This is a genomic window from Marinomonas primoryensis, from assembly GCF_013372285.1.
Classification (GTDB): Bacteria; Pseudomonadota; Gammaproteobacteria; order Pseudomonadales; family Marinomonadaceae; genus Marinomonas; species Marinomonas primoryensis.
The window spans coordinates 2,800,870-2,858,540 of record NZ_CP054301.1 but is presented as its reverse complement, the minus strand read 5'-3'; the positions used below and the strand labels follow the sequence as shown (position 1 = coordinate 2,858,540).

Here is a 57,671-nt window from a genome sequence, read left to right as displayed (position 1 = left end):
AGTACTTATCAAACATGCGTTTGAAGCGATCATAAGTACCCATTCCAGGCTTCATCATTTTTGATAAAGTGCCTTGTTCGGAGTGCTCAGGTGCAATTTTTAACAAGCCACCAACGTGATGAGTAACGAGCTCTCGTACATATTCAGGGTCTTCTACTGCAAGGTCATAACGCAATCCAGAAGCAATGGAAACCGTGTGAATGCCTTCCACTGCACGGGTTTTACGATAGAGCTGAGTGGTTGGGCTGTGATCAGTGTTTAAATTTGAACAGATAGTTGGGTATACACAAGATAGTTTACGACAAGATGCTTGAACTTCATCATCATTGCAATTCAATGTGTACATGTTTGATGTCGGCCCACCAAGGTCAGATATGTGTCCGGTGAAGCCTGGAACCTTGTCTTTTATGTCTTCAATTTCTTTTAGAATAGACTCATGTGAGCGCGATTGAATGACACGACCTTCATGCTCGGTAATTGAGCAAAAGGTGCAACCACCAAAGCAGCCGCGCATGATGTTGATTGATGTCTTAATCATGTCATAAGCGGGAATGCGGGCTTTTTTGTATTTTGGATGCGGCACACGAGCATAAGGCAAATCAAACACGCCATCCATCTCTGGTGTTTCTAATGGAATTGGAGGTGGATTGACCCAAATTTCTTTTTTGCCATGCTTTTGAATTAAAGCGCGGGCATTATGCGGATTAGATTCAAGGTGCAAAATACGTGAAGTGTGCGCGTACAACACAGGATCTTTCGATACTTTTTCGAAAGAAGGCAATCGAATATAGGTTTTTTCTGGATCAAGTTTTTCACCACGACGCAACGGCGCAGGAATTACTCGAATAGGCATTACGTCTGGATCTTCTTCCTTGGTTTGGCATTTGCCTTCAGGAATGTATTCATAGGGACTGTAAATTTGTTCAACTTTGCCTGGCCAGTCAACGCGTGTTGAATCGATTTCTGTGTAGCCACCCGGTGGTGTATTACGAACAATGGTAGTGCCCCGAATATCCGTCAGTTCGTCTAAGGTTTTGCCCATGGCCATCTGGTGCGTAACTTCTAGCATGGCACGCTCAGCGTTTCCGTAAAGCAAAATATCAGCGGTGGAATCGATCAATACTGAGCGGCGGACTTCATCGCTCCAATAATCATATTGTGCAATGCGTCGAAGGCTGGCTTCGATGCCGCCTATCATGACAGGCACATCATGAAACGCTTCTTTACAGCGCTGAGAATACACAATAACGGCACGGTCAGGGCGTTTTCCGCCGACACCATAAGGCGTGTACGCGTCGTCATTACGCACTTTTAAATCTGCGGTATAGCGGTTGATCAAAGAATCCATGTTCCCAGCGGTAATGCCGAAATATAGGTTGGGGCGACCAAGGCGCATGAAATCTTCGGTATTGCGCCAATCTGGCTGATCAATGATACCAACACGATAACCTTGAGCTTCTAATAATCGACCCAGTACCGCCATGCCAAAACTAGGATGATCCACATAGGCATCGCCTGAAACAATGATGACATCGCAACTGTCCCAGCCAAGCGCGTCCATTTCTTCCCTAGTGGTCGGAAGGAAGGGTGAAACACCGTAACACTCAGCCCAATATAATGGGTAAGAAAAGAGTTGTTTGGCGGTTTTATGTCGTTTGATCATTATCTACTCTTGGTATCGGGGATAGTGGCGGTTTTTCATTTCCGCTACTAATGAAGATACATGGATTATCGGTAAAAAATTGTGCCGTATTATCCCAGAAAAAGGCTAGGGTAGACAGTCTAATCTAGACTCCTATCGTCTTTATTATCTATGGTTGAAGGCGCCAAACGCTTTCTTCAAAAGTGGTGTGCCCTTGATCTCTATAATGAGGGTGAGTCAGCGCCAAATTCTCAAAGGCGATTTTTTGTATATTACCTCCCCATAACGACACAACACTTTGTTCGTCAATTGAAAATGGGGGACCTTGTTCATCACCGTCATAATACAGTGAAATTAACAGAACATAGGCTGAAGAGGACAAACGATCAAGTGTGTGACTAACGTAATTGGCGCGTTTTGAATCTGGCATGGCGACCATAGCGGCTCGATCATAGCAAGCATCAAACTCAGTTTCGCTGAATTGGAAGTAATCCCCTTCAACGATACGTAGAGACAAGCCATGAACCGTATGTATTTTTAGTTCCCCCTCGTGGTGTGTGTCATAGGCTAAATCGTTATCGCCTAAAAATTGAATGACTGCTAAAGAGGATAGCTCGACGCCAGTCACTCGATAACCTTGTTCCGCTAACCAAATCATGTCATTGGATTTGCCGCACAGAGGAACGAGAATATGACTGCCTTTTGGCAGCGTGGGCCAAAATTCAATTAACTTTGGGTTAATGCCTTCTAGATGGAAGCCAATACGTCCGGTTTTCCATCGATCCAACCAAAATTCATTTGTAATCACGATCACCTCATTAAAATTGGCTTGTTTAAATTCGATGTGTATTGTATTCGTCTTATTCTGGCTTGAACCATCGGTAGACGACCAAAACCAGTATAAACGTTTGCTTATATTTTTCATTGCCACTTTAGTTCTATTTTACAAACACATCGCTTCATTTTTACTATGGAATTGTTATGTCTTTAGACCTTGCGCCAGATCATATTAAGCTGGCTGTTGATCTTATTGAGCTGCTTGAAAGTCATCAGGTTGAGCCTCATGTGGCGGTGGGTGCGTTAACCATCGTTTTACACGACTTTAAAGAAAAGCAAAATAAGCTTGAAGAAGTAGACAAAGAAAAATAAAAAGAGTTTCTTGAATTGTTTACTCATCCACGATTCTAGCCAAATGATTCAATGAATGGAGTGAAATAAAAATAAGAGGACTTCGTTAACCTTTGGTTACCACGTTGCCACAGCACTTGTCGTTTTTTACACTTATAGATTATGTTTAAACATTGAGTTTATAGCGGCTTGATTATCTTATAAAAAGGCGAATTACTATGTCGGCTAAGGAAAATATGCAGTTGATGGCGTCCTACAACCATTGGATGAATCAAACAATTTATCGGGCGGCTGGCGAGCTTAACGATGTTGATCTTACAGAGAATAAAGGTGCTTTTTTTGGGTCAGTGCTAGGCACGCTTAACCATAATTTGGTCGCGGATATTATTTGGCTAAAGCGTTTTTCGGAGTGCTTTGGTTCGCTTGTTAGTCTCGAATATGTACGAACGTTAGAAAAACCTACTGCGCTAAATGTACTTCTTTTCAAGGACCTTATTCCTCTACGAGAGAGGCGTTTTGAACTAGATAACATCATTATAGCCATGATGGATGAAATAACGGATGAGATGCTAACAATGGCTCTTGGCTATAAAAATACGAAAGGTGTTGAGCATTTACAGCGTTTTGAATTTGTTTTGCAGCACTTTTTTAACCACCAAACGCACCATAGGGGCCAGTTAACCACTTTATTTTCTCAAATGAACATAGAGGTTGGGTTAACTGATTTAGTTACGACCATTCCCAACATGTAATTTACTAAATGGGTTTGCTTCTAGGTAATCGTTGCAAGGTATAATACGCGCAATTAAATCCATTTTAGATGAGTCCTATTTTGCACACACTTGCCCAACTTAACCGCGGAGAACTAAAAGGCGTCGTACGCTTGCAGCTGTCTGAGAATTTGACGACGTTTCCAGAGGCGATTTTTGACCTCGCTGACAGTTTAGAAATTCTAGACCTATCAAATAACAAATTGAGCGTGTTACCGGATGATCTGTCACGCTTAAAAAAACTGCGAATCCTATTTTGTTCGAATAATCGTTTTACAGAGTTACCTGAGGTTTTAGGGGGATGTCAGCAGTTAGAAATGATTGGTTTTAAAAGCAATCAGGTTATTCGAGTGTCTTCTGCTGCGTTACCGTCACGGACTCGCTGGTTAATCCTCACGGATAACCGGATTGAGCAACTTCCAGAAGACATTGGCAGGTTGGAACGCATACAAAAATTGGCATTGGCGGGAAATCGTTTAACCTCGCTTCCAGATTCCATCAAAAATTGCCATAAATTAGAATTGATCAGGTTGTCTGCGAATAGACTTTATGCCTTTCCTGATGTGCTGCTGAGTTTGCCTCGTCTAGCGTGGTTGGCGTTTTCTGGGAATCCATTTTGTGTAGAACGTGATTCTCATGATGAGTTTAAAACAGTGCAGTTTGGTGATTTGGCATTGCATCAAGTGTTAGGGCAGGGGGCGTCAGGTGTTATTTCATTAGCGACTTGGCAGCGTAATACGTTCGACTTTCCAGACACTGTCGCGGTAAAGGTCTTTAAGGGTGAAGTAACCAGTGATGGTTATCCTGAGGATGAGTTGGATGCTTGTTTGGCCGTAGGAAGTCATGACAATTTGGTTAAGCCATTAGCCAAAGTGGTCGATCAGGATTGCTCTGCGCTGGTGATGGAGCTAATTCCTTCGCATTACACAAACTTAGGGCAACCGCCAAGTTTGGTGTCTTGCACGCGAGATACGTTTTTGGCGGGTTTGCAGTTTTCACTTGAAAAGATTGCCTACATTGTCGAACAGGTCGATCGTCTAGTACTTCACTTCTGCGACAAAAAAGTCAGTCATGGTGATTTTTATGCTCACAATATATTGATAAGTGAAGAAGGGCATGTCTTGTTTGGTGATTTTGGAGCCGCGTCAAAATATGGCCATTTGTCAATGGATCAGCAACAAGGCATTGAACAAATAGAGCGACGAGCTCTGGGCTTTTTTATCGATGATATGCTGAGTCTGTGCACTGAAGAGGATAAAGCGAATGAGCTTTATCCGTCGCTAAAGTCTCGTTGCTTAAGTTCTATTACGCTTAAACAATAACAGAGCAAAAAATAGCAGACATAAAAAATGCCTCCTGTTCGTGAGAATAGGGGGCATTTTCAGTTTGAAACCGACGATTTATGACAATGCTTTTGCGTTTTCTGTCAATCGAATGGCTTGGTCGCAAGCATTGGCAAGTTCTAGGCCTTTCTTAACAAAATGGCGGCTAAAATAATTTTTATGCTCGTCATGTTCATGAAAGTTGTGTGGTGTCAGTACAGCGGTTAGTACCGGTGTTTCTGTTTCCAGCTGAACCTGCATTAACGCGCTACATACCGTTTGCGCGACGAAGTCATGGCGATAAATACCACCATCGACAACCAACGCCGTGCCAGCGATGGCAGAATAGAGTCCACTTTTAGCGAGTAATTTTGCTTGCAGTGGAATCTCATAAGCGCCAGGTACAGGGATGACATCAATTAAAGAAGCGTCGTAACCACGCGCGACCAATTCGTTTTTAAAGCCTTCAACGCAATTAAGTACGATGTCTTCATGCCAAGTGGCGTGGAGAATCGCAATACGTTTTGTTGATGGTGTGAAATCAATGTGATTCGTTGAGCTCTGATTCATTATAAAATCCTATAAATATAAGGTGAATCAGGGCGAACGGGCAGGCAAATACACCATAATAACATGGCATACCTTAAATAAGGCGCCGAAAAATACGACACCATTAGAGGTCTTGTCTGACGCGCTCTCTATCATCCGGACTGTAACCGTCGGCTCTGGAGTTACACCAGATCTGCTGACCCTAAAAGAAAGGCTTCTATTAGGCGCTCGCGGGCTTAGAAATAAATTCCTTACCGCCGGTGGGGAATTACACCCCGCCCCGAGAACGAAGTCGGATAAATCCGACTGGTGAAATATACTCGTTTTCATCATTGGCTGTAAAGCGTACCTAGTCTTCAATTGTGGTGATTTTGTGAAATTTAGCTGCTAAGAGTCGCTTAAAGGCCGTTAAGTAACAAAAAATAACCAATAATTGATATTACTCAGTGGAGCTTGTTATCTGGCTCGATATACTATGAACTGATAATATCTGATGAGTTTACTGTAATGACCTATTGGTCAGAAATGGGTGAATTGGACCATTAAAGTTTTAGAATGGAGTCTCATATAATGCATATCCAAAAGTTTTTTTCACAAAGTGTCTTGGTTGGTTTCTCTGTATTGGGCTTGGCTGCTTGTAGCTCAGTAGATAAAGACAGAACAGCGTACGATGACACTTATGAAATAGAAAACACCGAACAAACCAATTCTGCTGTCTATGCTTGTAACGGTATACCTTTAAATATTTATTTTCATGCAGAACAAGCCCAATTATCTTGGAAAGAAAAAACCTATAGACTAACCCATGCGGTGAGTGCCTCTGGCGCATTTTACTTGGGCGAAGGCGTGTCTTTTTGGATTCATGATGATAGCGCTGAATTAGAGTTTAATGACATGGAAAAAGATCATTGCCGCCTTGTTCGTGTCGAGTCCTAGTTCCTTTTACCTGAACATCGCTCACTTTTAATAATGGTGTTTTCATCTCGTCGGATTTGCAATCCGTGTACAATGATGCCATTCGCGTCCTATGGCGCTTGATTATATTGTAGAGATGGCATGAGTAAATTATTTGTGATGGGCATGGGGCCTGGAGATTTAGGCTTGGTGGCGCCGAATGCAACCAAAGCATTGGCGATTTGCAGCGATTGGGTTGCATACGGTTATTATTTAGATTTATTGGGTGAATTAAGCGAAGGAAAAACCTTTCATAATCTTCCTTTAGGCGAAGAAATCGGACGCGCTCGTCTTGCGTTGAGTTTAGCTGCGCAAGGTAAAAATACAGCCTTGATCTCTAGCGGTGACATCGGAATCTATGCGATGGCGACACTCGTCTTTGAACTGCTGGATTTGCAGTTGCAAGGCAAAGAAAACCATCCAGAATGGCTGAATGTGGATATCGAAGTAATCCCTGGTATTTCTGCGATGCAAGCCGGAGCAGGCCGAGTCGGCGCGATGCTTGGCCACGATTTTTGTACTATCTCCCTTTCAGATTTATTAACCCCTTGGGAAACTATCGACAAGCGTCTTCATGCTTGTGGCGCGGGCGACTTTGTCGTGTCTTTTTATAATCCTGTTTCCAAAAAGCGTGACTGGCAACTTAATCACGCTCGTGATGTCCTATTGCAATACCGCCCGGCAAGTACACCTGTGATGATTGGCCGTCAGCTGACGCGACCAGAAGAAGAAATTACCTTTACTACCCTTGGTGAATTGGACGCAAAAGACGTAGATATGTTCACCATGGTGAGCGTGGGGAATTCCGACACCAAACACATTACAAATGGCGAGAAACAGTGGATTTATACGCCACGTGGCTACTCGAAAAAGTTATAAGTCTTTATGACAATTATTAAGAGAACGATATGACGGTTTACTTTATAGGCGCAGGACCTGGCGATCCAGATTTGATGACGATCAAAGCAGTTAAGACAATGGCGCGTTGCCCCGTTATTTTATACGCTGGTTCCTTGATTCCAACTCCAGTTATTGACAGTGTGCGAGAGTCTGCCGAAGCGATTTACGACACCGCCGAAATGAATTTAGATGAAACCACTGCTGTGATCGAAAAGGCGGCTAAAGAAGGCAAAGACGTGGCGCGTTTGCAGTGTGGAGATCCTGCTTTGTACGGTGCTATTGGCGAGCAAATACGTCGCATCGAAGCGTTAGGTATCGATTACGAAGTGATTCCCGGTGTTAGTGCAGTTGCCGCATCGGCGGCCATGTTGAAAAAAGAACTGACGCTTTCCGGTGTATCGCAAACCGTCATCATGACGCGTTATGAAGGTAAAACCCCTTTCCCAGAAAGAGAGCGTTTACCTGCATTGGCGCAGAGTGGTGCGACCTTGGCGATTCACCTTGGTATTACTCGAATTCATAAAATTGTCGAAGAACTCATACCTCATTATGGTGAAGATTGTCCTATTGCTGTGTGTTATCGCACTAGTTGGCCAGATCAAGATTATGTTGTGGGAACGTTAGCGGATATTGTTGCCAAAGTAAGAGAGAAAAAATTCACTCGTACTTGTTTGATACTGGTTGGGAAAGTATTAGACACAGAGGATTTCGCCGATTCTTATTTATACGACAAAGGGCAGGCTCATATCTTCCGTAAGATACATAAGTCTAAAAAATAATAACTTTAAAATACTAAGCCTAAAAGTAAGAAGGATTCATCATGCAGCTTAATAAAATTCCAACAACGATTGTGACTGGCTTTTTGGGCAGTGGCAAAACCACATTATTATCCAATGTTTTAAAACAAGCGGCAGGCAAACGTATCGCCGTGATAGTTAACGAGTTTGGTGAGTTAGACATTGACTCTGATTTATTGCGTTCTTGTCCTTTAGATTGCCCAGAAGGTACGGAAGATGGCCAAGAAGGAGGCCAGCGCAGTGATGATGGGTTTTATGAGCTGGCAAACGGTTGTATTTGCTGCACAGTGGAAGAAGAATTTTTACCTGTGATGAAGCAGCTGGTGGCTCGCCGTGGCGATATCGATCATATCTTGATTGAAACCAGCGGATTGGCGTTGCCAAAGCCGTTAGTGCAGGCCTTTAACTGGCCGGGTATTAAAGAATATTGCACGGTGGATGCAGTGATTACTGTCGTTGATGGCGAAGCCGTTGCGGCAGGTCGCTTTGCCCATGATGAAGACAAAGTACAAGCGCAGCGCGATGCTGATGAAAATCTTGATCATGATCCAAGCTTACAAGAATTATTGGATGATCAATTGAGTGCCGCCGACTTAGTGGTGGTAACGAAAAACGACTTATTAGACGAAGCGGCGCGTGCTCGTGTGCAAGCCATCATCGCCCATAAAGTACTTAACACCGTTAAAACGGTCTATATCGAAAATGGTGAAGCGGCTCTGGATGTTCTACTCGGTATTGATGCCGCCACAGAAAGTCGTATCGACGATGTGCATAACCACCACGATCATCACCATGCACACGGCGGCCATCATGATCATGCCCATGATCACTTTGATTCGTTTGTTGTGACGCTCGGTGAAGTGCAGTCCGATCTTCTGCAAGAAACGCTTTCTCAGTTGGTTGAAGAGCACAATATTTTTCGTGTGAAAGGTTTTGCTGCGGTGCATGGCAAGCCAATGCGTCAGGTTTTTCAAGTTGTCGGCACCCGTTTAGATCGTTATTTTGACCGTCTATGGCAACCAGAAGAAGTGCGTAAAACACAGTTGGTCTTTATTGGTAAAGGCATTACGAAAGAAAAAATTGAAGGCATTTTACACGATGCTTTAAGTGCTTAATTAAAGTGGCATTGATAGGCAATCAAGTGGAGAAAATGTGCATTTACTAGCGGCCAAACCGGGTGGATTTGTTGACGATGAAGGGATTGTCGATTTAGGGCAAACGCCCGCTGATATGGTTATTTTGGCCGCAGCGGATTCTGTATTAGGGGCGCTAGGAAGCGCTCTTGATCAGTTGGTTTTAGTTGAGTCTTCAAGTCGTTCACATGACGCTTCTCTGGAAGTAAGCGATAGCGACCGATTACCGAGTATTCGCCTAGCAAATTGGATGCAGTTGGTAAAACCCGCCGCCTACGATTTGTACGAACATAAGGTGCTAGAACACGCCAAAGTGGTGGTGGTTTCTTTACTCGGTGGTGAGCACTATTGGGCCTACGGGTTCCAGCAGTTACAAGCTTGGTCGAAAGCCAAAAAAGGCCGTACTTTAATCGTCGTACCGGGCGATGACACCCCAGATCCTGCTTTGATGGACGCGTCTAATTGCGATATGGAAGACGCTCACAGAGTGTGGCGCTATTTTCGTGAAAGCGGTCAACGAAACAGTGAGCAATTTTTTCAATTTCTTGCCGCGCAATTTTTTCAAAAAAATATTGATTGGCAAGAACCTGCGCCTTTACCCAGTGCGCTTATTTACTTTAAAGGTAATAGGTCAAATCAAGGTCATGCCTCTAGCTTGAGTGAATGGAAAACGCATCATCATGATGCTTTATCTTATTCGAATGAAGTGAAGAGCCAGTCTGTGGTACTGGTGGTGTTTTATCGATCTCACTTACAAAGCGGAAATACCGCAATGTTTGATGAATTGTTAGACATCATCGAACAAGAAGGTCTTATCCCTTTAGCTGTTGCTGTTAGCTCCTTAAAAGACGATGTATCCGTTGGTTTAATCGAAACACTGGCTGAGCAAACCAACGCAAAAGTCATTTTAAATACCACGGGCTTTGCCGCGAATCGAGTTGGCAGCCCAGATTTGGCCTCTGAGCCAACAGATTTTCAATCCGCCTTTGACTCCCCAATTCCTGTTTTACAATTGATTTTATCCGGCAGTACGCAAGATGACTGGCAGCAGCAGACTCAAGGGTTGCGCAGCCGAGATGTGGCCATGCAAATCGTCTTACCTGAAATGGACGGCCGAATTATTACCCGTGCCGTCAGCTTTAAAGCGTTGAGTCATTACAATGAAACGGCTCAAGTCGATTTGGTACGTTACGAACTTCATCCAGAGCGCGCACGTTTTGTCGCGCAACTGGCGAAGCGTTACGCCACCTTGGCAAGCAAACCAAACACCGAAAAACGCATTGCTTTTGTGCTGGCAAATTACCCAACCAAAGATGGCCGCATTGGCAATGGCGTTGGTTTAGACACGCCTGCGTCAACGGTGAATTTACTCAACGCGTTGGAGTGTGCTGGTTATCCCATTCAAGACATTCCAGCACACGGTAATGCTTTAATCGAAATGTTATTGGGTGCCGTGACAAACAATCCAAACACCTTACACGAACGAGGTTGTTGGCAAAGTTTGTCTTTGGAAGAATATTTGCATCATTTTTATCAGTTGCCGTTAGAGTGCCAGACGGCGGTTTGGGATCGTTGGGGGCCACCAGAAGACGATCATAAATGCCGAGAGCAAGACGGCCAGCGGCGCATCATGTTGGCGGGCATTCGTCTTGGCGAAACCTTTGTTGGTATTCAGCCAGCGCGAGGCTTTAATCTTGATCTTGCTGCAAATTACCATGATCCAGATTTGATTCCCCCTCACAGCTATTTGGCGTTCTATTTTTGGCTGCGTCATGTTTATCAAGTGGATGCCTTTGTGCATGTTGGAAAGCATGGCAATCTCGAATGGTTACCGGGCAAAGGTACGGCCTTATCTGAGTCTTGTTGGCCAGATATCGCACTTGGTCCTATGCCGAATTTTTATCCGTTTATCGTCAATGATCCGGGCGAAGGTGCGCAAGCCAAACGCCGGTCTCAAGCAACGATTATTGATCATTTAATGCCGCCGATGACACGAGCTGAAACTTACGGCGACATGGCTGATCTGGAAAACCTAGTGGACGAATATTACCAAGCCATGGGCATGGATGTTCGCCGCGAAACGTGGCTACGAGAACAAATTCTAAAAAAAGTCCAAGAATCCCATTTGTTAGAAGAGCTTACCATTGTCGAAAATAACGGTGTCGAAGCCAGTAACGACGACTCCGTATTGGAAGGTTTGGATACCTATTTATGTGAGATTAAAGAAGCACAAATTCGTCACGGTTTGCATCGCCTTGGGGAGCTACCCGTAGAAGACAAGTTGGCCGACACGCTGGTGGCGTTATTGCGTTTACCTCGCGGGAACGAGATAACCAGCCAAGGTATTTTGCATGTCTTGATGAAAGACTTTTCTTTGAGTCATCACGGCTTTGATCAGCATGATTTTGACCCTATGCAAAGCCTACGAATGCCTTGGCTGGGTATAAAACCTGACGCATTATTATTAGTGAGTGATGCCGATTGGCGAACCCATGCGGACACCAAAGAGCGGCTCGAATTATTCGCCAAAGACATGATGCAGACGTATTTGATTCAAGGTCATTCTACAGATGAATTGGCAACGTCTTTTCCGCAAACCGCGGTGCTTTTGTCTCATGCTAAAAAGACCTTGATGCTGGCGTTGGAAAAAAGCGCAAACGATGAAATTCAGGCCTTGATTACTGGTTTAGCGGGTGGCTTTATTCCACCGGGGCCAAGCGGTGCGCCAACACGTGGTCGATTAGATACCTTGCCGACAGGGCGTAATTTTTTCTCTGTAGACAACCGAGCGATTCCATCGCCTGCGGCGTGGGCAATTGGTCAGAAATCCGCCGAGGCGTTGATACAGCGACATTTACAAGAGCATGGTGATTATCCGAAAGACCTCGGTTTGTCTGTATGGGGCACGGCGACCATGCGTACCGGTGGCGATGATATCGCGCAAGCGTTTGCACTGATGGGCGTTCGTCCCATTTGGGCGCCGGGTTCGAATCGCGTAACGGATTTTGAAATGCTTTCTTGTATGCAAATGGGGCGTCCCAGAGTGGATGTGACCTTGCGAGTATCGGGTTTTTTCCGTGATGCGTTTGCTAATGTTATGCGGCTTTACGACGCGGCGGTGCAAGCCATCGCAGAGTATGAAGAGCCTGGGAATGGCAATACGATTCGCGCCAATGTTCAAGCGAGAAAACAAACCTTGCTTGGCCAAGGAATGGACGAAGAACAGGCCAGCCGCCAAGCATCTTATCGAGTGTTTGGCAGCAAACCAGGTGCGTACGGCGCAGGCTTACAAGGTTTAATCGATGAGCGTTGTTGGGACACGAAAGCGGACTTAGCCGAAGCGTATGTAAACTGGGGTGGTTACGCTTATGATGGCAACTCTCAATCAGGAAAACAAGACGGCGTAGAAGCAAAATCTGCCTTCGTTGAGCGTTTGTCTCAGCTTGATGTGGTGGTGCAAAATCAAGACAATCGCGAGCACGATATTCTGGATTCCGACGACTATTATCAGTTTCAAGGCGGTATGACTAACGCTGTAACGACGTTTAGTGGGCAAGCGCCGAGTGTTTATCATAGTGATCATTCTAATCCGAGTTCTCCGAAAATTCGTACGCTTAAAGAAGAATTAAATCGTGTCGTTCGATCACGAGTATTGAACCCTAAATGGATCGAAGCCATGCAAACTCATGGTTACAAAGGCGCGTTTGAAATGACCGCTACAGTTGATTATCTGTTCGCCTATGATGCGACGACGGACCTAGTCGCCGATTATCAATATGAACAGGTGACCGATCGTTTGTTACTTGACCCAGACAACCAAGCGTTTATGCGCGATAATAATTCTCACGCCTTGGAAGAAATGGGCGAGCGTCTTTTAGAAGCGATTCAACGTGGTATGTGGCAGAACGCAGAAGGCCACAGAGAAAAAATTCAGTCTTTGTTGCTTGATTTAGATCAGCAACAAGAGCAACGTCAGTGATTTATCATCAGGAAGCTTGGGCAGAAGTTTGTTGATAATTAAGTTAACGACTGACGATAATCAGAGTCGATACAAAAGAGAGAGACAATGAGCAATACAACACCAGTCAAAAAACAAGGCATTATGATTTGTGGTCACGGTAGCCGTGATAAAGACGCAGAGCGTGAATTTGGTTTAGTCGCAAAAGGGTTAAAAGAGCGTTTCCCACACCTACCTGTTGAATACGGTTTTTTGGAGTTTTCCGCACCGAATATTCACATGGGACTCAACAGCTTATTGTCGCAAGGTGTTGAAGAAATTTACGCCGTGCCGGGCATGTTGTTTGCTGCGACACACGCGAAAAACGACATTCCTTCTGTACTGACGACGTACGAAGAAAAGAACGCCGGTTTACACATTACTTATGGTCGTGAACTTGGTTTACAAGACGACATGATAGAAGCCTTCCAAGCGCGCATTTATGAATCGCTTGGGCTTGATCCACAAAATCCACCAGAAAACCTATACGACACATTATTAGTCGTTGTGGGTCGCGGAACTTCTGATACATCCGCTAATGCGGAAGCGGCGAAACTGACACGCATCGTCAGTGAAAACATGGGCTTTGGTTGGTCGGATACCGTGTATTCTGGCGTGACTTACCCGTCTGTGGGCGTAGGCTTAGAAAACCTAATGAAGTTGGGCTATAAACGCATTGTTGTTGCGCCTTACTTTTTATTCACCGGTCGATTAATCAAACGTATTCAAGGTTATGTGGACAAAGTGGCGCAAACCAACCCAACGATTGAATTCATTCAAACGCCTTACTTGAGCGATCATCCAAGAGTTATCGACGCTTTTCAGCATCGAGTAGAAGAAATTATGGAAGGCGAGTTGCAAACCGGCGAAGAAACCTTGATGAGTTCTTTCAAGCGCCGTCTTGCTGCTGGCGAAGTCGATGTTCATCACCATCACGCCGAATTTGTTGATCCTCAAGACGATACGCAAGGTTTGTCTGATTTTGACCTTAAACACGCGGTGGTGTCGACGGGGGGCACTTCTCACTCTTCCGTATTGAAACCTCATGGTCATAGTCATGGTCATTCCCATAGTCACGACCATGGGCACTCCCACGATCATGGACACGGACATTCACACGGCGTTTACAAACACATCGGTCACCCAATGGGACCAAGAACCATGATAGGTGAAGGTATCTGTTGTTGCTTCATGGGGCAGTTCACCGATGAAATTCTAGAAGAAGAAAAAGACAAGATAGACGGGGACTGCACTAAAACGGCTTTTGCTCACCGTAAGTAATGCTGTTTATTTATTCACTTTAATATGAGATAAAAATTACAGGTTTAGGGTGTTATAGATTTAGTTATTCAATTAGGGGACGCACTGGTTGTAGTGGAGATATGCAAGCTAGCCTTCTTAGCATGATCAATTTTTTGCTGGGCGATAAGTTTTTTAATAATGGTATGCATTAACTGAGTCGTTTTTATAAATAGGAAGTAAACAATGGCAGAGTACAGCGCTCAAATAGTCTGGCAGCGAGATAGTGGAGAAGCTTTTACAGATCATCGGTACAGTCGAGGGCATCAGTGGTTTTTCGACGGCGGTATGACGGTTCCAGCGTCTTCTTCGTCCCACATTGTGCCTTTACCTTATTCTATTGAAGCAAACGTTGACCCTGAAGAGGCGTTTGTTGCGTCGTTGTCGAGCTGTCATATGCTGTTCTTTCTTTCCGTTGCTGCTAAGCGTAAGTTTGTGATTGAGCATTATGAAGATAATGCCGTTGGAAAAATGGAAAAAAATGAAGACGGAAAAATCGCTATGACAGAGGTAACGCTTAAACCAAAAGTTATTTTTTCAGGTGAACATCAACCAAGCAGAGACGTTTTAGAGACAATGCATCATGAATCTCACGAAGCGTGTTTTATTGCTAATTCGGTAAAGACAGAGGTAAAGATAGAAATTATATTATAAATTTTGAGTGCTAATGCGCTGTCTAACATTGTTGAATAGACAAATAAAATAACCCCCAACCGACTATGTCGATTGGGGGTTATTGTTTTTCTATCGTTTTAAATACAAAGGAAAAAACGAAAGGTTAAAACGTGAAAGGGCGGTCGCCGTTTTCGTCTTTAATGCGAGTCGGTAGACCCATGTCGTTTAGTAAACCTAGGAAAGGCCTTGGATCAAGTTGCTCCACGTTACGCATTTCTTTCGCGTCCCAAGTCCCATTAGCCACTAGAATGGCCGCAGCAACGGGTGGTACACCAGCGGTGTATGAAATACCTTGGCTACCAACTTCGTTGTACGCGTCTTTGTGATCTGCGACGTTGTAGATAAAGACTTCTTTCTCTTTACCGTCTTTAATGCCTTTTACCACATCGCCAATACAGGTTTTGCCTGTGTAGTTAGGGGCAAGCGAAGAAGGATCGGGCAGCACCGCTTTAACGACTTTAAGCGGAATGACTTCTAGGCCTTCTGCGGTTTTAACCGGTTGCTCAGACAGTAAACCTAGACTTTGTAATACCGTAAACACATTGATGTAATGCTCACCAAAGCCCATCCAAAAGCGTACGTTTGGCACGTCTAGATTTTGCGAGATAGAGTGAACTTCATCGTGGCCTGTCATATAAGCCGTTTGCTTACCTACGACGGGGAGATCGTCTGTTCGGCTGATTTCGAACATTTTGTTTTCTTGCCATTGGCGGTTTTGCCAAGAATAAACACGTCCGGTAAATTCGCGGAAGTTGATTTCAGGATCAAAGTTGGTAGCGAAGTATTTACCATGGCTACCCGCGTTGATGTCGATAATGTCGATGTCGCTAACACTATCGAAATAATCATTGTATGCAAGAGCGGCATACGCGTTTACCACACCCGGATCAAAACCTACGCCAAGAATTGCGGTCACGCCTTTTTCTTTACATAATTCGCGGCGTTTCCATTCGTAGTTTGCATACCATGGTGGTGTTTCACAAATTTTCGCAGGGTCTTCATGGATCGCTGTGTCTAGGTAAGCGGCACCCGTTTCGATACACGCTTCTAATACAGACATGTTGATGAAGGATGAACCAACGTTGATCACGATTTGTGATTCTGTTTCGTTAATCAATTGTACCGTTGCGGCGACATCAAGTGCGTTTAGGGCGAATGCTTGAATACGGCCCTCTACTTTCATGCTGCCTTTGTCGAGGACACTGGATACAATATCGTCGCATTTCGTAACGCTGCGCGAAGCAATTGCGATATTGCCCAGTGTGTCATTGTGTTGGGCGCATTTGTGGGCTACAACACGAGCCACGCCTCCACCGCCGATGATTAAGACATTTTTTTTCATAGTAACGCGATCTCCAAAATTTTAGTCTAGACAGAATTAAGACAGATTCTGCTCAAAATCGTTGTAATCAAATTCTCTTACGAGTTCGATGCTGCCGTCTAATTGACGTATCGCAATGGACGGCATTTTTACTCCGTTGAACCAGTTCTTTTTCACCATGGTGTAACCGGCTGCGTCTTCGAAAGACAGGCGGTCACCGACTTGTAGTGTTTGTTTGAATTTAAATTCACCGAAAATATCGCCAGCTAAACAAGACTTACCACAAATCATGTATTCATGTTCACCATCACAAGGCGCCATTTTAGCACTTTCACGGTAAATCAGCAGGTCTAGCATGTGAGCTTCAATGGAACTATCGACAACGGCTAAGTTTTTGCCATTGAATAATGTATCTAATACCGTTACTTCTAACGTTGTGCTTTTGGTAATTGATGCTTCGCCTGGCTCTAAATACACTTGGATATCGTACTTTTCAGAGAAAGCTTTTAAACGTTGGCAGAATTGGTCAATGGGGTAATCTTCCCCCGTAAAGTGAATACCACCGCCCAAGCTTATCCAGCTGACCTGCTGAATAAGGTGACCAAAGCGTTCTTCGATCAAGGTAAGCATTTCATCAAAGCGTTCAAAATCGTCGTTCTCACAATTGTTGTGGAACATAAAGCCCGAAACGTCGCTAATGACGGTTTCGATTTTTGAAGGGTCCCATTCGCCAAGACGACTAAAGGGTCTTGCTGGGTCGGCAATTAAAAATTCAGACGTGCTGACTTGTGGGTTAACACGTAAACCACGTGTTTTGCCTTCACTAATGTCTTTAAAGCGGCTTAATTGGCCAATGGAATTGAAAATTATTTTGTCTGAATGATCCAAGACTTCGCGAATTTCATCGTCGGAATACGCCACACTGTAAGCGTGGGTTTCACCTTTAAACTTAGTGTTACCCAGTTTGACTTCGTATAAGGAAGAGGATGTAGTGCCATCCATATATTCTTGCATTAAGTCGAATACAGACCAAGTAGCAAAACATTTAAGGGCCAATAATGACTTGGCTCCGGACTGTTGGCGCACATAAGCGATCTTCTCTAAATTCTTTAGAAGAGCCGCTTTATCAATGAGGTAATACGGTGTCTTGATCATGGCAACCTGCCCAGTAGTCAAAACGCTGTATTCTAGAGCAAAGGCGGGTGTGTTTTCTAGCTTAAAATAGGAATTTTATGAGCCTTTCTGTGTCATTTTGACGACTTTTCCTGTTCCTTCAACATGCTCGTGCTTTTTATTTGACCAGTATGCCCTTTCAATAGAGTGATTCATTGATGATTTCACTTTTGCGTGGAAGATAATAGGGTAACCTCTTAGCTAATTCTGCTTTATAATCCGCTACAATTGATTTTTGTAGCGTTTTAAGACTCGTGTATTCGCCACTAATATATTTTTAAAGAGTATAAGGAACATCTTAGTATGTTGATTTTAGTTATTGGTTTGGTCGTATTTTTCTGTGTGCATTCCGTTCGTTTGTTTGCCCCTAATTGGCGTGAAACAAGTATGGGGCAGGGTAAAAACGGTGTTATGCGTTGGCATATGCGTTTTGGATTATTAACTTTGCTGGCGACGGCATTCATTGTTATGGGTTACATGCAAATGCGTGTTGAGCCTATTTGGTTGTGGTTTCCCCCTGTTTGGACTCGTCATTTAGCTGGCTTACTGGTACTAGTTGCGCTTTTCTTTGTTGGTTCTGCATTAGTACCGAACACCTCGATGAAACAGAAAATGGGCTACCCATTGTTGATTGGAATAAAAATTTGGGCGTTTGCTCATCTAATCAGTAACGGTACTGTGGCTGATGTGATGATATTCGGAAGTTTCTTAGTGTGGTCGATTGTTAGTTTTGCCGTCTATCGCCGTCGTGATAGAAAAGCGGGTGTTGTGTATGTAACTTCGGACGAGTCCAGTGTTCCATCTAATTTACTTGCGTTTGTTTTTGCGATGATCTCTTGGTTTACGATCGTTTTTTATCTACATGAAGCGGTGATCGGTGTCTCACCATTGGTCTAATATTTGTTTGCTGAAATAGAGACATAAAGCGAATGACCTTTGAGTCATATACCGTATTTTTAATAACGTCCATACGGTTAGTTTTGATACTTTTAGGTCTTTCTGTTATCGTCCGCGCCCCTTTTATTAGCGATGATAGGTAAGAAATAAATGATTTGTGGATTTGATTATGGAACATCGAATTGTGCATTAGGCATTGTGCAGGACTCGTCTGTGCGTTTGGTCGCTTTAGAAGGAGATCATACTTTTTTACCTTCCACGCTGTACGCTTTAGATCGTGATTTAATTACTGAAGCCGTTGGCAGAAACATTCAAGGTTTTCAGTCACGACAAACCTTTGCAGAGCTGCGTCAAAATGCCTTAACGCGTGCTAAACGTGCTCGTTACGAAGAAGACATTGCTGATGACGATCAAACCCTATTTTTTGGTCGTGCTGCGTTTGATGAATATTTTCAATGGCCCGAAGAAGGGTATTTTGTAAAATCACCTAAATCCTTTTTAGGTGGTGCAGGACTGCGCGCAGAGCACATCCATTTCTTTGAGGACGTTGTTACCGTGATGATGCAAAACATCAAACAACGTGCTGAAAGAAGCTTAGGTGCAGACATTACTCATACCGTGATTGGTCGACCGGTAAACTTTCAAGGCATTGATGCTGAGGTGAGTAATCGTCAAGCATTAGAGATTCTAACCACAGCGGGTAAGCGAGCAGGTTTTAAAGAAATCGAATTTCTATATGAACCAATTGCAGCGGGTTTAGACTTTGAAGTGGCGATGACCGAAAACAAAACGGTACTGGTTGTGGACATCGGCGGTGGTACCACTGACTGTGCCATGGTTCGTATGGGACCTGATTACGTTCAAAAAGAAGACAGACGCAGTGACTTTTTGTCTCATACTGGTGAACGAATCGGCGGTAATGATTTGGACATACAAATTGCAGGCAAACATTTAATGCCGCTGTTTGGGATGAATTCTCTGCTAAAAACTGGCTTGCCAATGCCAACACAAATGTATTGGAATGCCATTACAACAAATGATGTATCGGCCATCGCGACCTTTAATAGTATGGAAACAAAAAATCAAATACATCAAATGCGATTGGATGCGTCAGAACCTAAATTAATCGAGCGTTTCCTGCGGATGCGAGAAGAAAAGCACAACTACCATATTGTGCGCAGTGCAGAAGAAGCCAAAATTGCCTTATCTGATTCTCAGAGCTACCTTGCTTCATTGGATTACATTGAAGCCGAGTTAGAGGCTACGATTACTCGTGACGAGTTGGCTAAATCGATTACCTCACCACTCGAAAAAATGTTGAACTTGATGTCTGCCGCGATAGATCAAGCTGGTGAAAAACCTGATTTGATTTATATGACTGGTGGTTCGGCCAAGTCTCCTGTTATTCGTGATGCGATTCAACAACGTATTGGTGATATTCCTGTATTGGATGGTGATCACTTTGGCAGTGTGGCGGCAGGTTTAACGGTGTGGTCTGAACGTATTTTCAAATAAAGTTTTAAACGAAAGCCTATATAAAAAACATCACTACATAAAAAAGCGAGCGACTAGGGTCACTCGCTTTTTTTGATTGTTATACGCTGACATTTATTGCAGCAGAGTGTTTTTATTTGCATGAAAAACGTTCTTTTCCCAGCTCTTATTTTTCTCGCTTTGGTTGCTTAAATTCGCTTTAAACCGTACGCTTCCACTTTCTGATAATGCGTTATTAACGGCGCTTATCAGTTCTTGTGAAGGTGCCAGTTTTACTGGTGAAACGGGAAACAGGTGCGTGTTAAACAAACCCTGTACTGCCCCCGCAACGGTAAGTAAGTGATGTGTTTTTTTACTCACTCCCACTGTCCTTTTTGGATGGGAAGGGATGAGGCTTTTAGGAAAATACAGAGTAGCCAAACACTTATGAGTCCGGAGACCGGCCTTTATTGATTAGGATTTTTTGCTTAGTACATCGTGCTAAGAGAGGGTCCGTTAATTTGAATCATACGGGTGAGTATGAAGCATATTTTGGAGGCACATCGTGCATATTGAACCAAGCGTTGTTGACGGCGCAAAAATTGTTTTGAGTTACGCTACGGCGTTAGCGGCTTTTGGATTTTCTGCAAAAGCGTCTATCGACATGATTAAAAAAAATGGCCTGATGTCTTTAATCGGACGCAGCGCAATAACCACAGTATTCGTCTTTATTTTCTTTCAAGTTATGCCACACCACGCGGTAGGGGTATCTGAAGTTCACTTTATCCTTGGCTCGACATTATTTCTCATGTTTGGTCCTGCGGCGTCGTCGATCGGTTTGTTATCAGGATTGTTGGTGCAAGGTCTATTTTTTGCCCCGATCGACCTTCCACAATATGGCATGAACGTCACAACCTTATTATTGCCTCTGTTTGCTATGTCTGTCGTAGCGCGTCGTATCATTTCGGACAATACGGCTTACGTGGATATTTCTTATAAACAGGCATTAAAACTGTCTTTAACGTATCAAGGTGGCATCGTTGCTTGGGTCGCGTTTTGGGCGTTTTACGGACAAGGTTTTGGTGCTGAAAATATGGCGTCGGTAGCGACGTTTGGCCTTGCTTATATGAGTGTTGTGTTGCTTGAGCCTGTGTTAGATCTTGCCGTACTAGCAGGAGCAAAAAGCTTGAATCGCGTTAAAAATTCTTCATTATTTGAAGCGCGCTTGTTCCACTAAGCGAAATGACTTGATCAAGCACGACTAAATACAATGCCCACGTTTTTTACTAGAAATAGAGAAAGAGCGTGGGCATTTTTTATATTACCGTCATGCCATCTTTCGCAATGAGCATATTGTCAGGCAAACTGTCTCCATGCTCCATCAGCCAGCAATCTAAGCGATGGCTGATGTGTGTGAGTATCATGGTTTTCGGCTGCAGGGTGTTATAGGCCAAGAGAGCAAGATTGATGTCGTTATGATTTCTAGGCGCCGTTGACGTTGGTGGTTCTGAGCAATCGAGTATCAGGTAATCCAGCGTTTTGTTGGTTAAGTATGCCTGTGTTGTTTCAGGTAAACCGACGGTGTCAGTGAGATACGCTAGGGTAAAACCGTTCTTTTCAATGAAATAGCCTAAGGTGATTTTAGAATGCAGTAATGGCAAAGGCGTAATCGAAAAATCATCAAATTGCATGGTTTTGAATGGTATAAACGCCGGCTGAAAATCGAGCACGCCAGCGTGTTTATAAAGATCGTCAGTGCCTTTTTGATCGTCCGGTCGAAATATCGGAATTTTCTCTGGTCGTTCAGACCAACGTAAATGAAACAAACCTTGAACATGATCCATGTGAAAGTGAGTCAGGATAATTCGTTGAATCTCATCAAACTCGTATCGCTCTGCCAAGTTGGTGATACCCGCGTCAATCAGAGTCACACCAAGCTCAGTGCGAATTTCAAGACTGCAAGGTCCTCGGCGAAACGTGTCATCTTGTTTTGCTCGTTCACATGCCGCGCAATCACAGCCCCAAACCGGAACTTGACCCGCGTTACCTGAGCCAAGAATTCGAATATTCAACATGATTTTTTCTCTTTCATTTGTCATTCAGTCACTTTTTTATGAACGGGTAGACAGTGAATTAAGGTAACTAATAAGCTGCAGCACGGCGTCGTCAATGTTGGTGTTATTGTTTATGACATGACACTGATCAAGCGGTCCTTTTGCTTTGGAAGAGGCGAATTGCTGCTGCGTTCGAGTCAGCCGCGCCTCGATATTCGGTAGCGATTCACGGCCTCGGCTTATTAATCGTTGGCGCAGTATGTCTGTCTCCACCTTGATCAATACAGGCACTAAATCTTTGCCATAAATCGTCATGGCGATGGGCAAGTATTCTCTTGACCCATTGACGATGACGTTCTGACCTTTTGCTAGCCAAAGGTCGATTTCCTTGCCAATGCCGTAGCGCAATCCATTGGCTTGCCACTCTAAAGAAAAGCAACCCAGTTGTTGGCGTCGCTGGAATTCCGCTTCGCTCAATTCTATGTGATTTTCGTTACCAGATTGCCAATCGCGACAAATGTAGCGATTGGCAATCATTAGGTTGGGCGACGGTCTAAGTGCTTCAGTATTTAACCATTGGCGTACGCCGGCTAAAACAGAGTCTTTGCCGCTGCCCGAAGCACCGATGAGATAAATGACCTTACTCATAGTTGTCCTGTTTATTTCTCATTACTTCTTTTTCATTAGACGCTTTATTCGTCAATGATTAAAAGGCCCGCTGGCCGTTTTTCCAGACTTGCTCAATGTGGACATGATCCTCTTTTAAGGTACTCCAAATCAAGTCAGCTTTTTGGCCGACAGCAATTTGACCTCTGTCGTTTAAACCTGCGGCTTTTGCAGGGTTTAAGCTGACCAAATTCATGGCTTTAGGCACATCGTAATCATTGTTTTCTAACTGAGCGATTGAAAACGCGGACTCTAATAGGCTCGCAGGGTAATAATCACTGGATAAAATGTCCAATACACCAGCGCTTGCCAGTTCATGGGCCGCAATGTTGCCTGAGTGAGAGCCACCACGAACCACATTTGGCGCGCCCATTAAGACACTCATTCCCTTGCTGTGAGCGGCTTTTGCGGCCTCAGCCGTGGTCGGGAATTCTGCAATCACCATTTTGAAATGATCAGATTCTTCCACGTGCTCTAAAGTGGCGTCGTCATGGCTGGCGAGGGGAATATTTAATTCGTGACAGGTCGCACAAATACTTTCTCTAAACGTCGCGCTGTAACGTTGGCTAGCATCAACTTGACGAGTAATAAACGCGTCCATTTCGGCATCCGATAGCTTGTATTTACCTTGGTAGTATTCGCGATATTTTTCCATTTTAGCGAATTGACGTTGGCCGGGAGAATGATCCATGACAGACACAAGTTGTACGGGGGTTTGTTTCAACAGTGCTTGAAAATTGTTTAATGTGTCTTTATGGCTGACTTCACAGCGTAAATGTAAAAAGTGATCGGCACGGGTTAAACCACGCTCACGGGATTCATTAAGCGCATCGACCATGCGGCTTAGATTGTTTAATCGTTCGCTGCCTTCGATAACATCGCCCACTGAAACCGCATCGAATACCGAGGTGATTCCTGCGCTGATCATTTGAGCATCATGGACTTTAAACGCTTGAATCGCAGGCCAACTTACCCCTGGTCTCGGTGTGAAATGTTTCTCCATGTTGTCTGTGTGCAATTCGACCATACCAGCGGTCAGGTAACCATTGTGGCAATCAATGGCGCCAGGCAAAGACACGTTGCCATGGTCAATGTGTGTGATAACGCCCTCGTTAATCACTACTGTGCCTTTAATGACTTCATTGGCTAAGACAATTTGTGCATTGGTTAAAATCATGATTACTTCTCCAAAATTAGTGGTTTAGGGCGACTGTCTGGTCGTTGGTCTGAGTGGTGTGAAGGCTGTTTTCGTTCACGGAAAATACATGATCAGCGACGGCACTACGCACTTGGCTATCATGGAAAATACCGACCACAGCGATACTTTTAGCCAGTGCGTTTTTGATTAATTGCACGACCACTTCTGAATTTTTTTGATCCAAAGACGCGGTTGGTTCATCCAATAATAAAATTGGATAATCTTGAATAAAGCCACGAGCGATGTTTACTCGCTGTTGTTCGCCCCCCGAAAAAGTACTAGGCGCTAACGACCATAAACGCTCTGGAATATTGAGCTGTTGCAACAAAAGTGTTGCTCTGGCTTCGGCTTCGTCGTCGGCCACGCCACGTTCTTTCAGTGGTTGCTTGACCACATCAAGTGTGGAAACCCTTGGAATGACTCTTAAAAATTGGCTGACGTAACCAATGGTGTGGCGTCTTACGTCTAATAGTTCATGGCTAGTTGCCGTGGCTAAATCCAGCATGTCGCCTTGATGACGAACATAAATTGCTCCTGAACTTGGTAAGTAGTTAGCATATAAAGTACGTAGAAGGGTACTTTTTCCTGAGCCACTTTCGCCATGTAATACGGTGCATTGTCCCGCAGAAATCTGCAGATCGACGTTGTTTAAAATGGGCAGCTGTATGCCGCCCTGATTGTGCAGGGTGAAGATTTTACTGAGCTGTTCCACTTGAATCATAGTGGTTGTGCTGGTGTTACTCATGTTGGCACTTGTCATCGCTAAATAGCCTTATGAAAATGGATTAACGGTTTGGATTAACGGTTTGGATTAAGGCGCTATTGGTTAAGGGGTCAGCACCGATGACACTAATAGCTGGGTGTAGGCGTGCTGTGGGTCGTCGAGCACTTGGTCGGTTAAACCTGTTTCGACAATTCTTCCGTGACGCATGACAATTAAGCGCTGAGCCAACAACCGAGCTACGGCAAGATCATGAGTAACGATCACCACGGCAAGGTTCATTTCGGTTACCAAGGTACGCAGTAAATCCAATAAGCGCGCTTGAACCGACACGTCAAGTCCGCCGGTGGGTTCGTCCATAAAGACGACTCTTGGGTGAGTCACCAGATTGCGGGCAATCTGTAGGCGTTGCTGCATACCGCCAGAATAGGTAGACGGTTTATCATCGATACGGCTGACGTCCAGTTCCACATCTTCCATCCACTGCAAGCCTTTATCGCGAATCTTGCCGTAATGGCGTTCGCCAACGGCCATTAAACGTTCGCCGATATTGGCACCAGCAGAAACCCCCATGCGTAAACCATCACGAGCGTGTTGGTGTACCACGCCCCATTCGGTTCTCAACAAATAACGGCGTTCTGTTTCTGAAAGCTGATAAAGATTAAGCCAGTTATTGTCACGATTAAGATAAAGAATCTCCCCTGCGTTTGGCGCTAGGCGAGCAGATAAACTGGTCAACAAGGTGGATTTTCCTGAACCCGATTCCCCGACAATGCCCAAGACTTCTCCGGGATAAAGATCAAAACTGATGTCTTCGCAACCTTTGCCCGGTGCGTATAACTTAGTCAGTTTGTTCACTTTTAGAAGTGGTTCATTCATCATTGCTTCATTGATGGTTGATTTAGTCGGTATTGGTTTAGTCGGCATGAGAGTGTCAGTCATGATTTTTCTCTCCAGTTTGTGTGGCGTGCGCTTCGTTCTTATCGACCTGCTGTCGGCAGTAATCGGTGTCCGAGCATAAGTAGCTGCGGGAGCCTTGATCATCAATAATGACTTCGTCTAAGAAACTACTCTGAGAACCACAAATGGCGCAGCTTTCTTCCCAAGTTTGAATCTCAAAAGGATGATCTTCAAAGTCCAAACTTTCGACTTTGGTGTAAGGTGGAACCGCGTAGATACGTTTTTCTCGTCCCGCGCCAAACAGTTGTAATGCCGGCATTTGATGCATTTTTGGGTTATCGAATTTGGGTATAGGCGACGGATCCATAATGTATCTGTCGTTCACTCGCACAGGATAAGCGTATGTGGTGGCGATATGACCGAAATGGGCGATGTCTTCATAGAGTTTTACGTGCATCACACCGTAGTCTTCTAACGCGTGCATTTTGCGTGTTTCCACTTCGCTCGGTTCGATAAAGCGCAGTGGTTCTGGAATCGGTACTTGATAAATCAAAATCTGATCGGCGCTTAATGGTGTTTCAGGAATACGGTGACGGGTTTGAATCAAACTGGCGTCTACGGTTTTTTCGGTGGTTTCTACACCAGTAAGTTCCTTAAAAAAGGCTCGAATACTGACGGCGTTGGTGGTGTCATCTGCGCCCTGATCGATTACTTTTAGAACGTCACTTTCACCAATTACCGCGGCGGTAAGCTGAATGCCGCCGGTTCCCCAGCCATAAGGCATGGGCATTTCACGCCCACCAAAAGGGACTTGGTAACCGGGAATCGCCACGGCTTTAAGTAACGCACGGCGAATCATGCGTTTGGTTTGCTCGTCAAGATAAGCGAAGTTGTAGCCGTCTTTTATGGGGTCAAGCGTGACGTCATTAATGACAGGATTGACGCTGTTTGTGGAAGATAGGCTCATGCTTGTTCTCCTTTTTCGGTATTGGCTGTTTCTTTATTCGCCTGTTCTTTTCGTAAGCGACGCAACAGTTCCAACTCAGATTGAAAATCCACGTAGTGGGGGAGTTTTAGATGGGAAACAAACCCCGACGCTTCTACGTTGTCACAATGGGATAAGATGAATTCTTCTTGTTGAGCAGGGGACACGCGTTCTTCGTCGTACTTTTCCGCCTGTAGTGCGCGGTCAATTAATGCCATAGATAGGGTTTTTCGTTCATTTTGGCCAAACGCCAGTCCATAGCCTCGAGTGAACTTAATGTCGTCGTCTTCTAGCTTGCTAAAGCCGTTGATCATTTCGCATTCGGTCACTTGAATACTGCCAATATCGACGCTGAAACCGAGTTCATCTGGGGTGATAAAGACGTCTACTTCGCCTGTTCGAATCTCTCCTGCAAACGGGTGATTACGGCCGTAACCACGCTGAGTGGAATAGCCCAGTGCGAGTAAAAAGCCTTCGTCGCCACGCACAAGAGATTGCAAGCGTGCACTGCGATCACAAGGGTAAGACGGCGGATCTTGCGTTATATCGGCAGGCGTAATGTTTTCATCCACTTCTTCTACGATAAGCTTTTCCCGTTCGAGCATTTGCAAGACACGAGTCATGGCTTCAGGTTCATTTTCAGTATTAGTGGACGTGATATTTTCTAACTCTGGAGGGGTTCTTCCATCGGCTAATAAGGTGAAATCCAGCAGTCTATGGGTGTAGTCGAATGTTGATCCTAAAAGTTGGCCGCCAGGTAAATCTTTAAAAGTCGCCGAGATTCGGCGCTCTATTTGCATCTGTGTGGTATCAATCGCTTCACTGCGATAAAAGCGACTTAGCGTGGTGCGATAAGCGCGTAATAAGAAGATGGCTTCGACTAAATCCCCCGCAGATTGTTTGATGGCCAATGCCGCCAGTTGTGGGTCATAAATTGACCCTTCAGTCATTACCCGAGCGACAGCCAGAGGGAGCTGTTCACTGATTTGTGCCACGGACATTTCAGGAATTTGCATATCACCGCGACGATTTTTATCGAGCAATTTGTGCGCGTTGTTGATGGCGGTTTCTCCGCCTTTTACGGCCACGTACATTTAAAGTACCTCCACTTGAGTGGTTCTGGGTAGGCAAACGAGTTGGTTTTTGTCGATAAAGATAAAATCTAAACCGAGTGGGAAAGACCCGTTACGTTCTCCTGTTTGATTCGACAAGTAGTTCAACAGTGGCGGTGAAAGGTCACTGATGGAAACCAGTTGCGCCGTCTCGATGCCTGGCCCAGTGAGACGCAAATTAACGCCTTTTGAAATATTATCTTTCACGCTGTGCACTTGAACGATGACAGTGCAGCCCGTTTCTGGGTACTCGTCTGTTCCTTGAAAAAAGACATGAGGGAATCGCTCAACAGAATCGATTTCAGCTGGACTTATTAAGGCAAAGAGCGCTTGTTGGCTTTCTTCAACGATAGGCACGCCAGTATGAAAATGCAGATTGTGTTTGATGTTTGGTGTCGCAAAATGCGGCGACAACCACAGCGGTGTTTGTTGATCCATCATTGCTTGGCACACTGCAAAAGTGCTGGCATGAAGGGAGTCAATGGACTCTGGTGAATCGACGCGAACCAGTGTGCCGGGCTCACTCATGGCTTTGAGTAATTGACGAAATACCCGCTGACTGTCGTGTGTAGGCTTTTGAAAACCTTTGATTAAGGTGAGTGCTGTCATGATTAGTCTTCCCCTCGAACTAGGGTGAAAAAGTTCACTTTGGTTTGCGCCACATTGTTGGCTTTTTGAGCCTGCTGTGTGGCTAAGGTGTGAGCCAAAGGCTGAATGATGTTTTGTATTATGCTGTACTGATGGGTTGGGTCTTGCAGCATGGCGTCGAGTTGAGCCGCGCGAATAGCGTGGTTTTTATCGCGTCCTGCAATGTAGCTGTGGCCGTAATGGCCTTTCGCGGATTGTACGACACAACGAGTGATGGTCATGTCACCCACATTAAACTGAGACCCCGTTCCGCCCATACGACCGCGAATTTGTGTCAGTCCTACTTCGGCGGGACGGATGTTTTCAAAGTCTTGTTGATCCATATAAACATTGGATAGTTTGATCAAGCTGTCTGAACTTGATTTTGCCATTACTGACATCCAATGTTGTCTGGTTTTTTGTGTGTCAGACATAGGTTTGCTAATCATGGTGTTAAGGCTCCACACTGTATTCAAAAATATCGCTACGGCTGACACTGATGGAGTATTCCATCAGTGTGTCGCTTTCGATTAAGTAATATTGGGAATGAATTTCCATCACTGGAATACCACGGCCAATTTGCAGTTGTTGGCATTCGTCAAAGGTTGGCATGCGGGCTTTGAGTCGAGTCTTTCCTCTGGTTGCTTGAAATTGGTAATGTTCCTGCAAAAAATTGTGTAACGAATCGGACTGATAGCCACGCATTACCTGTTTAGTCACACCAAAGAGGTGGTGCTTGATCAAGGTTGTCGCTTGTTCGTTAATAGAGCGACAGGTTTTGATCATCACTGCCTTTTGGTCATTTGGTAACGTGAGCCGTTTCGTAAGCTCATAGGGCAGCGTTTCTTCGCAGCAACCGAGTACTTGGGTTTCTAGTGTCATGCCTGCTTTGGATAGGTTGTAGGTAAAACAGGATTGATTATCGAGAGAATAATCAATCGCTGGCTGTGTGACTTGATTGCCCAGTCCTTGAAAACGCTTGATCAAACCATCTTGCACCAACTCATCGATGGCGCGACGCACCGTATGACGATTCACTTGAAAACGACTTGCCAGCTTTTGTTCTGCAGGCAAGAGATCTCCAGATTCGTACTGCTGGTGGATTTCGTTTTTAAGTTGCTGGGCAATCTTTAGATAAATGGCCATAGTCTTCTCGTGCTTGATTTTAAAAAGAGCCTTATGTAAAAAGGCGCTTGGTAACTATTTGTCTTATTGATTGCTTGTCTAGACAAATTTTCTGGGCAAAAAAAAATCAGATAAACGCTTTGCGCAAACGCTGTGAAATCAAATCAATAATGACCACACAGATAATGATGACGATCATCACGGCGCACGTTTGCTGAAAGTTAAAACCTCGCATGCTTTCCCAAAGGATGACGCCAATACCGCCAGCGCCCACCATGCCGACAACGGTGGCTGAACGCACATTGGATTCGAATCGATACAGGGAATAGGAAATCCACAGAGGAAGGACTTGTGGAATCACCCCATAAAGAATTTCTTCAAGCTTGTTCGCACCAGTGGCTCTAACGGCTTCTGCAGGACGCGGATCGATCGCTTCAACCGCTTCAGAAAATAGCTTGGCTAATACGCCGGTAGTATGAATAAACAACGCCATTACCCCCGCGAAAGGGCCGAGTCCGACGGCGACCACAAACAGCATGGCAAACACCATTTCATTAATGGCACGAGACGCATCCATCAGGCGGCGCACTGGTTGATAAAGCCAAGCCGGTGCCATGTTTTCAGCACTCATCAAACCAAAAGGGATGGCGAAAATAATCGCTAGCACCGTTCCCCAAAGAGCGATGTGCAAGGTGATGATCATTTCATCTAGATAATAGGAAAGATCACGAAAATCTGGCGGGAAAAAATCGCCCGCAAATTCCAACATATTGCCGCTGTCTTTAATTAAGATAAGCGGATTCATTTCGGCCGCATTCCAGCCCCAACCCAGCAGCATAAAAAGCACTGCCCAGCTTATTGCCGATACCCAATTAAAAGGCTTTTTGATGAGAGGGTTTGCCGTTATATCGCTCATATTACGTCTCAATTCGTCTTTAATCCGAAAGTGAAGGTAAGGGCGAGGTTGTGACCACGCCTTTACCTTAATGCGGTTTTTCCTACGTTAGATCTGCAAGAAATTAGTTGGTTTTTGCGGCGGCAATAGCGTCCATTGCACGATTTAGTTCGGCTAGCTGATCATCAATGGCTTGTACTTTTTGTGATTTTTCATTCGCTGCCATTTTTGGATCGTTGTTTAACTTAAGGCGTTCTTTGAACAACACTAGCTGGCGGATTGGCAATAGTTGATCGTCATTAGAGGCTTTGAATGGTGCCCACTGTAGTGCTTCTAATATTTCAATTTCAGCAGAATCGTTGGTTTTTCCGTAGCTCATCATGAAGTCGTAGACTTTACCTTTGACGCTTTCAGGTAAGTTTTTACGCCATACAATAGGATCAGCTGGGATCAAAGGCGATTTCCAGATGATTTTTACTTTGTCGTATTTATCAGGGTGCGTTAACTTGATGCGAGCCACGTTTTCCGTGTTGTTCGTCGCTACATCCACCTGTCCAGATGCGACCGCAAGGAAGTTTGTTTCATGGCCTGCGTTGGTTGTGCGTTTGAAAATTTTCTTTGCATCAACGTTGTTTTTGGCAAACACATAGTAGCTAGGCACTAAAAAACCAGATGTAGAGTTTGGATCACCATTTCCAAAGGTTAATTCTTTGCTGTGTTCAAGCATGTCAGCAACAGAATTGATTTTGGTGTTGTTTTTGTTGACCAATAACAAGCTCCAGTAACCTGGATTACCCGTTACGTCGACAGTTTGTGCGAATATTTGCGCACCAGAACGGTCAACCGCTTCTAGCGCCGATTTGTTGCCTAACCAAGCGATATCGACTTTATCAAAACGCATTGCCTGGATGATGCCTGCGTAGTCCGAAGCAAAAAAAGGTTTTACTTCCATGCCCAGTTTCTTAGACATATCGTCTAAAAATGGCACCCAGACTGTTTTTAAATTCTGTGAAGATTCGGTAGAAATGATGCCGAAGTTCAGCGTTTTCATGTCTTCTGCTTGTACTGTCACGGGAGCCGACAGCAATGCGAAAAATGCCGTCGCTGACATGGCTTTGGCAATAAACCTTTTTAATTTCATAACGTAAACTCCAATAATTAATTGATCAATGAGTGGTGCGTTGCATGATTTATTTCTGTGGTAATTCGTCCATTTTTAGGAAGAGGCATTTCATTTAAGATGGCTTGAGAGGAATCGTTAATAGACAGCTCTTCTGGTTGAGATCCGTAAAGTGATGCGAGGTTTTCTTCATTCAAGTGATGAATGAGGTTATCGAAAAACACCTCTCCATCTTGCAGAGCCACGGCGCGTTCACAGTACTTTTGCGCGTAGTCCACTTGATGCAGCGTTACTACAACGGTGATGCCATCTTTTTCGTTGATGTCTTTCAAGGTTTGCATGATCAAACGAGAGGATTCAGGGTCAAGGGACGCAATGGGCTCGTCGGCCAAAATCACCTTGGCTTTTTGCATCAGAGCGCGGGCGATGGCCACTCGTTGTTGCTGACCACCAGAGAGTTCTGAAGCACGCTTTAAGGCGACGTTTTTTAACCCCACTCTTTCTAGCGCTTCAAGTGCCATGTGCTTTTCTTCAGCGGTAAACCAACCCAGCAAGCTGCGGTAGGTCGGAATACGACTGAGTCCACCGATCATCACATTGGTTAATACGCTTAAACGACTTACCAAATTAAATTGCTGAAACACATTGCCTATCTGCGACCGAGAAGTACGAACGTGTTTGTCTAATTTGCCGCGTTGTTGAATGGTATTGCCTAGCACCTTAATGCAGGAATCGCTGTGTTTATCGGCGAGAGTTAAGCCTGAAATATGTCGCATAAGCGTAGACTTTCCAGAACCTGAAGGGCCAATAAGAGCAACCATTTCGCCTTGTTTAATTGATAAATCCACATGCTTTAATGCACAGACTTCTTTGGTGAAGTGTTTTTTTACACCAGTGATTTCTATAATGCTCATTGGATGTCGACCTCTTTAATTGATGAACGCAAAAGCGTTTCTGATGAGGCGATACTAGGTAGGTTTTGTGACAGTTTGGTTATCTAGATAAGTCTAAAAAATGACCAATTTATGACAGTTTGGTATTTTTAAAATGAAACCGAGCATGGGATTAGTAACTTGTCTAGCTAAGTAACTAAAAGCAAACGCCAGTAGGGCTAGCGCTTTAGAATTCTTAAGCGCTAGCCTGTCTAGTCGCAATAAATGGGATGAAAAGCGCAGGAATAAGCGCATGAGGTAAATAAAAAAAGTGAGAAAATATTGAATCGTATGGTGTTATTTATTTATTACGTAGGAGGGCGGCTTGATATGGATCATATCGTGGTGTGGAACGTTTACGCTTTAAACGACAATGCCCACGCTTTTTACTGTGAGTAGATACAGAGCATGGGTATTTTTTATGTTTACTGGTTATCACGTCCATGTTCACTAACAAAGTCGAGAAAAGCGCGGTTAGCTTTAGAAAGGTAACTGTCTTTTCGCCATGCGATGCCAAGGTCTAACCAGATTGGTGGATCAAAGGAGCGCGTGATCAGTTGGTCGTCTTCCTCTATTACCATAGCGAGTAGCGTGGAAATGCCAAAGCCTTGTTGAGTGATGGATTTAATGAGCGGAATGAGGTTGGTTTCAAAGCCAATTTTAGGTGTTTTTTTACAGGCTTTGGCTAGCTTGTCGACAATTCGTCGATGAAAATAACCTTCTTTAAACATGACCAACTCTTCTTCGAAAAAAGCGTCAGGCGAGACTCGCTCTAGTTGACTAAACGGGTGATCGGTCGCGACGGTCACTAACATTTCTTCTCGAATCAGCGCTTGGGTTTGCAGGCTGTCCGGTAAGGTTTCAGCGACAATAACACTTAAATCTAACTCACCATTTTCGAGCATTTTTTGCAGCTGCCAGGTACCGCCTTCAATGACTTTTAGCATGAGAGTGGGATAGCGGTGTCGAAACGCCATGAGAATGGGTGGGAAATAGTAAGACCCCAACATGCTGGGAATGCCCACACGGACTTCGCCTTGGCTCAGGCCTTTTAGTTCGCTCATTTCGAGTAATGCGTCGTCAGTGGCTTGGATGATCTTTTCAGCATGCAGCCGTAATTTTTTACCTTCATCGGTGAGGCCAATGTTTCTATCGGCGCGATGGATCAAGGTCAAACCCAAATCATGTTCTAATTTTTTAATCGCCATGCTAACGGCAGGTTGGGCCACGCCAAGCAGCTTGGCGGCCTGAGTAAAGCTCTGAGTTTTAGCAATGGCAATGAAATAACGTAGCGGTTTAATGTCCATCAATAATCCTTATGGATTGGATAAGATAGATATATTTTATTGATAAATTGGCTGGGCGTATAGTGTGCCAATAATATTCGCCTCATTGGGGTGATTTTCGCGGTGTTGATACTGGAGTTTTGTTGTGATTGAAGTGAATAGCTCTGTTTTTTGGCGAGGAACCTTAGCTTTAGTGATCGGTTCTTTTATGGTCTTTGCCAACGTGTACGTCACTCAGCCCTTGTTGCCCATGATAGCGAACGAATTTTCGATTAGCCCGCTTCAGGCCAGTGCCAGCTTTACGATAACGACGTTGACCTTAGGGATATCGTTACTCTTCTATGGGCCGATATCGGACGCCTTGGGCCGAAAAGGCATCATGGTGATGACCATGGTGGGCATTACGTTAACGACCTTTTGTTTGTCCTTAGTACAAAGCTATGAGTCTCTACTGGCATTGCGAGCTTTGCAGGGATTCTTCTTGGCGGGTTTACCTGCTATTGCGGTGGCGTACTTGGGGGATGAATACACGCCAGAAGCCTTAATGGTCGCCGTCGGTTTATACATTAGTGGCAACACGTTAGGTGGCATTGGAGGTCGTCTTATTGGTGGCTTTGTTGGTGAGTGGTTAGGACGTTCTGCAACGTTTGGCGTGATGAGCGCTATTAGTCTTGTTTGTTTGTTGGCTTTTTTCTTTTTATTGCCTAAATCACAACACTTTGAACCCAAGCCTTTACGAGTCGGTCATATCCTGATGAATATGAAGGATCATCTACAGAATCGCCGTTTGCTAACCTGCTATTTGATTGGTGGGTTTAGCTTCTTTATTTTTATAAATCAATACAGCTATGTAACCTTCGTATTGGAAGCGGCACCTTATAACTTAACGGCAAAATACGTCGGCTTGCTGTTTCTAACGTATTTGTCTGGCACCTTGGGGTCGGCTATATCGGGGAAGCTTGCGAAACGTTGGAGCCAGCCTAATATAATCGTATTAGGCACCTGCATCTTTATGTTTGGTTCCTTAGTGACACTGGGTGGTTCTTTAATGGCCATTATTATCGGCTTGCTCATTAATAGTTTTGGCTTCTTTTTAGGCCATTCGACGGCCAGTAGCTATGTAAGTCGAAACGCGAAACACGCCAAAGCCAGTGCGTCTTCTTTGTATTTGGTATTTTATTATTTAGGCGCCAGTCTTGGCGGTTTTTACCTCGACCCGTTTTGGCAAGCCGATGGTTGGGCTGGTGTCATCATGGGATCTTGGTTGGTATTGAGCGTGGTTGCGCTTGCTGGTGTGAGCTTGATCAAAGACAACAAGCGTACGGTGCAAATTACGGCGACAAGTTAGCATCATCATAACGCCTTACTGTCTGGTTCTTTGTCCGACTTCAATTATCCTTTGTTGCGCTTTCGATGAATCTTGTTAGTATTGCCGCCTATAGTCGGGGGGCCGTTAAGGCTGAGATTGCACATTTGCAGACCCGTTGAACCTGATTCAGTTAATACTGGCGTAGGGAACTATACATCTTGTTATTGATGATTGGTGATCCTACTCCTATCTTAATGTAACTCGATCTAGTTCCAGAACGCCCGTTCTTGGAGCTTTATATGTCGAGTGATACAACAACCCCTTCTGCTCATGTGTCTAAAAGTACAGCTAACCTTGTTTCTACGCCCATTGTTTTGACAATTGCTGGTTCTGACAGTGGCGGCGGAGCAGGCATTCAAGCTGATATTAAAGCCATGTCTGCAACAGGAAGTTACGCTTGTTCGGTGATTACTGCGATTACCGCTCAAAATACACTCGGCGTTTCTGCCATTTTTCCTATTCCTCTTGAACACATTGAAAAACAGCTCGATGTGGTATTTTCTGATCTGAATGTCATCGCGGTCAAAGTAGGGATGTTGGCAGATTGCGACACAATCAAATTAGTTACGGCAAAGCTCAAGCAATATCGCCCTAAATTTCTAGTCGTTGATCCTGTTATGGTTGCGACCAGTGGGGATCTTTTGCTAAAAATGACGTCCATAAATACACTCAAATCCGAATTACTTCCTTTGGCTGATCTCATTACCCCCAACCTTCCAGAGGCCGCCGCATTAACGGGCTCTCTTGTTCCAACAGATATCGCATCCATGACGCTAATGGTCGACAAACTGCGCCAGTTGAAAATGAAAACCGTGCTGTTGAAAGGTGGGCATCTGGAAGAAGACGAAAACAGTACCGATTTTCTAATCTTTGCCGATCGCCTTGAGGTCTTAACCTCCCCACGTATTCATACTCGAAACACACATGGCACAGGTTGTACATTATCTTCAGCGATTGCCTCGTATTTGGCGCAAGGTAATGACTTATTGCACGCGGTTCAGTTAGGCAAAAAATACATTACTCAAGCAATAGAGCACGCAGATGAATTGCAAATAGGTCGTGGTCACGGACCGGTAAACCATTTTTTTAATGGCCACGCCAATGTCCGCTAATTTGGCGACTTTTTCAGTCCCAAAATCTTCGATTAAGATAACGATAACTCAAGGTTATCTACGGTATCTTGATAGTACGACGCCTACGTTAAACCATCTTAATATGACCATTCCAGCAGGGCAGTGGACATGTGTTTTGGGGCGTAGTGGTTGTGGAAAAACCTCGTTTTTGCGTTATCTTGCCGGCCTGCTTGATCAACAAATAGAGTGGTCTGGCGAGTTACAAATTGAGCCTGCGAATTGTGCGTTAAAAGATCAAATTGCTTATATGGCGCAGCAAGATTTATTGATGCCGTGGTTGTCGGTATTAGACAACGTCTTGTTAAGTTCTAAATTCGGAGCTCGGGGAGACTCCGTTGCTCATGATCAAAAAGTACAAGCATTGGCTTTGTTGGGAAAAGTCGGGCTTGCCGATCATGCTAATCGTTTACCTCAACAGTTATCGGGTGGCATGCGTCAACGCGTCGCCTTGGCAAGAACCCTGATGCAGAACAAACCAGTCGTGTTAATGGATGAACCATTTTCTGCATTGGATGCGGTGACGCGCTATCGATTGCAAGATCTAGCTTGCACCCTACTGCAAGACAAAACCGTTGTTTTAATTACCCATGACCCACAAGAGGCGATTCGCCTTGCTCACCATATCTACATCATGCAAGGAAATCCCAGCACGACGGCGTTCTTAACGACGCTTGAGTCTTCTACACCACGCACATTCGATGCCGAGGGTGCACAACTTCAGCAGCGAATTATGGCGTGTTTAGAGCATGATCATGGTGATCAATGTGGGGATGAAAATGAGCGATAAATTTCGTATTACGGCTAAGCCACATCAAAAAGAAAATAGGAATGCGAGTCTGCATTCTGCGCTCCGTATTGTGGTGAGCTTTGTCGTTATTTTGGGGTTGTGGCAAGCCGTCGTGGTTGTCTTTGCTATGCCTACGTTTATTTTACCGGCACCTTTAGACGTCTTCGAAAAGCTACTGCAACGACGAGAGGTTCTTTTTAAACATACGCTGGTGACGGGGGCAGAAATAGTACTCGGCTTATTTTTAGGTCTGTTTATGGGACTGTTTTTTGCCTTACAAATGTTGTTGTTTAAGCCGATAAAACGCTGGTTACTACCTATTTTAATTGCCAGTCAGGCGATTCCTGTTTTTGCCATTGCGCCACTGTTGATGATCTGGTTGGGCTATGGGATTGCCTCCAAAATTGTGATGGCCGCGATCATCATCTTCTTCCCTGTTACTACCTGTTGCTACGACGGTTTGCGTAATACGCCGTTGGGTTATCTCGACCTTGTCAAAACCATGGGGGCTACAAAGTGGCAGAGACTCCGTCATATTCAATTCCCCGCGTCTTTACCCACGCTGGCGTCTGGAATTCGTGTCGCCGTGGTGATTGCGCCTATAGGCGCAGTAGCAGGGGAATGGGTGGGTTCTAGCGAAGGCTTGGGTTATCTAATGTTGCAAGCCAATGCCCGGATGATGATCGATGAGATGTTCGCGGCGTTGCTTATTTTATCTTTACTGTCCGTCTCACTTTATTTTGTCACCGATAGGTTATTAAAAAAATTCATTCCGTGGGGTGTTTCGTAAACGCCGCGCATTCAAATATTTCGACACGTGTTATGAACAAAAAAACGATTACTCATAAAAATGCCTACTAAAAGGAAAGGAAAAGTAATGAATAAAAAAATGCTATTAAGCAGCATCGTACTTGCTGCGTCTTTGTTGTCTGTCACTGGACAAGCACAAGCAGAAGAGAAAAAACTCACCTTGATGTTGGATTGGTTTGTAAACCCAAATCATGGCCCTATCGTGATTGCCAAGCAGCGAGGGTATTTTAAGGACCAAGGTCTTGAGGTGGAGATTCAAGAGCCCTCTGATCCAAGCACGCCAGCGAAGCTAGTGGCCGCGGGTAATGTGGATTTAGCCGTATCTTATCAACCTAATTTAACCATGGATGTGGCCGCTGGTTTACCGCTTATTCGTGCAGCAACCCTGATCGCAACCCCATTGAACACGCTTACCGTACTGGACAATAACACCATCGATGGCATCGCTGACTTGAAGGGTAAAAAAATCGGTATCTCTGTGGCCGGTAACGAAGAAGCGATTGTCGGCACCATGTTGAAAACACACGGTGTGAAATACGAAGAGGTACAAATCATTAATATCGGTTGGGCACTGTCGACGTCTCTTGCGTCAGGCAAAGTGGATGCAACATGGGGTGGTTTCCGTAATTTTGAAGCCAATCAATTGGCATTAGAAGGCATAGAAGCAAAAGCCTTTTTCCCAGAAGAACACGGCGTGCCTGTTTATGATGAACTGGTCTTTGTTGCCAATGCGAACAGCTACGACAAAGCGGCGATTCAAGGCTTCAATAAAGCGATCGAGCAAGCCACGATCTACATCGTTAATCATCCGCAAGCGTCATGGAATGAGTTTGTTGCGTACAAACCAGACACTTTAAACAACGAGCTAAATGAATTGGCTTGGAAAGCAACGTTGACGCGTTTTGCGTTGCGTCCTTCAGCGGTAGACTTGAAGCGTTATGACGACTATGCCCAATTTATGTATGACCAAAAAATCATTAGCACGTTACCAAAAGCCAAAGACTATGTGCCGAGTTTTCAATAAGTCGTCCGCGACTTTTAGGAAATAAAAATTGGAAATCAGAGCGTAGAAGCTGACGTTAACAGTGAAAAGCAAAAGGTAACAGTATGAATATCGATACGATTATTAACGCACTGCATGCCGTGCGTGAGCAGAAACCGCTGGTGGTGAATATCACTAATTACGTGGTGATGAACAACACGGCCAACGCGTTGCTGGCTATTGGTGCTTCCCCAATCATGGCGCACTCCCGTGAAGAAATGGCGGAGATGATGTCCTTTTCCGGCGCCTTAGTGATTAATATTGGAACCTTAGACAGCCTTTGGATACCGCGTATGATGGTCGCGGTAGAGCAAGCGAATAACCACAATAAAGTTGTTGTGCTTGATCCGGTTGGTTGCGGTGCGAGTAAACTACGCACACAAACATCTCGGCAGATTGCTGAAGCCGCGAACAAGTTGATCATTCGAGGCAATGCGTCGGAAATCATCGCCTTGGCGGGAGAGCAAGGGACAAGCAAAGGCGTCGACTCAATGGACAGCAGTGAAGCCGCCGTCGGCGCCGCGCAATATTTGGCGAAAACCTACCAATGTAATGTGGTGGTCTCAGGGGAAACGGATTTTATTATTACCGCTGACTGTCAAATTAAGCTTAATAACGGCCATATTATGATGCCGTATGTGACGGGAATGGGTTGCACACTGAGCGCATTAACTGGCGCGTTTGCCGCCGTCGGTGAAGAAACCGGCTTAGCCGCCGCTGCGGTTTTGGGTGTCGCGGGTGAAATCGCCGCAGAGCAATCCAAAGGCCCGGGGAGCTTACAGCTTAATTTGTTAGACGCCTTGTATTTGTTGGATGAAGAAACATTGATTCAACGGCTTAAAATGAGCTGAGGTAAAAAAATTATTGAGGGGCTATTCGCTGAATTGTTTTTTTTAATACAATGTCATCGATTAGTTCCTCAATACTAATATTATGCCTTCGCGGTAATATTGTGTGGCAGTAAAGGGTGGTCATTTTTCCACACAAAAAGCATGTCATTTACCTTTTCGCCATTACCCGGTGGTTGCCATAAATTAGTTTCTTGATGTCTTGCGCCAAGACGATGATAAAAGTGTTGGGCGTCGACATTGTCTTCTAGTACTTCAAGGTATAAGCCTTTGTGTTTGAAGGTGTTATCCACCCATTCCGCAATTAAATAGAGTAGTTGCTTGCCAATACCTTTGCCTTGAGCGGCGCTTGAAACATGCAAGTTGTCTATAAAGGTTCCCCACTGGGTACTTTCATGGCCAAAGGCGCAGATAAATCCGTATATTTCATCATTGTCTGTCGCGACTATGATGTATTGATTTTTTTTAGGTGAAGACAAGCGACTTGCCCAAGCGTTTTGTCGTTCATCCCAGACATCATGATCAAGAAAATCATCTGGAAAAATACCGCGATAGGAGTTACGCCAACTCTGGGCATGCAGCTGAGCGATGCCTTCTAAATCGTCCATATTCGCTATTCTGTATTGCATTAATTGGGGACTCCCTGCTGATTTTTACTCGATCTATCGTGCGTATTTTAAATGCCATTTTACTAACGGATACTAAAGCGAATTGTTAATTCCTACCACCCTAAAGAATTCGACACGTATGAGATTAGGGTAAACGTATTCGTCATCATGTTAATATGTCTCGCATTTGACGTACTATTAATGCCATTAAATAACCAAATGTTGAGAGTAAAATGAACCCGTATCGTTTGTACTTAGTCACCGATGATCAGCAAGATCTAGAAACGTTAAAAGCCGTGGTAACAGGCGCCGTTGCTGGTGGCGTGACTATGGTTCAAGTACGCGAAAAGCACGGTGACGTACGCGCTTTTATTGAAAGGGCATTTGCGGTTAAAGCCATTTTGCAGGGCACAGGCGTGCCTTTAATCATCAATGACCGAGTCGATGTTGCGTTAGCGGTAGATGCCGACGGCGTGCACCTTGGTCAATCTGATATGCCCGCGGACACTGCGCGTCGTTTGATAGGTAAAGACAAACTGCTTGGTCTTTCCATTGAAAACGAGCAACAGCTTATTGACGCTGAATCCTTGCCGATTGATTATGTAGGGTTAAGCGCCATTTTTGCCACACCAACAAAAAGCAACACTAAAAAAGAATGGGGAATAGAGGGGCTGCGCAACGCAGTTGCCAAATGTTCTTTTCCAATCGTCGCGATCGGAGGCATTAATGCGTCTAACCTAGACGCCATTGTTGGCACTAACGTCGATGGCGTGGCGCTCGTCTCTGCAATATGTCACGCGCCAAGCCCTAAACAAGCGACAATCGATTTATTGAAACAGATAGGTTGAGCTTTTTTACTCAGAAGAAAGTACGGCGTTTGGTTTTAATATCGCATTAGCCAACAATGACAGAGGTTCTTTGGTGCACATGTAAGTGGATCGCCAGCGTTAATAGCACAAGCGAACGCTTACAGAACCAGTCGATATGCTTGAAGCGCGACAAAAGCTGTCATAAATACGCTATAAAAATTAACATACCCTTCATTGCATCGCTGAATGTCTAATATAGAGTGAATTATGAACACGAAAATATACAAAGAAGTCCTTTTTCTAGCCAAAGAATTAATGAGTTGCGCTCATAAAAAGGACCAAACTGGCTTTGATACTTATTATGAAGAATTGAAGGCAATCTGTAACGACAACGACGATACGGACAAAGATCACCCTGTACAGTGGGAAACACTGGGGGATTTCACCGATGATTTAGAATTGGCGGTTTCTATTTACGACAAAGCGTTGTTGAAAGCCGCCGCGATGAATTCAAAAGATTACCTATCATCGATTGGCTTTTCAGCCGCGTTGCTGAAAATAGAATTGGGTGAAAAAGCGAGCGCCATTGAGTATTTGGAACAAGCCAAAATACACAGCAATAAAATCATCGATAAAGAACTTAAAGCTGAAATTCATGATCTCTTAAAAGAACTGAAAGAAGCGTAAAAGACCAAATTCAAAATCATCGGCCAAGACTGCTAAGATGACGTTGTTCTTGGTCTAATGACAGCGTTATTTTTGGTCTAATAGCAAGTTGTCGTCATAACGAAAGTGTCTAGAATGCTGAGTGATTGGGTCAATAAACTGAAGTTCCTTGGCCAGTAACTGCAATGGCGCTGAATAATTATCCGCTGATTGAGGTTGTAGTTGCGGGTAATATTTATCGTTCAGAATCGGCCAACCCAATGTTTGCATATGTAGACGCAACTGATGGGTTTTCCCTGTTACTGGGTGCAGTTCAAACAGTGCCTGCTGAGTCGTTTGTTGCACGCATCGAATCATCGAATGGCTGTTAGCTTCGCCTTTAGTCACTTGCATGAGAAAGCGTGGTTCAGACGGCACGATACGATTCCTAACGTCCCACTTTTTATCGATTAGATGGTCATCGCTGCTGATGCTTGCTATGGCCTGATAGGTTTTGTGTATTTGTCGCGTTTCAAATAACCGATGATAATCATGGCGAGTGTCTGGATTAATAGAGAACATCACTAAACCGGCTGTCACTCTGTCCAAGCGGTGCAGCGCTTGTAAGCTTTCGATGCCTGTGCTGCGACGTAAACGATTTTGCAAACATTCATTCACATAGATACCACCAGGCGTAACGGCGAGAAAGTGGGGTTTATAGGCGACTAAAATATGCTGATCCTGAAAGAGTATTGATTCTTTAAAAGGAATACAGGGTTCGCTTTCGACTTCTCTGTAATAGTAAACCCGCTGCTGTGGCTGAAAGCGTGATTGCGCGTTTATCAGTGAGCCGTCGTGCCAGTGAACTTTGCCATCGGCCATACGTTGTTGCCAAATCTGCGCATCAACATAAGGAAACTTAATGATTAGGTATTCCAATACGGTGACGACGCCGGGATTCGTCTGCGGTAAACTCAGTTTTGAGGGATGTTCAGAAATGGCCATTTTTTAGCCCAAACCTTCGGCTATAGCATGTGTTTGATCGCGATTATAACATGCGTTTGATCGTGCTAGGTTATGATTAGTGTTTTATAGAACCATTGGTTTTTATTCTCTCCTCGGATTTTGGTCTAAGCATTAACAATTAAAGAGATATGATATGGAACGTCCTACTAAGGAACAGATTCTTGAGTTGCCTTTGTATGTTGGTCTTGATCTTTCAGAGATTAAGATCATTGAAAATGAACAGGATGCTACAGACGCACTAAAAGAACTGGAAAACGAAACGTGCTTGGGATTCGATACGGAAAGCAAACCTATTTTTCGTAAAGGTGAGGTGAGTCCCGGACCTGCGTTAATCCAACTGGCAACGCAATCAAAGGCATTTTTATTTCCAACTCGATTCCCCGCCGCTGTTGCCGCGGTTTCGCAAATATTAAGCAATTCCAATATCCAAAAAGTTGGGTTCGGCCTCAAAGGTGATAATAAAGAGCTGCGCAATAAATTGAATATAGACATAGTCAATACGCAAGATTTATCGGTTACGTTAAAAAATTTAGCCGGAGAAAAAAACAGCATTGGCGCACGAGCCGCTGTTGCCATGGTACTAAAAGCACGTCTAGGAAAAGGCGCTCAAAAATCAAACTGGGGTGCGTATCCACTTAAGAAAAACCAGATTCAGTATGCTGCTAATGATGCCCATTCGGCTATCTGCATTGAACAAACATTGAATCGAAAAATAATAAAAGGAAAGAGCCTTGAGCCTGTCTAAAATAACGTTTTTCGAACGATTCGAAGCCGACATATTATTAGGCAAGAAAACCATCACTATTCGTGATGAAGCAGAAAAAGACTATGCACCAAACAGCGTGGTACAAGTGTCCACCTATGAAAATGATCGATGGTTTTGTGCATTGAAAATCCAATCTGTCGATGCCATCGGATTCAGCCAACTGTCGGAATTTCACGCCCAACAAGAAAACATGACACTGCCAGAACTGAAAAACATCATCCAAGAAATATATCCAGATGTTGAACGCCTGTATGTGATTTCATATGAATTGATTGGTTAGGTTTTTTTATTAAAGCGTCATTACAGGCAACCTACAGAATATGGGGCTTAGTCTCTTCCCTTTCTTCAAGAGGAAGACGGAAGATGGGGTTATTGGTTCTTTTCAAACGCTTTGCATTCCTAACTTTTATACTGGCTTTGCTGTGCGTGTTACCTTTCTAGCTGATTAAAAAATAACCAAATATATTTATTAAGTCGTGCCTCCCTCTATGAAAATATTAAGCCTAAATTTAGGAGCTGCCAAAAGTTTTTTTTAACATAGAGTTCGGTATCAATAACATCATCAGATAAGTGGCTATGCCTCTAGTATTATTTCTATAGGCATAACCACTTCAATTTCATTGAGTCAGATAGCCTTCGTGTTACGAACAATGACCATCTTGTAAAAATAGAAGCTTTCTCAAAATTTTAAAATGATACGCTCTACTGAGATTTTCTATCCGTACCATAAACAACAACATTATCAGTCAAATCTTTCACCCAGTAATAAATTTTCTTATCTTCAATCACGTAATCAATCAGGTATTCATGCTTTGCTTTGTAGTCAACCGATCCAATTTTTAATTGGCGTTTTACAACCATGCCTCCAATAGTGTGAGTACCTTCTGAAAATAATACAGAGTTCAACCCTACGCCAGTCGACATTATTCTAATAGCACTTACTTTTCTATCACCATCCACTTCCCAAATTGACATACCTTTTGATGTATTAACAATCGCTTCATCACCCGTTAGCGATGCTCTATAAATGACTTGTTCTTTAATCGTTTTTGATAAGTTGGCTACCCATCTATTATAGTTTTTATGGATATTTCCATCCTTATACTTAAGGTTTTTACTGCTTTTATAATTGATACTATATTGTTTATCTGAGTAGGAAATTTCAACTACCGCTTCATGGGTTCTTAATTGAAGTGTTGCATCAATTAACCCAGGCTCAATAACCTCACCAGTCCAACCAAGTTTTGCTCCAGCTGCGAGAATTGCCTCTTGAACTTCGATTTGTGTTACATCGGTTATAGAAATATGCTCACTAACAGGCTCATTTTGAAGGTTTAATATAGGTTTTGTACTTGAACACCCCGTTATGACTACTGCCAGTATGATAAAACTTAGAATTTTTTTCATTTTAGATCCCTGTTGATAATTAATATTTTTTAATTAAATTCCTATTTTTGACCATTAAAAATTTACTTTTATTAAGGCCAAAAGCTAAATTGAAACTTTCTCGATGAAAGCTATACAGTAAGGAAGGTTATACAAGCACAATCTCCAAACAGAGATAAAATATCCTATTTGCGGCTTTGTAACCAGAAACGCGTTTCATTATTTAGTATTTTAGATTCATAGCTACTTTTACAAGTCAGTGAATCAAGCGTATGACAGAAAATTCATATCTAATGAATCTGCAATCAAGTCGATTTCACATTGGTAACCCGTTCAGAAAATCAAAAGGGTGGTGGATTTTTCTATCTTTTCGCTTTTTAGAGTAATTATTGAGTAAATGATTCTCTTCACTTTTAACTTATCAGTCAGCGGAGCCTATAAAGACGGGAAGCTTTTCTGTACTGCGCGATCTTATTGCGTTTCAGAGCCAGTTTAACGCTCCCTTCCTAGTAGCAGAAAAACCCATCTATACCTTACTTTCTCAGAGCTTAGTAAATTTAGGGTCAGATGAAGAATTACCCTATTCTTTATCAGACCTTAGCTGACCCATTATATCCTTAGGCTTGGAACAAGCGGCGTTCGAGAAGGGATTGCATATCGCGACGACCATCAGCGATCACCATGACATAAATAGACGACGAGCTAATTCGGTAAATAATGCGGTAGGCTTTGAAATAGATTTCTCGGTATTCACGTAGGCCGACAGCGAGCAACTCATTAGGATAAGTCCCGCGCTCTGGGTTATCGGCAAGGCTTAAAAATGCCTCCTCGATTTTGTCGAGAACGAAATCCGCTTTTTCGCGGATATTATGAGATTCGATATAGTCGTATAGAGCCTCTAGATCGTAAGCGGCATCATCAGTGAGAAATACCTGATAACTCATTAGCGTCTACTGCTCCGATTACGAAGCTTAGCCACAACATCACCAGCAGGCTGAACCTTTCCTTCGTCGACTTGACGCTGGCCCAAAGCCAACATCTTAAGCAGCGCCATAGTTTCTTGGGTTTGCTCATAGCTTTTGATGTCTTGTATAACCGCCTTAGCCTCACCGTTTTGAGTGATCACCATGGGCTGCATGTTAGCAGACAGGTTACGCACGACTTCAGCGGCATGAGCTTTTAAATAGCTAATAGGTTTGATTTGATCTGATAATTTCATAAACACCTCTAATTAAGACCAAATATAGTCTCTAAACAGGTCGTCAGTCAATGAAAGCGGCTTAGATAGGACGGCTGTACTAACACAACTGGGGTGCCTATCCACTGAAAGAAACCAGATTCTTTATGCAGCCATGGCACGCACTAGGCTATTTTTGTGGAGAGGGCGTTTAGTTCATCAACGCTTTAGTTTCTTCCCCTTTCTTCAAGGGGAAGACGGAAGATGGGGTTGATTGGTTTTGTCGGCTTGCGAGAAGATATTTTGAAATGACTCTGAAACGCCATAGGTTCGCGCAATCGGGGTTGCGAGGTGCAGTCGAGTGAATACTTTTGTTAGTATAAGAACGACTTGCATACGATTTATGTCGCGAGCTTTTTCATTGCATTTGATATTTCCTGAGCTACCTTTATGAAAAATAATAAAGTGCAGAAACTCAAAGTGCTCGCGATAATTCCAGCCTGAGTCGAATAGAGAAAAGCTGTTGCGACTACCCCCAACAAAAACGCTAAAAGCCCCAAAAGAAATCCCCATATACAACCATTGTGAAAGAAAGTTTTCTTGAAGTCATCGGTTTTTAATTCACTAACCCATTCAAGAGTCGCCCAGCCACCTAGCGTGGAAATTAAAAAGCAAAAGGTAGCTATTAGAAATGAATAGAATGCCATATCAATGAACACTGCAACCTCTTGTAATGCAATAATAGCGATCATTGCTGTAAACGAAAAACCTGCTAGCAATCCCGAAACAGTTACAGAAATTCCGTAAGATTCACTTTCATCACTGATGTGCTTCAGCATATCTACATCCTTAAAAGTCTAACGCCGCAATAAGCGGTGATTAATCGTTGGCTAAAATAAAACGAAGTGGAACCTAGTAAACAGTTATGAATCCAAAAGTTGAGGTCAGATGAAAATAAATTTTAATTTTCATCTGACCTAAATTGTTCTCTTTTGAATCCTATATTCAGCACACCAAACATCAAATGGCTTATCATTTACATCAGAATCGGTAACTTCCTTTAGCGGCATTTTTCTAAAGGGGTTATTAAGGTAATCGCAGTACTTTTCGCATATTGACAGTTCGTTCTCAGCCGGGAGGAAATTAACCTCGTTATTCTTCATTAGTTCAAAGACGCAGTTATCTCGATATACGTTAATTAAAAGATCTTCCCTATACAGCTGGTACAACAACAACCAGTACTGGTCTTTTTCATATTCGGTCTTACAGACCAAATCATTAGCAAAGCTGATTATTTGATCTCTTAACCCTCCAAGTGAGTATAGACAGAGAAGAGCTATGCAGTCTTCTGATTTATAGACCGACACACATGCTTCTCTACTAGCTTTTAGGTTGTGCTTTTTAAGATAGTAGAGCGGCCACGCCATTCCATCCGACCTATTGTTCTTAGCATTCTCCATGATTATAGCGTTTAGCCTTTCGCTGAAGACTTCGGGGTTAACTGATTCATGTGATATAAGAGAATCCAAGCACGGCAATAGGAGAGGAAAATACCATGCCAAGTTAATTAAATAATCAAGGACTGAAGGGACCGCGCTATTATCGATGAATCCAAGTACGGTTTTTACAGCATACTTCAAAACACTTCCATCGGGAGTCCTTTTGTTGATTATTACAGCCCTGTCAAAATACACCGTCAATTCAGAAAGTAAGTATTTTCGTTTTATGTAAGTCGAGTCGGTAAATAATGAGGGAAGCGACGCGGTTAATTCTGAGACCCAATCGTCCGATATCGGCTCAGGAAGCTCTACGACTTTTGTCTTGTTGATATTTAAATTTAACTTAAAACGATTTAATTGTCGGCCCAATTCCCGAATGAAATTCTGTGAATCTTCGTGAGTAGTACAGTGGCATATATAGTCATCGATATACCTCTTAAAAATAAACCCTTTTATATTTAAAGCATTATCAATATGCCCCAGAATCAGTTCAACTATAATACTCGAGGTAGCAGGGCCAATAGCAATACCTAAAGTCTCATTTCTCTTAGACTTTCTAGTGTATAAATCTAGTTCATCCGTCCAGTGACCCCTTCCTGAATTTCCTTTGGAAAGTTTTATTTTGGACTCATTAAAGCCTAATACTGCCCAAGGGATCGAGTGAGAATAAATACTATGATAGCAGTTAGATATATCAGCATGAACTCTGAACCGCTTCCCAAACCCCTCTAGAGAAGATCTACTAACCTTTGATGACGAATCTTCATAATTCATTATCATTATCCGTCCATCAGCATGTAAGTCAGGCTTTATAATACTGCACTTATTCTCCGATATTACTTTTATTTCTTTCCAGTTATCTGAAATCGTTTTTGCTAAATGGGCGTACGCTTTAGGATGTATAAGGCCTAGCTTCCTAGGAACATTATTATGTCTTGTTAGCGAGTACTCGACTTGATCATAGCCAAGCTTTCGTCTCTCTTTTTCTTCAACACAGGCAACAATTAGCTCGACAATTTCCGGAGTGTATTGCCTCGTAGAAAAACAAGGTGGTAGCTCATTTTCACCTTCTTTTTGATTTGGAAAATAATTTAGCCTAGTAAGCGCCTCATATATGTGGCGCTCTTCATTCATGATCATTCCATTGCACCCTTTCTATATATACTAATTCAGTTTTGAGAATACGCTCATCGGACTCATAACGCCAAGCTCAGCAGCAAATATTGCGGAGAGCATTTTTGTGTGAAATGGAGCTACGCGACATACATAAAAACGAACGTAGCAATATTTGTCAGGTGCAGATTTTTGTTAGGCTTACAGCCTTATTTCACTGAAGTATTGGGGTCAGTTGAAAATAAAGTTTAATTTTTATCTGACCCCAATTGTTCTTTTAGTCCTGCTTGATTGGCTTGGTATGCTTATTTGTACACATCCGGTTGATGTAATTCCATAAATGATTCTGGAGAGTTTAATGCTTTAAAACCAAACTCCTCATACAAGCCATGTGCGTCACTTGTAGCAAGCGCCATACGACGTATACCTTGCAAGTTTGGGTGGTCTATAATGTTTTTCATTATCCACTTACTAATGCCTTTACCGCGATGTTCCTTTAAAACAAAAACATCAGCTAAGTAAGCAAATGTTGCGGAGTCTGTAATCATTCGAGCAAAAGCTACTTGATTTCCTGAATCAGTAAACACACCAAAACATAATGAATTATTTATTGCTGTTTCCATGGTACGTAATGGAATATTTTCAGCCCAATAAGATCTAGAAATATAACCATGAATAACTGAAACATCCATATCATTTGTTTCAGAACTGATTTTATAACCTGAAATCACCATCAACTCCTTTGTCGATATTCTTATCCATTGATACTAAAAGGCTTTCTTATTTCCTACCAGTACAAAACGTGCATGTTGGTTTTATTTATAATAGCTAAACGCGCAACAAAATGATTCGTTGAGAAATGAATTGTATCTCCACCCATAAATTCCGGTTTGACTTTTAACTCAAAAATAGTCAGTTCACAGAGTTTTTGTTAGAAAGTCCAATCTACAAAATACAATGAAAGCTGCGCTTTCAGCGCCGGATTACGCTTCGCTTATCTGGCCTACGAGTCGCACGATAATTCCGCGTTGGGCTAAAGCCCAACCTACAGGAAAGGGGAGGGGACTCAAAAAAAAGCCCCGCAGAGCGGGGCTATAAAACTAGAGAGTGACATACGATAAGGTCACGCGCTGTTGTTACACAGCATTCTGACCCGATGAAGCACTTTTCAATGCGTCATCAAGATGCAGATCGGTTTCAAGGTGAGCCAGTGTTTTAGCTCATCTTAAAAAATGTGTTAAATAACATTTTTATTTAGTGACGCGCTTTTTAGCACTTCATCCAAATGTAACCATGTTTCGATCACGGTATCTGGGTTAAGGGACATACTTTCGATACCTTGAGCCACTAACCAGTCGGCGAAGTCAGCGTGGTCAGATGGGCCTTGGCCACAGATACCAACGTACTTGCCTTGTTCTCGACAGGCGGTGATCGCCATTTTTAGCAGTTTTTTGACGGCAGGATTGCGTTCGTCGAACTTGTCAGCGATCAATCCAGAATCACGGTCTAGCCCTAGCGTCAATTGGGTTAAATCGTTTGAGCCGATAGAGAAGCCGTCGAAGTATTGTAGGAACTCATCCGCCAATAATGCGTTGGATGGTAATTCGCACATCATGATGACTTTTAAATCGTTTTCGCCACGAGCCAAACCTTGTTCTGCTAGAAGCTCGGTGACTTGCTGTGCTTCTTCTAAGGTACGTACAAAAGGAATCATGATTTGTACGTTGGTCAGTCCCATGACGTTACGCACGCGACGGATGGCTTCGCATTCTAAAGCGAAGCAATCGCGGAATGACGCATCTATGTAGCGCGCCGCGCCACGGAAACCAAGCATTGGATTTTCTTCGTCTGGTTCAAACAACGGACCGCCGACAAGGTTGTGGTATTCGTTTGACTTAAAGTCAGACAAACGCACGATCACTGGTTTGTTGGAGAAGGAACACGCCAATGTGGCAACGCCTTCGACGAGTTTATCGACGTAGAATTCTACTGGGCTGTTGTAACCCGCGATTCGGTGGTCGATTTCTTCTTGTAAAGCGGGGGTCATGTCTGCGTAGTTCAATAGTGCTTTCGGGTGAATGCCGATCATGCGGTTGATGATGAATTCTAATCGAGCCAAGCCAATGCCCGCATTGGGAAGCATGGCGAAGTCGAAAGCGCGGTTTGGATTGCCGACGTTCATCATGATTTTGACCGGTAGCTCTGGCATGTTGCCGACTTCAGAGGTGATGATGTCGAATGGTAATTCGCCTTGATAAACAAAGCCCATGTCACCTTGTGCACAAGAGACGGTCACGCTTTGTCCATCTTTTAACACGTCTGTCGCGTCGCCACAGCCAACCACAGCCGGAATGCCGAGTTCGCGTGCAATGATGGCCGCGTGACAAGTGCGTCCGCCACGATTGGTGACAATCGCAGAAGCGCGCTTCATGATCGGTTCCCAATCTGGGTCGGTAATATCGGTTACTAATATATCGCCTGGTTCAATACGATCCATTTCGGCAATAGAAGACAACACTTTGACTTTCCCTGTGCCGATCTTGTGACCAATGGCGCGACCAGTGATCATTACGCTAGATGTTTGTTTTAGGTTGTAACGCTCCATGCTTTGGGCGTTGCCTTGGCTGCGTACGGTTTCTGGTCGAGCCTGAACAATGTAGATCTTGCCGTCGATGCCATCTTTTGCCCATTCAATGTCCATCGGACGTTGGTAATGGCTTTCGATGATGCATGCTTGGCGAGCAAGGTCTTCAATCTCATCATTGGTGAGTGCGAAACGATTTTGATCATCTAAAGCAACAGGCACGATTTTGACAAATTCGTCATCGCCGCCGACTTCGGCGTATTCCATTTTTTGTGCTTTGCTGCCTAGGCTCTTACGGACAACGGCAGGGCGGTTCGCTGCTAGTGTTGGCTTGTGAACGTAGTATTCATCTGGATTGACTGTACCTTGTACAACCATTTCGCCTAAACCGTACGCTGCCGTGATGAAAACGACTTCGTCAAAACCAGATTCTGTGTCTAGGGTGAAAAGGACGCCGGAAGCGCCAATATCACTGCGCACCATTTTTTGAATACCTGCGGACAAAGACACGCCTTGGTGTTCGAAGCCTTGGTGTACACGGTATGAAATAGCGCGGTCGTTAAAGAGTGATGCAAAAACGCGTTTGACGGAGGCTTTGATGTCTGCCAACCCTTTGACGTTTAGGTAGGTTTCTTGCTGACCAGCGAAAGAAGCGTCTGGTAAATCTTCTGCTGTCGCGGATGAACGAACAGCGAACGAAGTGTCGTCGGCATTGTCTTCACATAAAACGGCGAAAGCGGCTTCTATTTCTTGGTCAAATTCAGCAGAGAAGGTAGCGTCTTCAATCCATTGGCGAATTTGTGCGCCAGTTTTTGCAAGAGCGTGAACGTCGTCTACGTCCAACGCGCCGAGTGCTTGGTGGATTTTTTCGTCTAGGCCACTTTCTGTTATAAACGTTTGATAAGCGTAGGAAGTAGTTGCGAAACCGTTTGGTACTTGGATACCTAGGTCTGTCAGGTTAGAAATCATTTCTCCCAAAGAGGCATTTTTGCCGCCAACTTCACCGACATCTTCCATATGAAGATCTTTAAACCACTTAATAAACTTGCTCACAAGAGACTCCAGTTTTTTTATAAATTAATAGTAGGAATAGTTTTATAGCCAGTTTCTTTTTACATCAGGTCTTAGCGCTTCAGGTGCTTGTCAAAGCACTTGATCTGGGTTCATTGTATGTAGGGTAGTTGCTTTGAATAAAATCGATTATTCGATGTAGTTTTATTTCAATCGAAAAAACGAATGTCGTTAGATAACAACAAAATGGGTGGAAATTGAATGAAAGTGTATTTTGTCTCAGATGGGACTGCGATCACGGCAGAGGTGTTTGGCTCGGCGATGTTGTCGTTTTTTGATGTGGCAGTAGAAACAAAAAGCGTGCCTTTTTTGACCACTAAAGATCAGGCTGAAGGATTAAAGCAGCAGATTAATTTGGAAGTGCAGCAAGGCATTGCGCTGTTGGTTTTTTATACTATTTCAGACATGGCCATTCGAGATATTGTCCAATCTTGTGATTGTCACTGTTACAATTTATTTGGCGATTTACTACTGCCTATCGAAAAAGCGTTAGGGGTTAAAGCACAACCCACTGCGCGAAAAGCACATGGTATGAAAGAAGGGGTTTATGATGGGCGTATAGACGCCATCAACTATGCGCTGGCAAACGATGACGGCGCATCCATCAAAAATTTCGATCAAGCGGACATTATTTTACTGGGTGTTTCTCGTTCTGGAAAAACACCGACCAGTTTGTATTTGGCCATGCAGTACGGTATTAAAGCGGCAAACTACCCGATTACCGAAGATGATTTTTCTTCTCCGGGTTTGCCTAAAGTGTTAAAAGACCACAAGAAAAAACTGTTTGGATTAACCATAGACGCTCAGCGTTTGCATGAAATTCGCACGGGTCGTATGGCGGCGAGTAAATACGCGTCTTCTCGTCAATGTCGTTATGAGGTAGACGAAGTTGAGTCCTTGTATCGCCAAGAACGCATTCCTTTTTTGAATTCGACAAAACTGTCTGTGGAAGAAATTTCCACCAAAGTGATGGCGGAAATGAATTTGGTGCGTCACAGACAGTAAAATAGACCTGCTAAACAATCGAATAATCCGATGTATTGACGCTTTAGTGTGGAAATATAGACAAAAAAGTAATGAAAAAATCTGGTTTAGGCCAAAAACGCATGATGGGTATGAAGAAAAGAGCCCTAATATCGAACCATAATGACAATTTGTTGTGTAATTACGAAAATTCTCCAAAGAGAGTGTGCAGATAATGTTAAGAGCGGTGCTAACTTGGAGAGTATTTAGTGAATATGCTCTATAATGACGATTAATTGAACGTATTAGCGACTTGGCTCACGTGACAACCGAGTGCTGCAACCGTTCTGAATAGTAAGATGTTCATATTTCTACTTTATAAAAGGGCGTCTTATTAAAAAAACCAAGGATAAAAATACATTGAGTAATAAAAAAATTAACGACCCTCACATGCAGCGCGAAGCGTCTAAGTACGACAACCCGGTACCAAGCCGTGAATTCATTCTAGAGTTTCTTGCAACCCAAAATAAAAGCATGGGCCACTTTGACCTATGCACTGCATTTTCGCTGACTGGCGAAGATGAAATAGAAGCCCTCCGTCGTCGTCTCATTGCTATGTGTCGAGACAGCCAGCTAACCAGCAACCAAAATGATGAATACACGCCGATTTTGGAAAGTGACTTAATAGAAGGTTACGTTCAAGGCAATAAAGAAGGTCATGGTTTCTTGTTACGTCAAAACGATGACGATATTTTCCTATCTTTTCGTCAAATGCAGAACGTGATGGACGGCGATAAAATAAAAGCACGTCTTTCTGGCCGCAGTGTTAAAGGCCGTTTAGATGGTGTTGTCGTTGAAGTGCTAGAACGTAAGCATACCCAAATGGTTGGTCGCTATTACCTAGAAAAAAATGGTCAAGAAAGCGGCACCGCGTTTGTAACACCAGAAAATCCTCGTATTGCGCAAGACATTCAAATCACGACAGATTCCGGTTTAACGCCAAAACACGGTCAGTATGTTTTGGCTGAAATTGTGTCTTATGCGGAACGTGGCAAACCAGCGCAAGGTCTTGTTAAGAAAATTCTCGGTGACTTTATGGCGCCGGGTGTTGAAATTGAAGTGGCGATGCATCGTTACGAGATTCCTAACGAATGGCCGGCGGCGGTTGAGAAGCAAGCCAAGAGCTTCACCGCAGAAGTATCAGAAGAAGACAAAGCACATCGAGTGGATCTTCGAGAGACACCTTTTGTTACGATCGATGGCGAAGACGCGCGCGACTTTGATGATGCCGTATATTGTGAGAAAACCGCTGGTGGATGGAAGTTATTTGTCGCCATCGCCGATGTTTCCCATTATGTGAAAAAAGACTCAGCCTTGGATGAAGAGGCCATTGTTCGTGGTAACTCTGTTTACTTCCCGGGTAAAGTGATTCCGATGTTGCCGGAAGTCTTGTCGAACGGTTTGTGTTCCCTTAATCCAGATGTTGACCGTTTGGCGATGGTGGCAGAAATTTCGTTGACCACGAAAGGCAAGATGCGTGGCTTTAAATTCTATGAAGGCCTGATTCGCTCTCACGCTCGTTTGACCTATTCTAAGGTCGCGAAAATGATCGCTGCAGAGCCAGAGGAGCAAGGAATAGAGCTACGCGAGCGTTATGCTTCTATTGTTTCTCATATTGATGACTTGAACGGTCTGTATCACACGCTAAAAGGTGCCCGTGATGAACGTGGTGCAATGGAGTTTGATACCGTTGAAACCCGTATGGTGTTCGATGAAAACTCCAAGATAGAGCATATTATTCCCGTTGAGCGTAACGATGCTCATAAATTGATTGAAGAGTGTATGTTGTGCGCCAACGTGGCGACGGCAGAGCTATTGATCAAGGCAGACTTGCCGGCTTTGTTCCGTGTGCATGAAGGTCCAAAAGAAGATCGTTTGTTAACGCTGCGAACTTACTTAGGTTTGCTAGGGTTGGAGCTGATGGGTGGTTTGAAGCCAACCCCAGACGATTACGCAAAACTGGCAGAACAGTTAAAAGGTCGTGCGGATTCCCGTAGCATTCAAACCATGATGTTGCGTTCTATGTCCCAAGCGGTTTATCAAGCAGATAACTTAGGCCACTTTGGTTTGAATTACGACGCTTATACTCACTTTACGTCGCCTATTCGCCGTTATCCTGATTTGTTAGTGCATCGTGCGATTCGTTATTTGATTCGTGGTGAAGGCCGCCCAGATGTGCGTCAGGCGCATCGTGTAGCGGGAAGTCTTGAGCTTAAAGAGCGTAAAATTTACGGTTACGATCATGCGGATATGGATGGCTTTGGTGATTCTTGTTCTGTGACAGAGCGCCGTGCCGATGAGGCAACGCGTGACGTAGAGGCTTGGTTGAAATGTCAGTATGTTGAGCAACATCTTGGCGAACCTTTCGTTGGAATTGTGACCGCGGTGACCTCGTTTGGTTTGTTCGTTGAGCTACAAGGTTTATTTGTCGATGGTTTGGTGCATATTTCAGGGCTTGGGCAAGATTACTTTGTTCACGATATGGAGCATCAAGCGATTATTGGCGAGCGTACAGGTCGTGTATTCCGTTTAGGCGATACATTGAAAGTCACTGTGGCCAGTGTGAATCTTGAGCAGCGTAAGATCGATTTAAGCTTGGATGATGCGGGCGCATCGCCATCGCGTCCTCGTAAAAAGGTAGAGCGCAACGACAGTACCGAGCTGGAAATGCAATTGGCTCAGTTGCCTCCGATTGAATTGGGTGGACGACCTAAACCTAAAGCGGCTAAAAAAGCAGATGTTAAAGGTGAGAAAACCACTAAAGACGCTAAAGAGTCAGATGGCAAAGCCAAGAAAAAGCGCCGTCCTCCTGTTTCTAAGGGTAAGCGTATTAGGCAGAAGAAATCGGCGTCGGCAGCCGCTGCAGCAAGTGGTAAACCGGCCAGCGCGGCGGCCAAAAAGCCTAAAAAACCGAAGAAACCAAAAAAGAACAATGCCAAGCCAAAAGCGAAAGATTGATTTAGCGTTTTTGAGTGACAGATTTTTTGAATTTATAGAGTAAAACGTAAAGCATGTCAGATTTAGAATGGATATTCGGCATTCATGCCGTGGAAAACGCGTTGACCCAACAGCCAGAGCGTGTGAAAGAAGTGCGCTTTCAAGAAGGTCGTGACGATAAGAAAAATCAGCGATTGGTACAGCTTTGTAAAACCAGCAAAGTGAACTACAGCGTGGTGCCTCGTAAAGAGTTAGACCAGTTGTTCACTAAGAACAAAGACCGTGTCGTACACCAAGGTGTAGTGGCTTATACCACGATGACGAAAGCGGGTAACGAAGCTGACTTACATACCCTTGTTGCTGGTTTGGATGAAACACCTCTGATTATCATTTTGGATGGTGTGACCGATCCGCATAACTTAGGCGCTTGTTTACGAAGTGCCGATGCGGCGGGTGCTCATGCGGTAGTGATGCCAAAAGACAACTCAGCACCATTAAATGCCACGGTAAGCAAAGTAGCCTGTGGTGCAGCGGAAAGCATGCCTGTTTATGCGGTTACCAACCTTGCTCGTACGATGAAAAAGTTACAAGACCAAGGTGTTTGGATCTTTGGTACGGCAGGTGAAGCGACACAAACGATTTACGAGCAAGACTTGTCCATTCCTACGGCGATTGTGATGGGCGCGGAAGGCGACGGCATGCGTCGCTTAACTCGCGAGCAATGCGATTATTTGGTGAAATTGCCAATGGCTGGTGTGGTTTCTAGTTTGAATGTGTCGGTAGCGACTGGCATTTGCTTGTTCGAAGCCGTACGTCAGCGTGCTGTCAAAGCAAAAGGGTAAGGGGTAAGGCGTGTTTAAGCAGTTTACTATTCAAGCGCCATTAACTGCGATTGAAGCCGAATTACAGCAGAAAATTGATGGCAAAACCAAACCCTTAGGGGCGTTGGGTGAATTGGAAAATATCGCTTTTCAGCTGGGTCGTATTCAGCAAACGTCCACACCTAATGTGTCGAACGCTAAGATGGTCGTTTTTGCGGCAGATCATGGCGTGGTGGCTCAAGGTATCAGTTTGTTTCCTCAGGAAGTTACACCGCAAATGGTGATGAATTTCTTGATGGGCGGTGCGGCGGTCAGTGTGTTTTGTGAACAGCATCATGTGCCTTTACGAGTGGTCGATGTAGGTGTGAATGCGGAGCTTGATGAACATCCATTATTGGGTGATCGCAAGGTCGCGTTTGCTTCCAAAGATTTCAGCCAAGAGGCGGCCATGTCCGCTGAACAGGTTGCACAATCGATACAAGCCGGTGTCGACGAAGCGGATCTTGCTATTGATGATGGTGCGAATTTGTTGATGTTTGGTGAGATGGGCATAGGTAATACCTGTG

At 44.0% G+C, this 57,671-nt stretch carries 55 protein-coding genes and 3 riboswitches (2 of these 58 only partly in view); of the genes, 27 read left to right on the top strand and 28 right to left on the bottom strand.

Going from position 1 to position 57,671, the window contains the following annotated elements; translation table 11 throughout:
• Both MP3633_RS13240 and MP3633_RS13235 read right to left on the bottom strand, forming a co-directional pair.
• A protein-coding gene (locus MP3633_RS13240) for a YgiQ family radical SAM protein (RefSeq protein WP_112137416.1) crosses the window boundary here: on the bottom strand, window positions 1-1,663 show its 5' portion. It extends 593 nt beyond the left edge of the window; 1,663 of the gene's 2,256 nt are visible here — the first part of the coding sequence; its start codon is at window positions 1,661-1,663; its stop codon lies beyond the left edge, outside the window.
• Between the two features lie 148 nt (window positions 1,664-1,811).
• Window positions 1,812-2,567: a class I SAM-dependent methyltransferase gene (locus MP3633_RS13235; RefSeq protein WP_244959641.1), complete on the bottom strand. Its 756-nt coding sequence runs from the start codon at window positions 2,565-2,567 to the stop codon at window positions 1,812-1,814.
• 56 nt (window positions 2,568-2,623) lie between these two features.
• Here MP3633_RS13235 and MP3633_RS13230 point away from each other — a divergent pair, with 56 nt between their 5' ends.
• The 3 genes from MP3633_RS13230 to MP3633_RS13220 all read left to right on the top strand — a co-directional run bounded on the left by MP3633_RS13230 (window position 2,624) and on the right by MP3633_RS13220 (window position 4,862).
• Window positions 2,624-2,791 (top strand): DUF2496 domain-containing protein, encoded by a 168-nt coding sequence (locus tag MP3633_RS13230; RefSeq protein WP_176335900.1) that lies wholly within the window; start codon window positions 2,624-2,626, stop codon window positions 2,789-2,791.
• 197 nt (window positions 2,792-2,988) lie between these two features.
• Entirely contained in the window at window positions 2,989-3,522 is a 534-nt protein-coding gene (locus MP3633_RS13225) for a DinB family protein (protein WP_176335899.1), read from the top strand.
• Window positions 3,523-3,602: 80 nt separating this feature from the next.
• Complete coding sequence (locus MP3633_RS13220; protein WP_176335898.1) at window positions 3,603-4,862, top strand: leucine-rich repeat-containing protein kinase family protein; 1,260 nt, start codon at window positions 3,603-3,605, stop codon at window positions 4,860-4,862.
• 78 nt (window positions 4,863-4,940) lie between these two features.
• Here the strand turns inward: MP3633_RS13220 and MP3633_RS13215 are convergent, their stop codons facing one another.
• Window positions 4,941-5,432: a 6,7-dimethyl-8-ribityllumazine synthase gene (locus tag MP3633_RS13215; protein WP_112137422.1), complete on the bottom strand. Its 492-nt coding sequence runs from the start codon at window positions 5,430-5,432 to the stop codon at window positions 4,941-4,943.
• Window positions 5,433-5,551: 119 nt separating this feature from the next.
• A riboswitch (FMN riboswitch) is annotated at window positions 5,552-5,703 on the bottom strand.
• A 278-nt stretch (window positions 5,704-5,981) separates the two neighbouring features.
• Here MP3633_RS13215 and MP3633_RS13210 point away from each other — a divergent pair.
• The 7 genes from MP3633_RS13210 (at window position 5,982) to MP3633_RS13180 (ending at window position 15,145) form a co-directional block, all read left to right on the top strand.
• The gene (locus MP3633_RS13210) at window positions 5,982-6,347 is read left to right on the top strand and encodes an MliC family protein (RefSeq protein WP_162690138.1); all 366 of its coding nucleotides are present in this window, start codon (window positions 5,982-5,984) and stop codon (window positions 6,345-6,347) included.
• 120 nt (window positions 6,348-6,467) lie between these two features.
• Entirely contained in the window at window positions 6,468-7,244 is a 777-nt protein-coding gene (gene cobJ / locus MP3633_RS13205) for a precorrin-3B C(17)-methyltransferase (protein WP_176335897.1), read from the top strand.
• A 29-nt stretch (window positions 7,245-7,273) separates the two neighbouring features.
• Window positions 7,274-8,044, top strand: coding sequence for a precorrin-4 C(11)-methyltransferase (gene cobM / locus MP3633_RS13200; RefSeq protein ID WP_176335896.1), 771 nt, complete (start codon window positions 7,274-7,276; stop codon window positions 8,042-8,044).
• Window positions 8,045-8,085: 41 nt separating this feature from the next.
• Window positions 8,086-9,177: a cobalamin biosynthesis protein CobW gene (gene cobW, locus MP3633_RS13195; protein ID WP_176335895.1), complete on the top strand. Its 1,092-nt coding sequence runs from the start codon at window positions 8,086-8,088 to the stop codon at window positions 9,175-9,177.
• A 37-nt stretch (window positions 9,178-9,214) separates the two neighbouring features.
• Window positions 9,215-13,174, top strand: coding sequence for a cobaltochelatase subunit CobN (gene cobN, locus MP3633_RS13190; RefSeq protein WP_176335894.1), 3,960 nt, complete (start codon window positions 9,215-9,217; stop codon window positions 13,172-13,174).
• An 87-nt stretch (window positions 13,175-13,261) separates the two neighbouring features.
• Window positions 13,262-14,473 (top strand): sirohydrochlorin chelatase, encoded by a 1,212-nt coding sequence (locus MP3633_RS13185; protein WP_176335893.1) that lies wholly within the window; start codon window positions 13,262-13,264, stop codon window positions 14,471-14,473.
• Between the two features lie 204 nt (window positions 14,474-14,677).
• The gene (locus MP3633_RS13180; RefSeq protein WP_176335892.1) at window positions 14,678-15,145 is read left to right on the top strand and encodes an OsmC family protein; all 468 of its coding nucleotides are present in this window, start codon (window positions 14,678-14,680) and stop codon (window positions 15,143-15,145) included.
• Between the two features lie 124 nt (window positions 15,146-15,269).
• On the opposite strand, the gene MP3633_RS13175 is transcribed toward MP3633_RS13180, so the two are convergent.
• Window positions 15,270-16,508 carry a saccharopine dehydrogenase family protein gene (locus MP3633_RS13175; protein ID WP_112137435.1) on the bottom strand — a complete coding sequence of 413 codons (1,239 nt, stop codon included), beginning with the start codon at window positions 16,506-16,508 and terminating at the stop codon, window positions 15,270-15,272.
• Window positions 16,509-16,544: 36 nt separating this feature from the next.
• Entirely contained in the window at window positions 16,545-17,642 is a 1,098-nt protein-coding gene (nspC, locus tag MP3633_RS13170) for a carboxynorspermidine decarboxylase (RefSeq protein WP_176335891.1), read from the bottom strand.
• A 321-nt stretch (window positions 17,643-17,963) separates the two neighbouring features.
• Here nspC and MP3633_RS13165 point away from each other — a divergent pair, with 321 nt between their 5' ends.
• The 3 genes from MP3633_RS13165 (at window position 17,964) to MP3633_RS13155 (ending at window position 21,267) form a co-directional block, all read left to right on the top strand.
• A complete protein-coding gene (locus MP3633_RS13165; protein ID WP_112137439.1) occupies window positions 17,964-18,557 on the top strand; it encodes an NnrU family protein in 594 nt (197 codons plus the stop codon).
• A gap of 150 nt (window positions 18,558-18,707) precedes the next feature.
• Complete coding sequence (gene yegD, locus MP3633_RS13160; protein ID WP_176335890.1) at window positions 18,708-20,072, top strand: molecular chaperone; 1,365 nt, start codon at window positions 18,708-18,710, stop codon at window positions 20,070-20,072.
• A gap of 223 nt (window positions 20,073-20,295) precedes the next feature.
• A riboswitch (cobalamin riboswitch) is annotated at window positions 20,296-20,513 on the top strand.
• A gap of 82 nt (window positions 20,514-20,595) precedes the next feature.
• Window positions 20,596-21,267, top strand: a complete 672-nt coding sequence (locus MP3633_RS13155) for an energy-coupling factor ABC transporter permease (RefSeq protein ID WP_176335889.1) — start codon at window positions 20,596-20,598, stop codon at window positions 21,265-21,267.
• Between the two features lie 79 nt (window positions 21,268-21,346).
• Here MP3633_RS13155 and phnP read toward each other — a convergent pair whose 3' ends face one another.
• From phnP to MP3633_RS13085, 14 genes are all read right to left on the bottom strand, one after another.
• Window positions 21,347-22,129: a phosphonate metabolism protein PhnP gene (phnP, locus tag MP3633_RS13150; RefSeq protein WP_217909014.1), complete on the bottom strand. Its 783-nt coding sequence runs from the start codon at window positions 22,127-22,129 to the stop codon at window positions 21,347-21,349.
• 12 nt (window positions 22,130-22,141) lie between these two features.
• On the bottom strand, window positions 22,142-22,732 hold the full coding sequence (phnN, locus tag MP3633_RS13145; RefSeq protein WP_176335888.1) for a ribose 1,5-bisphosphokinase: 591 nt from the start codon (window positions 22,730-22,732) through the stop codon (window positions 22,142-22,144).
• 58 nt (window positions 22,733-22,790) lie between these two features.
• Window positions 22,791-23,927: an alpha-D-ribose 1-methylphosphonate 5-triphosphate diphosphatase gene (gene phnM / locus MP3633_RS13140; RefSeq protein WP_176335887.1), complete on the bottom strand. Its 1,137-nt coding sequence runs from the start codon at window positions 23,925-23,927 to the stop codon at window positions 22,791-22,793.
• Window positions 23,928-23,943: 16 nt separating this feature from the next.
• The gene (gene phnL, locus MP3633_RS13135) at window positions 23,944-24,693 is read right to left on the bottom strand and encodes a phosphonate C-P lyase system protein PhnL (RefSeq protein WP_244959639.1); all 750 of its coding nucleotides are present in this window, start codon (window positions 24,691-24,693) and stop codon (window positions 23,944-23,946) included.
• A gap of 81 nt (window positions 24,694-24,774) precedes the next feature.
• Window positions 24,775-25,611, bottom strand: a complete 837-nt coding sequence (gene phnK / locus MP3633_RS13130; protein ID WP_343750244.1) for a phosphonate C-P lyase system protein PhnK — start codon at window positions 25,609-25,611, stop codon at window positions 24,775-24,777.
• Window positions 25,604-26,536 carry an alpha-D-ribose 1-methylphosphonate 5-phosphate C-P-lyase PhnJ gene (locus MP3633_RS13125; RefSeq protein WP_176335886.1) on the bottom strand — a complete coding sequence of 311 codons (933 nt, stop codon included), beginning with the start codon at window positions 26,534-26,536 and terminating at the stop codon, window positions 25,604-25,606. Before MP3633_RS13125 ends, phnK begins: the two co-directional genes overlap by 8 nt.
• Entirely contained in the window at window positions 26,533-27,648 is a 1,116-nt protein-coding gene (locus MP3633_RS13120) for a carbon-phosphorus lyase complex subunit (RefSeq protein WP_176335885.1), read from the bottom strand. Before MP3633_RS13120 ends, MP3633_RS13125 begins: the two co-directional genes overlap by 4 nt.
• The gene (gene phnH, locus MP3633_RS13115) at window positions 27,649-28,275 is read right to left on the bottom strand and encodes a phosphonate C-P lyase system protein PhnH (RefSeq protein WP_176335884.1); all 627 of its coding nucleotides are present in this window, start codon (window positions 28,273-28,275) and stop codon (window positions 27,649-27,651) included.
• Window positions 28,276-28,277: 2 nt separating this feature from the next.
• The gene (gene phnG / locus MP3633_RS13110) at window positions 28,278-28,742 is read right to left on the bottom strand and encodes a phosphonate C-P lyase system protein PhnG (RefSeq protein ID WP_217909013.1); all 465 of its coding nucleotides are present in this window, start codon (window positions 28,740-28,742) and stop codon (window positions 28,278-28,280) included.
• Window positions 28,743-28,746: 4 nt separating this feature from the next.
• Complete coding sequence (locus tag MP3633_RS13105) at window positions 28,747-29,439, bottom strand: GntR family transcriptional regulator (protein ID WP_176335883.1); 693 nt, start codon at window positions 29,437-29,439, stop codon at window positions 28,747-28,749.
• 106 nt (window positions 29,440-29,545) lie between these two features.
• Complete coding sequence (gene phnE / locus MP3633_RS13100; RefSeq protein WP_112137457.1) at window positions 29,546-30,334, bottom strand: phosphonate ABC transporter, permease protein PhnE; 789 nt, start codon at window positions 30,332-30,334, stop codon at window positions 29,546-29,548.
• A 103-nt stretch (window positions 30,335-30,437) separates the two neighbouring features.
• Window positions 30,438-31,454 (bottom strand): phosphonate ABC transporter substrate-binding protein, encoded by a 1,017-nt coding sequence (gene phnD / locus MP3633_RS13095; protein ID WP_176335882.1) that lies wholly within the window; start codon window positions 31,452-31,454, stop codon window positions 30,438-30,440.
• 17 nt (window positions 31,455-31,471) lie between these two features.
• A complete protein-coding gene (gene phnC, locus MP3633_RS13090; protein ID WP_112137461.1) occupies window positions 31,472-32,347 on the bottom strand; it encodes a phosphonate ABC transporter ATP-binding protein in 876 nt (291 codons plus the stop codon).
• Window positions 32,348-32,790: 443 nt separating this feature from the next.
• Complete coding sequence (locus tag MP3633_RS13085; protein WP_176335881.1) at window positions 32,791-33,672, bottom strand: LysR family transcriptional regulator; 882 nt, start codon at window positions 33,670-33,672, stop codon at window positions 32,791-32,793.
• 124 nt (window positions 33,673-33,796) lie between these two features.
• On the opposite strand from MP3633_RS13085, the gene MP3633_RS13080 reads away from it, so the two are divergent.
• The 6 genes from MP3633_RS13080 to thiM all read left to right on the top strand — a co-directional run bounded on the left by MP3633_RS13080 (window position 33,797) and on the right by thiM (window position 39,643).
• Window positions 33,797-34,999 carry an MFS transporter gene (locus MP3633_RS13080; RefSeq protein ID WP_176335880.1) on the top strand — a complete coding sequence of 401 codons (1,203 nt, stop codon included), beginning with the start codon at window positions 33,797-33,799 and terminating at the stop codon, window positions 34,997-34,999.
• Between the two features lie 85 nt (window positions 35,000-35,084).
• Window positions 35,085-35,185: riboswitch (TPP riboswitch) on the top strand.
• Between the two features lie 74 nt (window positions 35,186-35,259).
• Window positions 35,260-36,132, top strand: coding sequence for a bifunctional hydroxymethylpyrimidine kinase/phosphomethylpyrimidine kinase (thiD, locus tag MP3633_RS13075; RefSeq protein WP_176335879.1), 873 nt, complete (start codon window positions 35,260-35,262; stop codon window positions 36,130-36,132).
• On the top strand, window positions 36,122-36,940 hold the full coding sequence (locus MP3633_RS13070; RefSeq protein ID WP_176335878.1) for an ABC transporter ATP-binding protein: 819 nt from the start codon (window positions 36,122-36,124) through the stop codon (window positions 36,938-36,940). Before thiD ends, MP3633_RS13070 begins: the two co-directional genes overlap by 11 nt.
• The gene (locus MP3633_RS13065; protein ID WP_176335877.1) at window positions 36,930-37,730 is read left to right on the top strand and encodes an ABC transporter permease; all 801 of its coding nucleotides are present in this window, start codon (window positions 36,930-36,932) and stop codon (window positions 37,728-37,730) included. Before MP3633_RS13070 ends, MP3633_RS13065 begins: the two co-directional genes overlap by 11 nt.
• 87 nt (window positions 37,731-37,817) lie before the next feature.
• A complete protein-coding gene (locus tag MP3633_RS13060; RefSeq protein ID WP_176335876.1) occupies window positions 37,818-38,774 on the top strand; it encodes an ABC transporter substrate-binding protein in 957 nt (318 codons plus the stop codon).
• Window positions 38,775-38,857: 83 nt separating this feature from the next.
• Window positions 38,858-39,643 (top strand): hydroxyethylthiazole kinase, encoded by a 786-nt coding sequence (thiM, locus tag MP3633_RS13055; protein WP_176335875.1) that lies wholly within the window; start codon window positions 38,858-38,860, stop codon window positions 39,641-39,643.
• An 80-nt stretch (window positions 39,644-39,723) separates the two neighbouring features.
• On the opposite strand, the gene MP3633_RS13050 is transcribed toward thiM, so the two are convergent.
• Window positions 39,724-40,269, bottom strand: coding sequence for a GNAT family N-acetyltransferase (locus tag MP3633_RS13050; protein ID WP_176335874.1), 546 nt, complete (start codon window positions 40,267-40,269; stop codon window positions 39,724-39,726).
• Between the two features lie 212 nt (window positions 40,270-40,481).
• Here MP3633_RS13050 and thiE point away from each other — a divergent pair, with 212 nt between their 5' ends.
• Both thiE and MP3633_RS13040 read left to right on the top strand, forming a co-directional pair.
• Window positions 40,482-41,096: a thiamine phosphate synthase gene (gene thiE / locus MP3633_RS13045; RefSeq protein WP_176335873.1), complete on the top strand. Its 615-nt coding sequence runs from the start codon at window positions 40,482-40,484 to the stop codon at window positions 41,094-41,096.
• 228 nt (window positions 41,097-41,324) lie between these two features.
• Window positions 41,325-41,744 (top strand): tetratricopeptide repeat protein, encoded by a 420-nt coding sequence (locus MP3633_RS13040; protein WP_176335872.1) that lies wholly within the window; start codon window positions 41,325-41,327, stop codon window positions 41,742-41,744.
• Window positions 41,745-41,810: 66 nt separating this feature from the next.
• Here the strand turns inward: MP3633_RS13040 and MP3633_RS13035 are convergent, their stop codons facing one another.
• The gene (locus MP3633_RS13035) at window positions 41,811-42,707 is read right to left on the bottom strand and encodes a pseudouridine synthase (RefSeq protein ID WP_176335871.1); all 897 of its coding nucleotides are present in this window, start codon (window positions 42,705-42,707) and stop codon (window positions 41,811-41,813) included.
• Window positions 42,708-42,861: 154 nt separating this feature from the next.
• On the opposite strand from MP3633_RS13035, the gene MP3633_RS13030 reads away from it, so the two are divergent.
• Together MP3633_RS13030 and yqfB are read left to right on the top strand one after the other, a co-directional pair.
• Entirely contained in the window at window positions 42,862-43,473 is a 612-nt protein-coding gene (locus MP3633_RS13030) for a 3'-5' exonuclease (RefSeq protein WP_176335870.1), read from the top strand.
• Window positions 43,460-43,774, top strand: a complete 315-nt coding sequence (yqfB, locus tag MP3633_RS13025) for a N(4)-acetylcytidine aminohydrolase (RefSeq protein ID WP_217909012.1) — start codon at window positions 43,460-43,462, stop codon at window positions 43,772-43,774. The genes MP3633_RS13030 and yqfB overlap by 14 nt, the downstream gene beginning before the upstream one ends.
• Window positions 43,775-44,196: 422 nt before the next feature.
• Here the strand turns inward: yqfB and MP3633_RS13020 are convergent, their stop codons facing one another.
• The 7 genes from MP3633_RS13020 to ppsA form a co-directional block, all read right to left on the bottom strand.
• Window positions 44,197-44,901: a hypothetical protein gene (locus MP3633_RS13020; RefSeq protein WP_176335869.1), complete on the bottom strand. Its 705-nt coding sequence runs from the start codon at window positions 44,899-44,901 to the stop codon at window positions 44,197-44,199.
• A gap of 596 nt (window positions 44,902-45,497) precedes the next feature.
• On the bottom strand, window positions 45,498-45,824 hold the full coding sequence (locus MP3633_RS13015) for a type II toxin-antitoxin system RelE/ParE family toxin (protein WP_176335868.1): 327 nt from the start codon (window positions 45,822-45,824) through the stop codon (window positions 45,498-45,500).
• Window positions 45,824-46,099: a type II toxin-antitoxin system Phd/YefM family antitoxin gene (locus MP3633_RS13010; protein ID WP_112137565.1), complete on the bottom strand. Its 276-nt coding sequence runs from the start codon at window positions 46,097-46,099 to the stop codon at window positions 45,824-45,826. The genes MP3633_RS13015 and MP3633_RS13010 overlap by 1 nt, the downstream gene beginning before the upstream one ends.
• A 359-nt stretch (window positions 46,100-46,458) precedes the next feature.
• Window positions 46,459-46,896, bottom strand: a complete 438-nt coding sequence (locus MP3633_RS13005; RefSeq protein WP_112137567.1) for a hypothetical protein — start codon at window positions 46,894-46,896, stop codon at window positions 46,459-46,461.
• Window positions 46,897-47,034: 138 nt separating this feature from the next.
• The gene (gene drt4 / locus MP3633_RS13000; RefSeq protein WP_217909011.1) at window positions 47,035-48,696 is read right to left on the bottom strand and encodes an antiviral reverse transcriptase Drt4; all 1,662 of its coding nucleotides are present in this window, start codon (window positions 48,694-48,696) and stop codon (window positions 47,035-47,037) included.
• Between the two features lie 278 nt (window positions 48,697-48,974).
• Window positions 48,975-49,403 carry a GNAT family N-acetyltransferase gene (locus MP3633_RS12995; protein WP_244959637.1) on the bottom strand — a complete coding sequence of 143 codons (429 nt, stop codon included), beginning with the start codon at window positions 49,401-49,403 and terminating at the stop codon, window positions 48,975-48,977.
• 503 nt (window positions 49,404-49,906) lie between these two features.
• Complete coding sequence (gene ppsA / locus MP3633_RS12990; RefSeq protein ID WP_176335866.1) at window positions 49,907-52,306, bottom strand: phosphoenolpyruvate synthase; 2,400 nt, start codon at window positions 52,304-52,306, stop codon at window positions 49,907-49,909.
• Window positions 52,307-52,525: 219 nt separating this feature from the next.
• Between ppsA and MP3633_RS12985 the strand changes: the two genes are divergently transcribed.
• From MP3633_RS12985 to cobT, 4 genes are all read left to right on the top strand, one after another.
• Window positions 52,526-53,329, top strand: coding sequence for a pyruvate, water dikinase regulatory protein (locus tag MP3633_RS12985; RefSeq protein WP_112137571.1), 804 nt, complete (start codon window positions 52,526-52,528; stop codon window positions 53,327-53,329).
• A 408-nt stretch (window positions 53,330-53,737) separates the two neighbouring features.
• Window positions 53,738-56,305, top strand: a complete 2,568-nt coding sequence (rnr, locus tag MP3633_RS12980) for a ribonuclease R (protein WP_217909093.1) — start codon at window positions 53,738-53,740, stop codon at window positions 56,303-56,305.
• Window positions 56,306-56,358: 53 nt separating this feature from the next.
• Window positions 56,359-57,126, top strand: a complete 768-nt coding sequence (rlmB, locus tag MP3633_RS12975) for a 23S rRNA (guanosine(2251)-2'-O)-methyltransferase RlmB (protein ID WP_112137573.1) — start codon at window positions 56,359-56,361, stop codon at window positions 57,124-57,126.
• 10 nt (window positions 57,127-57,136) lie between these two features.
• Window positions 57,137-57,671, top strand: the 5' portion of a protein-coding gene (cobT, locus tag MP3633_RS12970; RefSeq protein WP_176335864.1) for a nicotinate-nucleotide--dimethylbenzimidazole phosphoribosyltransferase. It continues 527 nt past the right edge of the window; 535 of the gene's 1,062 nt are visible here — the first part of the coding sequence; the start codon lies at window positions 57,137-57,139; its stop codon lies beyond the right edge, outside the window.

Bases quoted from the DNA above. Each gene is read 5' to 3' on its own strand.
- MP3633_RS13235 (WP_244959641.1), bottom strand. From the start codon at position 2,567: ATGAAAAATATAAGCAAACGTTTATACTGGTTTTGGTCGTCTACCGAT.
- MP3633_RS13230 (WP_176335900.1), top strand. From the start codon at position 2,624: ATGTCTTTAGACCTTGCGCCAGATCATATTAAGCTGGCTGTTGATCTT.
- MP3633_RS13225 (WP_176335899.1), top strand. From the start codon at position 2,989: ATGTCGGCTAAGGAAAATATGCAGTTGATGGCGTCCTACAACCATTGG.
- MP3633_RS13215 (WP_112137422.1), bottom strand. From the start codon at position 5,432: ATGAATCAGAGCTCAACGAATCACATTGATTTCACACCATCAACAAAA.
- MP3633_RS13210 (WP_162690138.1), top strand. From the start codon at position 5,982: ATGCATATCCAAAAGTTTTTTTCACAAAGTGTCTTGGTTGGTTTCTCT.
- cobJ (WP_176335897.1), top strand. From the start codon at position 6,468: ATGAGTAAATTATTTGTGATGGGCATGGGGCCTGGAGATTTAGGCTTG.
- cobM (WP_176335896.1), top strand. From the start codon at position 7,274: ATGACGGTTTACTTTATAGGCGCAGGACCTGGCGATCCAGATTTGATG.
- cobW (WP_176335895.1), top strand. From the start codon at position 8,086: ATGCAGCTTAATAAAATTCCAACAACGATTGTGACTGGCTTTTTGGGC.
- MP3633_RS13185 (WP_176335893.1), top strand. From the start codon at position 13,262: ATGAGCAATACAACACCAGTCAAAAAACAAGGCATTATGATTTGTGGT.
- MP3633_RS13180 (WP_176335892.1), top strand. From the start codon at position 14,678: ATGGCAGAGTACAGCGCTCAAATAGTCTGGCAGCGAGATAGTGGAGAA.
- MP3633_RS13175 (WP_112137435.1), bottom strand. From the start codon at position 16,508: ATGAAAAAAAATGTCTTAATCATCGGCGGTGGAGGCGTGGCTCGTGTT.
- nspC (WP_176335891.1), bottom strand. From the start codon at position 17,642: ATGATCAAGACACCGTATTACCTCATTGATAAAGCGGCTCTTCTAAAG.
- MP3633_RS13165 (WP_112137439.1), top strand. From the start codon at position 17,964: ATGTTGATTTTAGTTATTGGTTTGGTCGTATTTTTCTGTGTGCATTCC.
- yegD (WP_176335890.1), top strand. From the start codon at position 18,708: ATGATTTGTGGATTTGATTATGGAACATCGAATTGTGCATTAGGCATT.
- phnP (WP_217909014.1), bottom strand. From the start codon at position 22,129: ATGACAAATGAAAGAGAAAAAATCATGTTGAATATTCGAATTCTTGGC.
- phnN (WP_176335888.1), bottom strand. From the start codon at position 22,732: ATGAGTAAGGTCATTTATCTCATCGGTGCTTCGGGCAGCGGCAAAGAC.
- phnM (WP_176335887.1), bottom strand. From the start codon at position 23,927: ATGATTTTAACCAATGCACAAATTGTCTTAGCCAATGAAGTCATTAAA.
- phnL (WP_244959639.1), bottom strand. From the start codon at position 24,693: ATGAGTAACACCAGCACAACCACTATGATTCAAGTGGAACAGCTCAGT.
- phnK (WP_343750244.1), bottom strand. From the start codon at position 25,611: ATGACTGACACTCTCATGCCGACTAAACCAATACCGACTAAATCAACC.
- MP3633_RS13125 (WP_176335886.1), bottom strand. From the start codon at position 26,536: ATGAGCCTATCTTCCACAAACAGCGTCAATCCTGTCATTAATGACGTC.
- MP3633_RS13120 (WP_176335885.1), bottom strand. From the start codon at position 27,648: ATGTACGTGGCCGTAAAAGGCGGAGAAACCGCCATCAACAACGCGCAC.
- phnH (WP_176335884.1), bottom strand. From the start codon at position 28,275: ATGACAGCACTCACCTTAATCAAAGGTTTTCAAAAGCCTACACACGAC.
- phnG (WP_217909013.1), bottom strand. From the start codon at position 28,742: ATGATTAGCAAACCTATGTCTGACACACAAAAAACCAGACAACATTGG.
- MP3633_RS13105 (WP_176335883.1), bottom strand. From the start codon at position 29,439: ATGGCCATTTATCTAAAGATTGCCCAGCAACTTAAAAACGAAATCCAC.
- phnE (WP_112137457.1), bottom strand. From the start codon at position 30,334: ATGAGCGATATAACGGCAAACCCTCTCATCAAAAAGCCTTTTAATTGG.
- phnD (WP_176335882.1), bottom strand. From the start codon at position 31,454: ATGAAATTAAAAAGGTTTATTGCCAAAGCCATGTCAGCGACGGCATTT.
- phnC (WP_112137461.1), bottom strand. From the start codon at position 32,347: ATGAGCATTATAGAAATCACTGGTGTAAAAAAACACTTCACCAAAGAA.
- MP3633_RS13085 (WP_176335881.1), bottom strand. From the start codon at position 33,672: ATGGACATTAAACCGCTACGTTATTTCATTGCCATTGCTAAAACTCAG.
- thiD (WP_176335879.1), top strand. From the start codon at position 35,260: ATGTCGAGTGATACAACAACCCCTTCTGCTCATGTGTCTAAAAGTACA.
- MP3633_RS13070 (WP_176335878.1), top strand. From the start codon at position 36,122: ATGTCCGCTAATTTGGCGACTTTTTCAGTCCCAAAATCTTCGATTAAG.
- MP3633_RS13065 (WP_176335877.1), top strand. From the start codon at position 36,930: ATGAGCGATAAATTTCGTATTACGGCTAAGCCACATCAAAAAGAAAAT.
- MP3633_RS13060 (WP_176335876.1), top strand. From the start codon at position 37,818: ATGAATAAAAAAATGCTATTAAGCAGCATCGTACTTGCTGCGTCTTTG.
- thiM (WP_176335875.1), top strand. From the start codon at position 38,858: ATGAATATCGATACGATTATTAACGCACTGCATGCCGTGCGTGAGCAG.
- MP3633_RS13050 (WP_176335874.1), bottom strand. From the start codon at position 40,269: ATGCAATACAGAATAGCGAATATGGACGATTTAGAAGGCATCGCTCAG.
- thiE (WP_176335873.1), top strand. From the start codon at position 40,482: ATGAACCCGTATCGTTTGTACTTAGTCACCGATGATCAGCAAGATCTA.
- MP3633_RS13040 (WP_176335872.1), top strand. From the start codon at position 41,325: ATGAACACGAAAATATACAAAGAAGTCCTTTTTCTAGCCAAAGAATTA.
- MP3633_RS13035 (WP_176335871.1), bottom strand. From the start codon at position 42,707: ATGGCCATTTCTGAACATCCCTCAAAACTGAGTTTACCGCAGACGAAT.
- MP3633_RS13030 (WP_176335870.1), top strand. From the start codon at position 42,862: ATGGAACGTCCTACTAAGGAACAGATTCTTGAGTTGCCTTTGTATGTT.
- MP3633_RS13020 (WP_176335869.1), bottom strand. From the start codon at position 44,901: ATGAAAAAAATTCTAAGTTTTATCATACTGGCAGTAGTCATAACGGGG.
- MP3633_RS13015 (WP_176335868.1), bottom strand. From the start codon at position 45,824: ATGAGTTATCAGGTATTTCTCACTGATGATGCCGCTTACGATCTAGAG.
- MP3633_RS13010 (WP_112137565.1), bottom strand. From the start codon at position 46,099: ATGAAATTATCAGATCAAATCAAACCTATTAGCTATTTAAAAGCTCAT.
- MP3633_RS13005 (WP_112137567.1), bottom strand. From the start codon at position 46,896: ATGCTGAAGCACATCAGTGATGAAAGTGAATCTTACGGAATTTCTGTA.
- drt4 (WP_217909011.1), bottom strand. From the start codon at position 48,696: ATGATCATGAATGAAGAGCGCCACATATATGAGGCGCTTACTAGGCTA.
- MP3633_RS12995 (WP_244959637.1), bottom strand. From the start codon at position 49,403: ATGGTGATTTCAGGTTATAAAATCAGTTCTGAAACAAATGATATGGAT.
- MP3633_RS12985 (WP_112137571.1), top strand. From the start codon at position 52,526: ATGAAAGTGTATTTTGTCTCAGATGGGACTGCGATCACGGCAGAGGTG.
- rnr (WP_217909093.1), top strand. From the start codon at position 53,738: ATGCAGCGCGAAGCGTCTAAGTACGACAACCCGGTACCAAGCCGTGAA.
- rlmB (WP_112137573.1), top strand. From the start codon at position 56,359: ATGTCAGATTTAGAATGGATATTCGGCATTCATGCCGTGGAAAACGCG.